General features: G+C 63.7%; 52 protein-coding genes (1 of these 52 cut by a window edge). 24 read left to right on the top strand and 28 right to left on the bottom strand.

The window, feature by feature from the left end; genetic code table 11:
- Positions 1–724, top strand: partial view of an ATP-binding response regulator gene (locus G410_RS0112905; protein ID WP_022674083.1) — the 3' portion only. 938 nt of this gene lie to the left of the window's left edge; the window shows 724 of its 1,662 coding nt (coding positions 939–1,662); the start codon falls outside the window, past its left edge; its stop codon occupies positions 722–724.
- Here the strand turns inward: G410_RS0112905 and G410_RS0112900 are convergent.
- Positions 718–2,145, bottom strand: a complete 1,428-nt coding sequence (locus G410_RS0112900) for a WecB/TagA/CpsF family glycosyltransferase (protein ID WP_022674082.1) — start codon at positions 2,143–2,145, stop codon at positions 718–720. The genes G410_RS0112905 and G410_RS0112900 overlap by 7 nt on opposite strands.
- 124 nt (positions 2,146–2,269) lie before the next feature.
- Here G410_RS0112900 and G410_RS16765 point away from each other — a divergent pair, with 124 nt between their 5' ends.
- The 4 genes from G410_RS16765 to G410_RS0112880 are packed head-to-tail and all read left to right on the top strand — an operon-like array spanning position 2,270 to position 6,538.
- Complete coding sequence (locus tag G410_RS16765; RefSeq protein WP_022674081.1) at positions 2,270–3,544, top strand: oligosaccharide flippase family protein; 1,275 nt, start codon at positions 2,270–2,272, stop codon at positions 3,542–3,544.
- A complete protein-coding gene (locus tag G410_RS0112890) occupies positions 3,544–4,473 on the top strand; it encodes a glycosyltransferase family 2 protein (protein ID WP_022674080.1) in 930 nt (309 codons plus the stop codon). The genes G410_RS16765 and G410_RS0112890 overlap by 1 nt, the downstream gene beginning before the upstream one ends.
- A gap of 38 nt (positions 4,474–4,511) precedes the next feature.
- The gene (locus G410_RS0112885; RefSeq protein ID WP_022674079.1) at positions 4,512–5,498 is read left to right on the top strand and encodes a glycosyltransferase family 2 protein; all 987 of its coding nucleotides are present in this window, start codon (positions 4,512–4,514) and stop codon (positions 5,496–5,498) included.
- Positions 5,495–6,538, top strand: a complete 1,044-nt coding sequence (locus G410_RS0112880) for a glycosyltransferase (RefSeq protein WP_022674078.1) — start codon at positions 5,495–5,497, stop codon at positions 6,536–6,538. Before G410_RS0112885 ends, G410_RS0112880 begins: the two co-directional genes overlap by 4 nt.
- Before the next feature lie 60 nt (positions 6,539–6,598).
- On the opposite strand, the gene G410_RS0112875 is transcribed toward G410_RS0112880, so the two are convergent.
- The 3 genes from G410_RS0112875 to G410_RS0112865 form a co-directional block, all read right to left on the bottom strand.
- Positions 6,599–7,870: a membrane protein gene (locus G410_RS0112875; RefSeq protein ID WP_022674077.1), complete on the bottom strand. Its 1,272-nt coding sequence runs from the start codon at positions 7,868–7,870 to the stop codon at positions 6,599–6,601.
- Complete coding sequence (locus tag G410_RS0112870) at positions 7,825–9,207, bottom strand: GumC family protein (RefSeq protein WP_245559366.1); 1,383 nt, start codon at positions 9,205–9,207, stop codon at positions 7,825–7,827. Before G410_RS0112870 ends, G410_RS0112875 begins: the two co-directional genes overlap by 46 nt.
- Positions 9,208–9,269: 62 nt before the next feature.
- Positions 9,270–10,424, bottom strand: coding sequence for a polysaccharide biosynthesis/export family protein (locus tag G410_RS0112865; protein WP_245559365.1), 1,155 nt, complete (start codon positions 10,422–10,424; stop codon positions 9,270–9,272).
- Positions 10,425–10,775: 351 nt separating this feature from the next.
- Between G410_RS0112865 and G410_RS0112860 the strand changes: the two genes are divergently transcribed.
- Entirely contained in the window at positions 10,776–11,309 is a 534-nt protein-coding gene (locus G410_RS0112860; RefSeq protein WP_022674074.1) for a heme NO-binding domain-containing protein, read from the top strand.
- A complete protein-coding gene (locus G410_RS0112855; RefSeq protein ID WP_022674073.1) occupies positions 11,309–12,724 on the top strand; it encodes a sigma-54-dependent transcriptional regulator in 1,416 nt (471 codons plus the stop codon). Before G410_RS0112860 ends, G410_RS0112855 begins: the two co-directional genes overlap by 1 nt.
- A 116-nt stretch (positions 12,725–12,840) precedes the next feature.
- Here G410_RS0112855 and G410_RS0112850 read toward each other — a convergent pair whose 3' ends face one another.
- The gene (locus G410_RS0112850; RefSeq protein WP_022674072.1) at positions 12,841–13,221 is read right to left on the bottom strand and encodes a winged helix-turn-helix transcriptional regulator; all 381 of its coding nucleotides are present in this window, start codon (positions 13,219–13,221) and stop codon (positions 12,841–12,843) included.
- A 102-nt stretch (positions 13,222–13,323) separates the two neighbouring features.
- Between G410_RS0112850 and G410_RS0112845 the strand changes: the two genes are divergently transcribed.
- The 3 genes from G410_RS0112845 (at position 13,324) to G410_RS0112835 (ending at position 16,278) form a co-directional block, all read left to right on the top strand.
- Positions 13,324–14,385, top strand: coding sequence for an SDR family oxidoreductase (locus tag G410_RS0112845; protein ID WP_022674071.1), 1,062 nt, complete (start codon positions 13,324–13,326; stop codon positions 14,383–14,385).
- 43 nt (positions 14,386–14,428) lie between these two features.
- Positions 14,429–15,316, top strand: a complete 888-nt coding sequence (locus G410_RS0112840) for an EthD domain-containing protein (RefSeq protein ID WP_022674070.1) — start codon at positions 14,429–14,431, stop codon at positions 15,314–15,316.
- Between the two features lie 314 nt (positions 15,317–15,630).
- On the top strand, positions 15,631–16,278 hold the full coding sequence (locus G410_RS0112835) for a glutathione S-transferase family protein (protein ID WP_022674069.1): 648 nt from the start codon (positions 15,631–15,633) through the stop codon (positions 16,276–16,278).
- Between the two features lie 50 nt (positions 16,279–16,328).
- Here the strand turns inward: G410_RS0112835 and G410_RS0112830 are convergent, their stop codons facing one another.
- The 6 genes from G410_RS0112830 to G410_RS0112805 form a co-directional block, all read right to left on the bottom strand.
- Complete coding sequence (locus G410_RS0112830; protein ID WP_022674068.1) at positions 16,329–18,485, bottom strand: TonB-dependent receptor; 2,157 nt, start codon at positions 18,483–18,485, stop codon at positions 16,329–16,331.
- A 90-nt stretch (positions 18,486–18,575) separates the two neighbouring features.
- Entirely contained in the window at positions 18,576–19,259 is a 684-nt protein-coding gene (locus tag G410_RS0112825) for a Fe2+-dependent dioxygenase (protein ID WP_022674067.1), read from the bottom strand.
- A 28-nt stretch (positions 19,260–19,287) separates the two neighbouring features.
- Positions 19,288–20,286: an FAD:protein FMN transferase gene (locus G410_RS16760; protein WP_022674066.1), complete on the bottom strand. Its 999-nt coding sequence runs from the start codon at positions 20,284–20,286 to the stop codon at positions 19,288–19,290.
- A complete protein-coding gene (locus G410_RS0112815) occupies positions 20,283–21,137 on the bottom strand; it encodes a DUF4198 domain-containing protein (RefSeq protein WP_022674065.1) in 855 nt (284 codons plus the stop codon). Before G410_RS0112815 ends, G410_RS16760 begins: the two co-directional genes overlap by 4 nt.
- A gap of 26 nt (positions 21,138–21,163) precedes the next feature.
- Positions 21,164–21,685: a DUF2271 domain-containing protein gene (locus tag G410_RS0112810; RefSeq protein WP_028971434.1), complete on the bottom strand. Its 522-nt coding sequence runs from the start codon at positions 21,683–21,685 to the stop codon at positions 21,164–21,166.
- A 17-nt stretch (positions 21,686–21,702) separates the two neighbouring features.
- Positions 21,703–22,254 (bottom strand): PepSY-associated TM helix domain-containing protein, encoded by a 552-nt coding sequence (locus G410_RS0112805; protein ID WP_051137290.1) that lies wholly within the window; start codon positions 22,252–22,254, stop codon positions 21,703–21,705.
- Between the two features lie 12 nt (positions 22,255–22,266).
- On the opposite strand from G410_RS0112805, the gene G410_RS18145 reads away from it, so the two are divergent.
- Positions 22,267–22,536 carry a hypothetical protein gene (locus G410_RS18145; protein ID WP_051137289.1) on the top strand — a complete coding sequence of 90 codons (270 nt, stop codon included), beginning with the start codon at positions 22,267–22,269 and terminating at the stop codon, positions 22,534–22,536.
- A gap of 11 nt (positions 22,537–22,547) precedes the next feature.
- Positions 22,548–23,882: an MFS transporter gene (locus G410_RS0112800; protein ID WP_022674062.1), complete on the top strand. Its 1,335-nt coding sequence runs from the start codon at positions 22,548–22,550 to the stop codon at positions 23,880–23,882.
- Positions 23,883–23,907: 25 nt separating this feature from the next.
- Here the strand turns inward: G410_RS0112800 and G410_RS0112795 are convergent, their stop codons facing one another.
- The 6 genes from G410_RS0112795 to G410_RS16745 form a co-directional block, all read right to left on the bottom strand.
- A complete protein-coding gene (locus G410_RS0112795; protein WP_342662470.1) occupies positions 23,908–24,108 on the bottom strand; it encodes a hypothetical protein in 201 nt (66 codons plus the stop codon).
- A 123-nt stretch (positions 24,109–24,231) separates the two neighbouring features.
- Complete coding sequence (locus G410_RS16755) at positions 24,232–25,515, bottom strand: HupE/UreJ family protein (protein WP_022674060.1); 1,284 nt, start codon at positions 25,513–25,515, stop codon at positions 24,232–24,234.
- Positions 25,508–26,905 carry a tetratricopeptide repeat protein gene (locus G410_RS18140; protein WP_022674059.1) on the bottom strand — a complete coding sequence of 466 codons (1,398 nt, stop codon included), beginning with the start codon at positions 26,903–26,905 and terminating at the stop codon, positions 25,508–25,510. The genes G410_RS16755 and G410_RS18140 overlap by 8 nt, the downstream gene beginning before the upstream one ends.
- 36 nt (positions 26,906–26,941) lie before the next feature.
- Complete coding sequence (locus tag G410_RS16750) at positions 26,942–27,715, bottom strand: hypothetical protein (protein WP_022674058.1); 774 nt, start codon at positions 27,713–27,715, stop codon at positions 26,942–26,944.
- Entirely contained in the window at positions 27,715–28,383 is a 669-nt protein-coding gene (locus G410_RS0112775) for a DUF4331 family protein (RefSeq protein WP_022674057.1), read from the bottom strand. The genes G410_RS16750 and G410_RS0112775 overlap by 1 nt, the downstream gene beginning before the upstream one ends.
- Positions 28,384–28,607: 224 nt before the next feature.
- Positions 28,608–29,321 carry a hypothetical protein gene (locus G410_RS16745; RefSeq protein WP_156851956.1) on the bottom strand — a complete coding sequence of 238 codons (714 nt, stop codon included), beginning with the start codon at positions 29,319–29,321 and terminating at the stop codon, positions 28,608–28,610.
- 140 nt (positions 29,322–29,461) lie between these two features.
- Between G410_RS16745 and acs the strand changes: the two genes are divergently transcribed.
- Positions 29,462–31,405 (top strand): acetate--CoA ligase, encoded by a 1,944-nt coding sequence (acs, locus tag G410_RS0112765; RefSeq protein WP_028971432.1) that lies wholly within the window; start codon positions 29,462–29,464, stop codon positions 31,403–31,405.
- Between the two features lie 73 nt (positions 31,406–31,478).
- Here the strand turns inward: acs and G410_RS16740 are convergent, their stop codons facing one another.
- Positions 31,479–32,216, bottom strand: a complete 738-nt coding sequence (locus G410_RS16740) for a Crp/Fnr family transcriptional regulator (RefSeq protein ID WP_022674054.1) — start codon at positions 32,214–32,216, stop codon at positions 31,479–31,481.
- Between the two features lie 270 nt (positions 32,217–32,486).
- Here G410_RS16740 and G410_RS0112755 point away from each other — a divergent pair, with 270 nt between their 5' ends.
- On the top strand, positions 32,487–34,223 hold the full coding sequence (locus G410_RS0112755) for a class I adenylate-forming enzyme family protein (protein ID WP_022674053.1): 1,737 nt from the start codon (positions 32,487–32,489) through the stop codon (positions 34,221–34,223).
- Positions 34,220–35,386: a DUF3089 domain-containing protein gene (locus G410_RS0112750; protein ID WP_022674052.1), complete on the top strand. Its 1,167-nt coding sequence runs from the start codon at positions 34,220–34,222 to the stop codon at positions 35,384–35,386. The genes G410_RS0112755 and G410_RS0112750 overlap by 4 nt, the downstream gene beginning before the upstream one ends.
- Here G410_RS0112750 and G410_RS0112745 read toward each other — a convergent pair.
- Positions 35,383–36,189, bottom strand: coding sequence for an SDR family NAD(P)-dependent oxidoreductase (locus G410_RS0112745; RefSeq protein WP_022674051.1), 807 nt, complete (start codon positions 36,187–36,189; stop codon positions 35,383–35,385). The two genes, G410_RS0112750 and G410_RS0112745, sit on opposite strands and share 4 nt — an antisense overlap.
- Positions 36,186–36,950, bottom strand: coding sequence for an SDR family NAD(P)-dependent oxidoreductase (locus tag G410_RS0112740; protein ID WP_022674050.1), 765 nt, complete (start codon positions 36,948–36,950; stop codon positions 36,186–36,188). The genes G410_RS0112745 and G410_RS0112740 overlap by 4 nt, the downstream gene beginning before the upstream one ends.
- A 149-nt stretch (positions 36,951–37,099) precedes the next feature.
- Between G410_RS0112740 and G410_RS0112735 the strand changes: the two genes are divergently transcribed.
- Positions 37,100–38,359, top strand: coding sequence for a TetR/AcrR family transcriptional regulator (locus tag G410_RS0112735; protein ID WP_022674049.1), 1,260 nt, complete (start codon positions 37,100–37,102; stop codon positions 38,357–38,359).
- A 9-nt stretch (positions 38,360–38,368) separates the two neighbouring features.
- Here G410_RS0112735 and G410_RS16735 read toward each other — a convergent pair whose 3' ends face one another.
- The 3 genes from G410_RS16735 to G410_RS0112720 all read right to left on the bottom strand — a co-directional run bounded on the left by G410_RS16735 (position 38,369) and on the right by G410_RS0112720 (position 42,158).
- Positions 38,369–39,655, bottom strand: a complete 1,287-nt coding sequence (locus G410_RS16735) for an MFS transporter (protein ID WP_033317628.1) — start codon at positions 39,653–39,655, stop codon at positions 38,369–38,371.
- Positions 39,656–39,708: 53 nt separating this feature from the next.
- A complete protein-coding gene (locus G410_RS0112725; RefSeq protein ID WP_022674047.1) occupies positions 39,709–40,788 on the bottom strand; it encodes an acyl-CoA dehydrogenase family protein in 1,080 nt (359 codons plus the stop codon).
- Positions 40,789–40,946: 158 nt separating this feature from the next.
- Positions 40,947–42,158, bottom strand: coding sequence for an acyl-CoA dehydrogenase family protein (locus G410_RS0112720; protein ID WP_028971428.1), 1,212 nt, complete (start codon positions 42,156–42,158; stop codon positions 40,947–40,949).
- A gap of 328 nt (positions 42,159–42,486) precedes the next feature.
- On the opposite strand from G410_RS0112720, the gene G410_RS0112715 reads away from it, so the two are divergent.
- A complete protein-coding gene (locus G410_RS0112715) occupies positions 42,487–42,735 on the top strand; it encodes a hypothetical protein (RefSeq protein ID WP_022674045.1) in 249 nt (82 codons plus the stop codon).
- 106 nt (positions 42,736–42,841) lie between these two features.
- On the opposite strand, the gene G410_RS0112710 is transcribed toward G410_RS0112715, so the two are convergent.
- Positions 42,842–43,744, bottom strand: coding sequence for an acyl-CoA thioesterase (locus tag G410_RS0112710; RefSeq protein ID WP_022674044.1), 903 nt, complete (start codon positions 43,742–43,744; stop codon positions 42,842–42,844).
- A gap of 168 nt (positions 43,745–43,912) precedes the next feature.
- Between G410_RS0112710 and G410_RS0112705 the strand changes: the two genes are divergently transcribed.
- Positions 43,913–44,482 (top strand): septal ring lytic transglycosylase RlpA family protein, encoded by a 570-nt coding sequence (locus tag G410_RS0112705; RefSeq protein WP_022674043.1) that lies wholly within the window; start codon positions 43,913–43,915, stop codon positions 44,480–44,482.
- A 24-nt stretch (positions 44,483–44,506) separates the two neighbouring features.
- Here G410_RS0112705 and G410_RS16730 read toward each other — a convergent pair whose 3' ends face one another.
- Complete coding sequence (locus G410_RS16730; RefSeq protein ID WP_051137298.1) at positions 44,507–46,228, bottom strand: SulP family inorganic anion transporter; 1,722 nt, start codon at positions 46,226–46,228, stop codon at positions 44,507–44,509.
- Between the two features lie 164 nt (positions 46,229–46,392).
- Positions 46,393–47,259, bottom strand: coding sequence for an S-methyl-5'-thioadenosine phosphorylase (locus G410_RS0112695; protein ID WP_022674041.1), 867 nt, complete (start codon positions 47,257–47,259; stop codon positions 46,393–46,395).
- A 211-nt stretch (positions 47,260–47,470) separates the two neighbouring features.
- Between G410_RS0112695 and G410_RS0112690 the strand changes: the two genes are divergently transcribed.
- Together G410_RS0112690 and G410_RS0112685 are read left to right on the top strand one after the other, a co-directional pair.
- On the top strand, positions 47,471–48,625 hold the full coding sequence (locus tag G410_RS0112690) for an acyl-CoA dehydrogenase family protein (protein WP_022674040.1): 1,155 nt from the start codon (positions 47,471–47,473) through the stop codon (positions 48,623–48,625).
- 124 nt (positions 48,626–48,749) lie between these two features.
- Positions 48,750–49,172, top strand: a complete 423-nt coding sequence (locus tag G410_RS0112685) for an acyl-CoA thioesterase (protein ID WP_022674039.1) — start codon at positions 48,750–48,752, stop codon at positions 49,170–49,172.
- 227 nt (positions 49,173–49,399) lie between these two features.
- Here G410_RS0112685 and G410_RS0112680 read toward each other — a convergent pair whose 3' ends face one another.
- Positions 49,400–50,182 (bottom strand): crotonase/enoyl-CoA hydratase family protein, encoded by a 783-nt coding sequence (locus G410_RS0112680; RefSeq protein ID WP_028971425.1) that lies wholly within the window; start codon positions 50,180–50,182, stop codon positions 49,400–49,402.
- Positions 50,183–50,294: 112 nt separating this feature from the next.
- Complete coding sequence (locus G410_RS0112675; RefSeq protein WP_022674038.1) at positions 50,295–51,503, bottom strand: LL-diaminopimelate aminotransferase; 1,209 nt, start codon at positions 51,501–51,503, stop codon at positions 50,295–50,297.
- A gap of 195 nt (positions 51,504–51,698) precedes the next feature.
- Here G410_RS0112675 and G410_RS0112670 point away from each other — a divergent pair, with 195 nt between their 5' ends.
- From G410_RS0112670 to murA, 4 genes are all read left to right on the top strand, one after another.
- The gene (locus G410_RS0112670; protein WP_051137297.1) at positions 51,699–53,438 is read left to right on the top strand and encodes a PHA/PHB synthase family protein; all 1,740 of its coding nucleotides are present in this window, start codon (positions 51,699–51,701) and stop codon (positions 53,436–53,438) included.
- A gap of 144 nt (positions 53,439–53,582) precedes the next feature.
- The gene (locus G410_RS17795; RefSeq protein ID WP_022674036.1) at positions 53,583–54,341 is read left to right on the top strand and encodes a phasin family protein; all 759 of its coding nucleotides are present in this window, start codon (positions 53,583–53,585) and stop codon (positions 54,339–54,341) included.
- A 245-nt stretch (positions 54,342–54,586) separates the two neighbouring features.
- The gene (gene clpS, locus G410_RS0112660; RefSeq protein WP_022674035.1) at positions 54,587–54,913 is read left to right on the top strand and encodes an ATP-dependent Clp protease adapter ClpS; all 327 of its coding nucleotides are present in this window, start codon (positions 54,587–54,589) and stop codon (positions 54,911–54,913) included.
- Between the two features lie 220 nt (positions 54,914–55,133).
- Complete coding sequence (murA, locus tag G410_RS0112655; RefSeq protein WP_022674034.1) at positions 55,134–56,417, top strand: UDP-N-acetylglucosamine 1-carboxyvinyltransferase; 1,284 nt, start codon at positions 55,134–55,136, stop codon at positions 56,415–56,417.
- Positions 56,418–56,683: the final 266 nt, after the last annotated feature.

Here is a 56,683-nt window from a genome sequence, read left to right as displayed (position 1 = left end):
GCTGTTGGCGGAGGACACCGAAAGCAATCGCTACGTCATCGAAGCCATGCTTGGCGGGATGGGATGCGATGTCACCAGCGTTGGCGATGGCGCCGAGGCGGTAGAGCGGGTGCGGCGGGAAGGGTTCGATCTGGTTCTGATGGATGTGATGATGCCGCTGATGACCGGCGAGGAAGCCACGCAGGCGATCCGCGCCTTGCCCGGCCCTGCGTCGCGCACGCCGATCGTCGGCATTACAGCGCACAGTTTGCAAGCCGAGCGCGAACGCCTGCTGTCTGCCGGCATGACCGCCTGCCTGGCCAAGCCGATCCGTCGGGACGCGCTGGAGACAGCGCTGCAGACCGCGCGGATCGTGGGACAGAATTATCAGGCCGTGCAGGCGCGTTTCGATCATGAACTGTTCCAGCGTGCCTTTCTGGATCTGCCGGCTGCCTATCGCGAGCGGATGCGCGATGCGGCCCGCAAGGATATCGGCCAATATTCCACCGCCGTACTGAAGGCGATCGAGGCGAAGGATGACGAACAGCTGTCGCGGGCCGCGCATACCCTGAAGGGCGTATCGCTGAATGTCGGCGCCGTCGGCATTGTCGAGGAGCTCACCCGGTTTCGTGAAGCCTATGGATCGCGCGGCGATCCATCGCCCGATCCCTTGCGCCAGGAGATCGCCGCCAGCCTGCTGGCCATCGACGATCTCTACAGGGCGCTGATCGAGGGCAATCAATAGGCGCCGCGCCCTCCGATCACGGCCGGGATGGTCTGCACCATCAGGCGCATGTCCATCAGGATATTGCGGCGGCGCAGATAGGCCCGGTCCATGATCGCCTGGCGGTGGAAAGGAATGTCCGCGCGGCCACTGACCTGCCAACTGCACGTAATCCCAGGCTTTCCGCCAAGCCGTTCCCACTGCGCATGGCGATAGGTGCCGACTTCGCTGGCCAGCGCGGGACGCGGGCCGACAATGGCCATGCTCCCGCCAAGCACGTTGAACAGCTGCGGCAGTTCGTCGATCGACAGGCGGCGGATGATGCGGCCCACGCGCGTGATGCGCGGATCCCGCCGCATCTTGAACGATGCCCCCTGCCTGTCCGATGCGGCAAGCAAGGCGGTTTTGCGCGCCTCGGCATCGGTGAACATCGAGCGGAATTTGACCATGCGGAAGGGTACGCCGTCCGCGCCGATGCGCGTCTGGAAGAAGAATATGGGGCCGCGGTCCTCGGTCCAGATGGCCAGTGCGGTCAGCAGCAGAAGTGGCAGCAGCACGATCAGGGCCAGCATGGCGACCGTGACATCGAGCGCGCGCTTCGTTGCATCATAGGCCCGGTCGTTCCAGCCGCGTATCTGGGCAGCCGCTGCAGCGGCGTGCAGCAAAAATGCAGCATTGCCGAGCAGATAACGCTGCGCCAGACGCCGCGGCTCCATGGCCAGACGCCACATCCATTCGCTTTTGCAGGCGCGCACCAGCTTGGGCGCGCGCGGGATGCGTCCGGAATAATAATCGAACAGGCCGCCGACGCCCAAGATCACCGGTACATCGATCCGGTGCCGGTTGCGTTCGATCCACTTTTCCTGAAGCGGCACACCGAAACCGACGAACAGGATGCCCGCCTGCGATGCGTTAATCATCGCAATGACGGCATCTTCGTCCGCCTGATCATAATAGCCATGCTGCGTTCCGCAGATCCGCAGCGCCTTGTGGCGGCTCTTCGCCCAGCCGGCGGCATCGGCGGCAACGCCCGGCGCGCCGCCCAGAAGGAACAGGCCCACGCCCTCGCAGGCCGCTTCTGCGCAGATTTCCGGATAGAGATCGGTGCCGTTGAGGTTATCCCCCAGCGCTCGCCCCGCCATCCGGGCGGCGATTTCCATGCCAACGCCGTCGGGCAGCAGCATGTCGCTATCCTTCAGCGCTTCGCGATAGGCGCGGTCGGCGCGGGCGGTATTGACGCAATGGGCATTGATGAAGTTGACCACCGTCTCCCGGCCACGGCGCGCCTTGGAGACGATGCGCCGTGCCATCTGGCCCCGCTGGGCTTTGACAAGCGGAAGGCCGAACAGCTGCGCGGTGGGGAGCTTGCTGTCCGGCGCAAAACGCAGGGCCAGCTCCTGTTCGGGAATGATCTGGAAGTCGGTTGAAGCAATCTGTTTCATGGGACGCGCTCCTTATGGTGCATTTTGCGCCATGGGCCAGGCTGGAAGAACCACGCAAAGCCGCCATTTTCCGGATTTGGCATAATAGTTGAAACACAGGCTTCGTCATCAACGAGGGCCTGTCATGTTCACCATCGCACATCGCATATCGCACATCACGGCCCGCTCGCCGGTCATGCGCGGCTTGCTTGCCTATGGCTCGGCCGAAGCCGTCAGCCGGGTCGTACGGCTGGCGAGCATTCTGATCGTTGCCCGCCGCATCTCGCCTGAAATGCTGGGCACCGCCGCTCTTGCGCTCAGTATTTTCGAGCTGGTGCGCGTTCTTGCCAATGTCGGCATCGGTCAGCGCATCATCGCCGCGCGGGACGATGAAGTGGAAGCACTCTGCAACAGCGCCCGGCAGCTGTTCTGGATCGTCTGCGTTGCCGTGGCCGCCATCCAGCTGGTGATCGCGGAAATCATGGCACGCCATTTCGGGCTGACCGAGGCGGCGATGATGCTGGCGGTGCTGTCGCTGGTTTATGTCATCATGCCACCGGGGCTGGTCTCGATCTTCCTGCTGATGCGCGAACAGCGCATGACGGCTGCAGCGCGCATCTCCGCAACGCAGACGATGCTGGACAATGCGCTGACCGTCGCGCTGGTCCTGCTGTGGCCGAGTGCATGGGCGATCATTCTGCCCAAATTGCTGACCGCGCCGCTGTGGACGCTAATGGCCCGCCATGCCTTCCCATGGAGCGGCGATCGTGCTGCCGGCTATGCACCGTACCGCGCGTTCGCCGGCTTCGGCCCTGCCATATTGGCATCCGAGATGTTCAGCGCAGCACGCATCCACGCCGACAAACTGATCATCGGTGCCCTGCTGGGGACCAACGCGCTGGGCCTGTACTATTTCGCCTTCAACGCCGGGCTCGGCATCACCCAGTCTTTCGTGGCTGCCTGCAACATCGTGATTTTCCCGCATCTCTGCAAAAGCAGCGGGGCGAACCGGGCCGAGGAATTTTGCAAGGCATTCTGGATCGGCTTGGCCTTCCTGGCCCCCGTCGTGGCGGCGCAGGTGCTGCTCGCCCCGCTCTATGTGCCGATCGTGTTCGGCGCGACGTGGGTATCGGCCACGCCCTATCTGGTCATGCTCTCGCTCGCTGCGCTGCCGCTGTACGCCGGTTCGCTGGTCGGGGCGCGCTACCGGGCCGAACAGCGCCCCTTCGCCGAAACGCGGATGATGGCGCTGGCGACAGCCGCAGCCCTGGGCGGTCTGGCCATCGGCGCGCAGATTGACCTCATCGCCGCATGCCTTGGGTTTGCCCTTGGCCTGGCCCTGACCCTGATCCCCTTTGCGGCGGCCCATCTGATCCCCCGCATCACCGTCCCGCACATCTTCCAGAAAGGAACCATCTGATGAACAAGCCGCATTTCACCGTGGTCATTCCGGCCTACAACGCCGCCAAAACCATTCGCAGCGCCATTTGCAGCGTGCTCAAGCAGAGCGATCAGGATTTCGATATCGTTGTGATCGACGATGGTTCGACCGACGACACCGTCTATGCCGCGCTGGAACTGGCTGAAACGGACGATCGCATTCGCGTTTCCAGCCAGAAGAACCAGGGCGTGTCGGCCGCCCGCAATCTGGGGGTGGCGCTGGCCCGTGGTCATCTGATCGCCTTTCTGGACGCCGATGACCGCTGGTCCGAAAACAAGCTGGCCGAACATCGCGCTTTGCATGATCGTGATCCTGCCGTCGAAGCCAGCTTTGGGCGCATCGCTTTCCGGCCAGATCAGGACGGCGCGATGGGCCATGCCAAAACCGTTTCGCAGGTTCCCGATGCCTATCTCGACATCCCGGATGCCGTGGTCGAGAACGCGGTTTGCACCTGCTCTAATCTGGTCGTCGAGCGCGATTCCTTCCTGGAGATCGGCGGATTCAGCCGTAGCATGCGCTATGCCGAGGATCAGGATTTCCTGGCGCGGTTCATCGGCGACGGACGCCTGGTCAAAGGCATTCAGGAAACCCTGGTGGATTATCGCATGAGTGCGGACGGCCTGTCCTGTGACTTCGATGCGATGCTGCAAAACTGGCGCGATCTGGCCGTTCGCTGGTCCCACAGGATCGATCTGGCCGGGGCCGAGGCGCTCTATTGTCGCTATCTCGCCCGCCGCGCGCTGCGCTCCGGTGCGCGGGCATCCGTCGCCCGCAGCTTCGTGAAGCGTGGGCTGGCGGCCCATTCACAGATTTTCCTCAGCGGTGGCCGCCGCAGCGCCCTGACCCTGGGCGGTGTTCTGGCCGCTCCGTTGATGCCTGCGAACATGCGCACCGCCCTGTTCGCCTGATCTCAAACTACTCCACCGAAATTCACAGGAGAATGAAAATGACCCGCCCGAAAATGTCCGTCATCATGCCAGTCTACAATGTCGAAGCCTATGTGGGCGAAGCCATCCGGTCGGTGCTGGACCAGACGCTGGACGCGTTGGAGCTGATTATCGTCGACGATGGCGGTACCGATGGCTCGATGGAGGTGGTGCGCCAGTTTGATGACCCGCGCATTCGCATTGTCAGCCAGGCCAATCGCGGCCTGGCTGGTGCGCGCAACAGCGGCATCGCCCACGCCCGCGCGCCGTTCATCGCGTTGCTCGATTCCGACGATCGCTGGCATCGTGACAAGCTGCTGCTGCATTATATCCATCTCATGGCCAACCCGGCAGTCGGCGTCAGCTATGCCGGTTCCCGCATGATCGACGAACATGGCGAACCACTAACGGTCGCGATGCGGCCGAAGCTTGGCCGGGTTGAGCCGAAGGACATTCTGTGCCGCAACCCGGTCGGCAATGGCAGCGCCGCGGTGCTGCGGCGCGCGGCGCTCGATCTGGCCGCCTTCCCGCATCCCGACGAGCCAGAACGCACCTGCTGGTTCGACGAGACTTTCCGCCAGTCGGAAGATATCGAAATGTGGATGCGGCTCGCCGCGGGCCATGATGTCGCTTTCGAAGGGATTGCCGGTCTGCTCACCGATTACCGCATTATCGGCGGCGCGCTGTCGGCCAATGTCGTGAAGCAATATCTCAGCTGGACCGCCATGATGCGCAAGGCCCGCGGTTTCGCGTCCGATCTGATCGAGCGTCATGGCGAAACGGCCCGGGCCTATCAGCTGCGCTATCTGGCCCGCCGCTCGGTCCAGCTCGGCAATCCGGAACTGGCGCGCAATTTGATGATGCGCGCCATGAAGGCGGCGCCGCGGCTGGTTTGGGAAGAGCCGCGCAAGAGCGTGACCACGGGCGGCGCGATCCTGGTTGCCAGCGCGCTGGGGCCGGAGCGTTTTCGCAAGATCATGCAACCCTATCTGAAAGCAGCAGCATGATCCGCACCATTCACCTTCTCGACGATTTCGCCATGGGCGGCGTCACCCGGGCGCTGACCATGTTCACCCAGCCCGCCATCGCGTCCATCGCCAGCGCGCAGATCATGCCCATGGGCCGCGATCCGCGCGATGCGGCACCGCTGCGTGCGGATGTCATCATCTGTCACGTCCCGCCATGCTGGAGCCGCCTGCCCTATCTGGCGATGCTCCGGCTGCACAATCCGAAGGCCCGCATGATCCATGTGGAGCATAGCTATACGAAGGCGTTCGAGGCGCATCGCGTATCCGCCCCCCGCCGCTTCCGCATGCTGCTGAAACTGGCGGCGCGCTGCTTCGATGAAATCGTGTGCGTGTCCAAGGCGCAGCGCAACTGGATGGTCGGCACTGTCGGTATTCCAGCTGCAAAGGTCCAGGTCATCTATCCGTGGAGCGGCCGCGATGAACTGATGGACATAGCGCCCGCCCGGCCGCGCAAGGACGCGCCGCTGCGCCTGCTCGCCTATGGCCGCTTTTCTCATGAGAAGAATTTCGCCAATCTGATCCATGCGATGGCAAAATTCAGCCCGGCGCGCGCGCAGCTGACCCTGTTTGGGCGTGGACCGGAACAGCCCGATCTTGCCGCCGCTGCCACGGGCCTGCCCCATGTCACGCTGCACGGCGCGACAGACGATCCGGGCGAATATCTGGCCCGGTGCGATGCGGTCATCGTGCCATCGCTCCATGAAGCGTTCGGGCTGGTCGCAACCGAGGCGCGCATGGCGGGCCGGGCCATTATCGTGGCCGATGTCGATGGTCTTCCGGAGCAGGCCGCCAAAGGCGGGATCGTGGCGCCCATGCACTCCGCGGACGATATAGCCGCGGCCATTGCCCGGGCGCTGCAAGCTCCGATCGCAAATATGGGGGCGCAGGCGCGGGACCATGTGCAGGAACAGCACCGCAGGATTCTCGATGGCTGGCGCGTGGTGTTGACCCGCAAGGCGCATGTGCGTTCGGCCATGCCCGCCATGACGGGCTATTTCAGCACGGACAGCATGGCATAGGACATCACGGTCCCGCCGGCCCCCAGCAGGCCGCCTTCCCATCGACCGGGAAGGCGGCCTTTATTCTTTGGCTGCGTCACCGCTTTGTGGAGCAGGCCCGACCAGGGCCTGGCCCATGACGATCAGGGCGGGCCAATATAGATAGGCCAGGATTTCCAGGTTCTCGCCAAAGGAATAGAGGATCATCACCAGCACCATGGCAAGGCCGGACCGTTGCAGCACGGAACGGCGCGCCGTCCAGAGCAGCTGACCGAAGCTGGCGAACAGCGGAATGCCAAGCGCCAACGCGCCGAGAAGCCCCTTCACGAACAAAAGCCCGTACCAGCTGTGATGGCTGCCGATCGGCATATATTCCACCAGATGCGGCCCGTTCTCGACCACGCCATGGCCGAACCAATAGGCCTCGCCCTCCCAGCGTTCGACGGCGATACGGCCCAGCGCGGCGCGCACCCGGCTGGAATCGGCGCGTGCGGAAGAAAAATCGTTCATCAATCCGTCGGCAAATCCCAGCAGCGACGGTCCGAACAGGCCGATCAGGACCAGCACCGGCGCCAGCAGCATCCAGATCCAGCCCCGGTCGATCCGGCCCACGCCCCAGACGAACGGCGCGATGACGAGCAGCGCCACCAGCGCCAGCCGGGATTGCGACAGGATGGCGATGACCAGACCCCCGGCCATTCCGATCGCGCGCCAGCCGAGATGTTTTTCACGGAACGCCAGCAGCACCTGGATGATGCCGATCATGCCGGCCGCAGGGGACCAGGGCGCGAAGAACTGCCAGCGGGCGGTGCCGACCCCCGGCTCGATGGTATAAAGGATTGTCGAGAAATATTCCGGCCCCGGCCCGCCGACCACCTTGAGCGGAGAAGTCCAGAGCGTCTCCGGCAGGCCGATGAACGGCGCGGCCAAAAAGATGGGCAGGATGAGCAGCGTCTGCAGGCCCAATTTGCAGATCGCGCGGGAGATGACCTCGCCGCGAATATTCAGCGCTGCCCCGGCCAGCGGAAACAGCGCGAGCAGCGCCCATCCCTTGGCCCAGCCGATCGAGCTTTTGATCGTAGCGCCGGTGCCCAGCGAAAAATTGCTGTGACCGGCCCACAGGATCAGCAGCAGCGCCGCCATGCCGCCGATCCACAGCCAGATGGCCACCGGCACGCGCCTGTTCGATCGTCCCAGATAATAGTCCCAGCACAGCATCGCCGCCAGCACCCAGCCGATCACCGGCCCGGCAATGTAAAGGCCGCCGATCAGCCACAGCGGCCATGTTGCGCCGATGGCGCGTGCAATCAGCTTTTCGGCAGGAGTTTGCGGATGATGGGTTGGCGAAGCCACAGAAGCAGAAATCCAATCAGGGTGAACAGGCTGGCCCCGACCGCTCCGGCGAGGGCGATCACCGGCTGGGGTGAGGACCGCGAGCGAGGGAGGGACGGCGCTTCGAGCGTCTGAACCAGCGGATAGGAAGCGAACGGATCCGATTTGTTGGTATCGAGCCGCGCCAGCGCGGAACTGAACACCGCCTCGGCCACGCGCAGATCGCGCACATGCTCGGCCAGCTCGGCCGCCTGCGTCACCTGCTTTTCGGAATTGGCCGATTGCCGGACGATCTGCCGGCGCAGTTCGGCCAGCGCAAGACCATTGCCGGCGCGGCTGGCATCACGCTCGGTCAGACTGGCGAACAGGCTTTCGCGGGTGTCCGATACCGCCATATCGGCCAGCATCAGGACGCCATTGCCACTCATGCCGGTCAATTGCCGTCCCCGGCTGGCGAGCGCCGCACGCAGATCGGCGCGCTCCACGCCCAGTTCCTCGATCACCGGATGGTTGGTGCCCAGCGTCGCGCCGCGCTCGGCAAAGTCGGCGGCTGTCCTGGCATAGCGGCCCAGCAGCTCGCGGAATGCGGGATCGGCCTTCAGCTGCATGGCCATGCGCGCCTGCGGCAAACTGATATCCAGCGTCGCTGCCAGCCGGCCCGCCGCGCCCTGGCTCTCTGCAAGGGCAACACGCCGGTCGCGCTCGCTCGCTTTCAGCTGGTCCAGGGCGGAGAGCCGGCCCGCAAACTGGTCGAGCGACACCAAACCCGTTTCCGCCTGAAAGTCGAGCAGCGCCTTTTGCGCCTCGTCCACCTTCTTTTCCAGTTCGGCGATGCGCGCGGCGTCCGCATTTTCGCGCTTGCTGGATTCGTCGTGTCGCAGATCGTTTAGCGAGGCGAGAAAGGCGTTCTGCAGGGCCGTCATGCGATCGCGCGCTTCGCGCGGTGTGGGCGCTGCTATGGTAACCTCGATCAGATTGGTCTGATCGATGAGTTTGACCGTCGGCGCCGGAAACGCGTCCTCCTCCATGCCCGTCCGCTTGGCGGCGCTGCGCAGCACCACGTCCGATGCGATCAACCGCTTGTAATTTTCCGTCGGTGAAAGCGTCGGGCTGGAAAAAGCCGAGGACGTGCTGCTCGATGCCTGGCCGATCGATTCCAAATTAAGCGACCCCCCCACGCCCGCGCCTGGCAGGATCAGGGTCATGCGGCTGTCATAGCGGTCCGGCGCGAATATCAGATAGGCGATGGTGATCGCCCAGATCGCGGCCAAAGGCAGCGCGAGCGCCATGATATAGCGGCGGTAGCGGCCAACCGACGGCAGCCCGTCCCGAATGAACAGCCAGACCCGGTCCAGCATGCGCCGCTCTTTCCCTTTCGCCAAGGGCGGCTCGAAGGCCATTACGGGCGGCTCGAAAGACATTATAGCGCACCGTCGAGCAGGATCGCCGGTGTGGCGGTGCTGACCGCTTCGGACACCATGCCGATCGCCTCGCGCAGATTGGTCCAGCGGCTGTCGTAGCAAGCGATCGCATCGCCCGGCATCAGGAACGGGTCGAGCGAATCGCGGTGCGCCTCCCGCACCAGCTTTTCGATATCGCGCTCGATGACGACGCTGCGGCCATTCAGCCGATTGCGCGAGATCAGCACGGCGCGCCGGTCCGACTGCATGTAGGAACCGCCCACGCAATTGGCGGCGACCAGCCCCTGCAACAAGCGCGTGCCATAGGGCAGCGAGGTCGTTTTTTCGCCGATCGCGGCACCGGCATTGTTGTTCGCGCTGCGCGTCAGATTGGACATATAGACGCGGATGCCGGGCGGCGTCAGCGCAGAGGGCCGGACCAGATCGGCATCGAAGCAGGAACGGCTGGGCACGATGACACGGTCGCCGGAGGCCAACGCAATGTCGCGGCTGGTCCAGCCATGGATGAAGCCCGACATGTCGAGCTGCGCGTACGCCCCGTCTCGCAGCAGATAGATCCGCTGAACGTCCGCATCGGGCCGCACGCCGCCGGCGGCGCGGATCGCGCCGGACACCGTCCGTGTCACATTGTCGTCGCCGCTCGCCTGGCCCTCTTTCAGGCCGATGCGGCTATCCGATGCTCTTTCCCCGGCCCGCACGGCGCCGGGATCGAAAACAGCGCCGGACACCGCCACGGAAACGCCGGACGCCTCGATCAGCGACACCGTGACGGCGTTGCGCAACGGCCGGGCCAGGCCAGCGGCGACCAGGCGTTGGCGCAGGATGGGGGCCAGCGTCTCCGGCGACAGCCCTTTGGCGCTTATGCGCCCGACACCGCGCAGCGCCAGGCTGCCATCGCTATCGAGCACATAGACGCCCGAGATGACATCATCGTCGCCCATCAGGGATATCTGCAAGCGATCGCCCGGCGCGAGCGGCGCGGTGCGGTCGATAAATTCGCCGGGGGAAGCCTGGCGATAATTGGCGAGTTCGCGCGGGACGGTCCAGTCGCAGGTCGGCGCACCACGCGCCGCCGGCGTCGCTGCAATCCAGTCGCCGCGCGGCTGCCCGCTCCCCTGCCAGGCCACCTGCCCCGGCGCATAGGCGGAAGCCATGTCATTGGCAGGCGCTGGCCCGGATACGCATCCTGCCGACAGCATAGATGCAGCGACGCATAGCAATATCGGACGACGCAAAGCGTATTTCATCTGGAACTCCCTCAACATACTCGGGAGGTGAACAACAAGGTTCGTGCCAAGTTAGTGCAGAGGCGTAAACACAAGCTTTACCGCCAAGGGCTACGTTCCGATTCGCAATTTGCATACTGACCTTTTGCAAACTGCGACAGATTTTCGCATCTTGGGACGAAGTTTTACGATATCCTTGCACCGCCCCGCCCTGATGAGTTCGGCACGAAAATTGCTGCACCTGTCCCGCATGCAGATCGAACGAAAAGGGCGACGACTATGAAAGGCATTATCTATGTGGAGCTGCTGGGGTTTCTCGATCAGGCGGGTGGACCGGCCTTCACGGAGAAAGTGCTCGCCGCGGCCGGCCTCGAAGGCGGGGGTGTCTTTTCCCGGATCGGGCAATATCCGTGGGAAGAAGCGGTCAAGATCGTGACGCAAGCCGCCACCATCACCGGGCAGGACGCCGATCTTCTGTGCGAGCAATTCGGCGCCTTTCTTTTCGAGCGCTTCACCGTTCTCTATCCAGGCATGATTTCCGCCTATGCCTCGGCCGACGGCCTGATGGCGCATATCGAGGACCATATTCATGAGGAGGTGCGCATTCTGTATCCCGATGCGGTGACCCCGAAGGTGGAATATCGTGCCGATGGGCAGGACGCTTTCGTGGTCGACTATAGTTCGCACCGCCCGTTCGCCCGCATTGCCTATGGGCTGATCAGCGGTGCGATGCGGCATTTTGGCGATGATCGCACGATCAGCTGGCTGTTCAGCGAACCGCGCGGCAACATCGCCCGGTTCCGGATTGCCTGATGCCTGAAGGACGCGTCCTCATCATCGAAGACAGCGCGTCGCTGGCGCTCGGCTATGCCGCGCAGCTGGAGGAGGTCGGCTACGAGGTCTCGGTGGCGGAAACGATCGCCGAAGCCGAACAGGCGCTGGCCGAAGGGACGTTCGACGTCGCATTGCTCGATCTGCAGTTGCCGGACGGCAACGGCCTGTCGCTGCTGGAGACGCCGCCGGACATGCGCGGAGCGACCACGTTCGTCGTCATCACCTCCGACGGATCGCTCACGCGTGCGATTTCCGCTATGCGGCTGGGTGCCTATGATTTTTTGGTAAAACCGGTTTCGGGCACACGCCTGCTGACCACGGTGCGCAATGCGCATGACCACAAGCCCGCACAGAACGCCGCCGAGCCTGAAAAGAAGGCTGCAAAGGCCGCCGGTTTTCACGGCTTTATCGGCCAGTCCCCGGTCATGCGAGACGTGTATCGCACGATCGAGAATGTCGCCGATTCCAAGGCGACCATCTTTATCACCGGCGAAAGCGGCACCGGCAAGGAAGTCACCGCAGAAGCGATCCATGCGGCGGGCCGGCGCCGCAGCAAGCCGTTCGTGGCGATCAATTGCGGGGCGATTCCGGAAAATCTGCTCGAAAGCGAGCTGTTTGGCCATGTCAAAGGCGCGTTTACCGGCGCCGTGGAGAACCGGATCGGCGCCGCCAAGGCCGCGGACGGCGGCACCTTGTTTCTGGATGAGATCTGCGAGATGGATCTCAAGCTGCAGGTGAAGCTGCTGCGTTTCCTGCAGACCGCGATGATCCAGCGCGTCGGTTCGCCCAAGGCCGAGCCGGTCGATGTGCGCATCGTTTGCGCCACCAACCGGGATCCGGCGCAGGAAGTGATGGCAGGGCGCTTTCGCGAGGATCTCTATTATCGTCTCAACGTCATCCCGATCAGCCTGCCGCCCCTGCGTGCGCGTGGCGGCGATGTTCGCCTGATTGCCGAAGAACTGGTGCGCAAGATCGGCCGCGAAGAAGGCCATGAAGCACTGCATCTGTCGCCCGAAAGCCTGACTTATGTCGCAGCGCATGACTGGCCGGGCAATGTGCGCGAATTGCAGAACGCGATCCGCCGCGCGATCGTGACCGGCTCCGGCGAGGCGGTTGAACTAAGCCAGGCGCCCACTCGCTTCCCCGCCGCGGCCATGCAGCCGCCCCACACCGCCGATGGCATGGCCGCCGCGCCGAACGGTCCGGACAGACTTGCGGCCCAGCCTGGGCCTTTGCCCATGCTCGATCTGGCAGGCATGACCATGGAAGACATTGAAAAACTGGCCATCGATCAGGCGATTGCGCGCCATGGCGGCAATGTCAGCAAGGCCGCCCGCGCGCTGGAGCTGAGCCCGTCGACCGTCTATCGCAAGCTGGAACGCTGGAGCAACTGAACGCTTGCGGCGCTATATTAGGTTGGCTCCCTGAAAGCCTTCACAACCTGGCGCAACAGCCGCCCGTCCGGCGTGCTGACAGCGAACCCGTATATGACCTGAGGCCTGTTGCGGGCCTAAGGCCGGCGCGCGGTGGGGCGGCTGCCGAGTGCATCCAGCGCATCGGCATTGTCGCGCGCCCAAGCGTACAGCATCTCGATCGGCTCGACGAGGCGCAGCCCCAGCGGCGTCAGACGATAGTCGACCGCAGGCGGAACGGCGCTTTGCACATGGCGGGTCACCAGCCCGCTATGCTCCATCTCCCGGAGCGTCTGCGTCAGCATTTTCTTCGAGATACCGGGCAGGCTGCGCTGCAGGACGCCGGGCCGCGCCGTACCGTCATGCAGGACATGGAGGCTATGGAGCACCATGCTGGTCCATTTGGTGGAAAACAGCGCCAGCACACGGCGCGGCGCGCAATCCTCCTGCCAGTCTTCCTCACGCGATCCCGGCTGCATAGATGGTTACCCTTTGGTGCCTACGTTCCCAATCGGTGCCGTCTAGAACCGCTGCGATCCCATGACTAGCTAAGAGTCGAACATATTCTGACGGAGACAATCATGAGCAAGTCGGTCCTGATCGCAGGCGCAAGCGGTATCAATGGCAGTGCGGCAGCAAGACTGCTGGTGGATGCGGGATGGACGGTCCACGGCCTGTCGCGCCACCCCACCGGACAGCAGGGCGTCTTGCCGGTGTCTGCCGATTTGCAGGATGCAGACGCCACCGCTGCGGCGCTTGCCGATATCCATCCGGACGCTGTGATCATCAGCACATGGGCGCGCCAGGATACGGAGGCGGAGAATATTCGCGTCAACGGCGCGATGGTGCGCAATCTGCTGAACGGCCTGCCCCGCCCCGATGGCCGCCGCCATGTGGCGCTGGTGACGGGCCTGAAACATTATCTCGGGCCGTTCGACGCCTATGGCAAAGGCACGCTGCCGCAGACGCCGTTCCGCGAGGAGCAAGGCCGGCTGGATGTGGAGAATTTCTATTATGCGCAGGAGGATGAACTGTTTTCCGCTGCCGAACGCGACGGGTTCAGCTGGAGCGTTCACCGCCCGCATACGGTGATCGGCAAGGCGGTCGGCAATGCCATGAACATGGGCACGACGCTGGCTGTGTATGCCACGATCTGCCGCGAAACGGGCCGGCCGTTCCTGTTTCCGGGCTCTGCCGTGCAATGGTCCGGCCTGACGGACATGACCGATGCGGGCCTGCTTGCACAGCATCTGCACTGGGCGATCGAAACCGAGGCGGCGCATGACGAGGATTTCAACGTGGTCAATGGCGACATCTTCCGCTGGCAGTGGATGTGGAGCCGCATCGCCGAGTGGTTCGGGATCGAGGCGGTGCCGTTCGACGGCACGGTGCGCCCGCTGGAACAGCAGATGGCCGGGGATGCGGACATCTGGCGCACCATCGCAGCGCGCGAGGGGCTGGCCGAGAGCGATCTCGGTCGGCTTGCTTCGCCTTGGCACAGCGACGCCGATCTCGGCCGCCCGATCGAGGTGGTGACCGACATGTCCAAGAGCCGCCGCCTCGGCTTCACCGGATATAAACCGACCGACGATGCGTTCTTCGAACTGTTCGCACAATTGCGGGCGGACCGTCTGATCCCCTGATCCCACGCCACCCTGACCCTCCGATCGAACCGGGATTTCTTCCATGCCGCCACTGCCCGATTTCTCCGTACGCGATGACCATATCCGTCATCTCACCTATACCCCGCTGACGCGCCGCAGCGGTGTGCCCCAGGACGCGTTCGATGCCTATTGGCGCGACGTGCATGGGCCGCTTTGCGCGCGCTTGCCGGGCCTGGGCTATTATGTGCAGCATCATTTCGACGCCGCGCGCGACGCCAATCTGTGGCCCCTGCCGGACGGTGTCGCGGCCATGGCGGTGGTGCTGGACGGGATGGTGGAAATCGGTTTTGCGAGCCGGGACGACCAGGAAATGTTCGGAAACGCCAGCCCGTTATTGTTCAAGGATGAGCGCAATTTCATCGGCCATGACGTTGCCTATGCGCTGCCGAACGGTTCACGCACGCTGGTGGACCGGGAGCGCGATGCCGTGCCGAACAGGCCCGCTTTGGGCCATCATCTGCATGTCCATTTCGGCGCGCGCAGCGATGGAATAGGCGATGCGGTAACGGCGCTGGCCGAAGCCTTGGCCGCTTCGGACGATATCGTCAAAGTGCGGCTGCACCTGCCTGAACGCTATGACAATGCCGATCCGCAGCCCGCCGCACCGGACGTCGACCACCAATTGTCGCCCGATCGGCAGCATGCTGCGCTGCTGGAGGTGGCCTGGCAGGACCGTTTGGCCGCCGAAACATTCCTTGCCAGCGATCGCTATGCGCAGCTTGCCGCAGATATTGCCCCGCACTGCGCCACCCTAGGCGCGTTTCGCGTGAAGGGCGTCTATACCTATATCCGCGATGCTGTTCTGACGACGGCGGGTTTGCGTGGCAGCAGGCCAGCCATGCTGATCGACGCGCTCGGCGCGTCCAACCAGACCGAGATGGACGCCGCGACCCTTTTTACGAACGACTGACGGCAGACGCCTGCCCGGCCGGGCGTCTCATTTTCCTGAGCCAGCGGACCGCCCTAATTGCGCCGGCGCAGGACAGCTTTCTTTGTTCATATGTCAGGCAAGTTATCCGCCACCAAGCCTATATATCGTCAAGTCGACGTCTCGCGTTTGCGATTAAAATTCACGTACTGCCATTATATACCCGCACGCGCATGCTCGGTCCTTCAAGGCTTTTTCTTGGAACGTGCCGGTTGTTCTTCACCAGCACGAAATAGGGCTGGCGCGGGACCCTTGCCGCTCCCCGCGCGTATGTCTGGCAGAAGGAGATTTATCCGATGCCCGATACCCAAGACACTCTCTACACCATGCCCGGAACCTGCTCGCTCGCGGCCAATATTGCGATTGCGTGGATCGATGCGCCTGTTGCCGTCGAGAACATGGCCTATGGCGATCACAAGAAAGACGCCTATCTGGCCATCAATCCAAAGGGCAAAGTGCCTGCCATCAAATTTGCCGATGGCGATGTGCTGACCGAGCTGTCCGCCATTCTGGCCTGGCTGGGCGCGACCCATGGCGGGGAAGGCTATGCGCGGGACAGCAAACTTGGCCGGCGCGAAGCCGAAGCCCTGTCGTTCATGACGACCGAAGTGCACGGCGCCTATGGTCCGCATTTCGCGGCGCAGAACTTCGCCAAGAGCGACAGCGCGCAGGACGAAGTGAAACAGGCGGCCTATGACAGATTGCGCGGCCATTATAAGCGGATGAACGACAAGCTCTCATCGGCGGACGGCGACTGGTATCTGGGCGAGAAGAGCTTTGCCGACGCCTTTCTTTATGTGCTGGTGCGCTGGCTCGACCAGACGCCGCTGACCCTGAGCGACTATCCTGCGCTCGCCGCGCACCGTGACCGCATGGAAGCGGATGCAGGCGTCAAGACCGCGCTGGGCCGGCAGGACATGCAGCCGATGGGCGCGGCCTCGTAATATTTCCGGGGCCGATGCGCGTCACCCGCGCACCGGCCCCGCGATAGCGATCAGTAGCGCATGTTCAGGGAGAGAATGGCCTGCCGCCCCTGGGCCGGCACGGCGAAATGCGGGTTACGCAGCTTGGTGACATAACGCTCGTCACCCACATTCTTCACATTCAGGCGCAGGCCGATATTGTCGGTGATGGCATAGGCCGCAAAAGCATCTACGCGCACATAGCCGTCTGCCGAGATCAGGTTGCCCGCATCGGCGAAACGTCCGGTCTGATGATAGACCCCGCCACCGAAGCTGAACTGATCGGTCACCACCACATCGGCGGTCAGCGACAAATTGCCGACCGGCGTATTGGGCAGGCGATTGCCCCGATCGGCACTATCATCGCGCAGTTCGCTATCCACATAGGTATAGCCGCCGAACAGCGAGACCGGTCCGGCGCGGCCGGTGACGCCTAGTTCGAAACCGCGGATGCGGGCGGATTCGATGATGTTGGTTACCTCGCCCACAATGTCGGTGTTGATGATATTGCCGCGATCAACTTGAAAGGCGGAGGCGGAAAGCTGCATGGCACCGCCAAATAAGTCGGCCTTGGCCCCTACCTCGAAATTCTCGGTTTCCTGCGGGGAATAAGTGTCATTGTTGATGGCAATGTTGCCCGATCCGGCGCCCACATCGGTGCCTGGAGGGTTTTTGGCGTTGGCGTAGGACGCATAGATACTCGCCCACGGCCTGGGCTTGAACACCGCGCCGGCCTGCCAGCTGATGAAATCGGTTTCGACTGTTCCGTTAAAAGGTACTCCGCGGCGCGAACCGGCCCCCTTGGCGCTATAATCGGTATAGCGGATTCCGCCGGTCACGATCAGTTCGGGGATGAGCGTGATCGAATCGAAAGCGTAGAAGCTGATATCTTCCGCCTCTGCCGTGGTGGGCGCGCCAGCCGGTGTGATCGCGCCGGTCCAGGGATCGCGCGGATTGGGATTCTGCAAGCTGGTGCAGTTGAAATTCGCGATCGCAGAGGCTGGACATGTGCGATCGCCCGTATCCACGCTGTAATTGAGATTATAGGTATCGGCCCAGCTATATTCCGCGCCGATCGACAGGCTGTGTTCGATCGATCCGGTGGCGAACTGACCGGAGATATTGCCCACGGCGGTCATCGATTCGGTGTTTGAATTGCGGCTCTTGGTGGCCCGCCACACCAGATCATTGGCGACATTGCCGGCGCTGTCATCCGGATTGGTGACGATGTAATTGCTGTCGGAGTCCGAATAGCGCAGCAGGGCCGAGGCGCTCCACCCATTGCCCATATTATGATCGACCTGGAAGGAGGTGGTGTCCACGCGGGTTTCCTGGAAATCCCGGTCCAGCAGACCATAGAAATTGTCGGGATCGACATCGGCGGGACGCCGCTCCCCGTTCGGCAATTGCCCGCGCGAGGTTAGGGGAATGCCGTAATCGGGCAGCTGATCGCCCTCGAAATGATAATGGGTCAGGCTGGCGACCGTGTCGGTGCCAACGCCATAGGCGATGGAGGGCGAAACGCCCCAGCGATCATCGAATACGGCGTCGCGGCCGGCGATTTCGGAATCATGGTACAGGGCAACCACGCGCACCGCCAGCTTGTCGCCGATCTGGCGATTGACGTCTGCGGTGACGCGATAGAGATCGGAGGTACCGAGCGTGGCCGTGGCCGAGGCAAAATTGCCTGCCCGCGCGGTCTTGCTGACAATGTTGATGCCGCCCGCCGCCGCGCCGCGGCCGCCCAGCGCACCGCTCGGCCCCTTGAAGACCTCGATCCGCTCTATGGCAAAGGTCTCGCGGGTCTGCGTGCCGACATCGCGTGCGCCATCGACGAAGATGTCGCTGGTGGCATCGACGCCGCGGATCAATGGGATATCCCCCGATGCGGTGCCGCCCTCGCCGGCGCCCAGCGTGATGCCGGGGACGGTGCGCAGCGCGTCTTCGAAGGAGAAAGAGGCGGTGCGCTCCAACGTTTCCTCGGTCACCACGTTGATGGTGCGCGGTGTATCGAGAATGGGCGCGGGCGCAGCGTTGATGGAGAGTGCATCCGGCCGCTCGCCCGCCACGATGATGGTCTGATCGGGATCAGCGGCGTCCTCTGCCAGCGCTGGCGCGCTGGCGACGAAACCCACGCAGCCCAATGCGAGAAATGGCGCGGTCATGCGAACGGATTTGGGTGAGGTCATGGCTCTTCGGCTCCCTGTTTTGTTGTTGGGCGCCCTATGAAAGTTGCGATGGCCTATGTCAATGCAAATGCAAACAGGTCGCAATAGCGATTAAGCATCGGCCCAGCGACGCAGCAGATTATGATAGAGATTGGTCAGTTCCAGGACGGGCTGATCGCTCGCTCCGCGCTCCTGCGTCAGGGTACGGACCGTCCGGTCCAACCGGTAAAGCTGTTCGCGCGCGCCCGCGTCGCGCACCATGCTCTGCAGCCAGAAGAAGCAGCCGACACGCTCCCCGCGCGTCACCGGCGTCACATGATGCAGGCTGGAGGCGGGATAGAGCACCATATCGCCCGCCGGCAGCTTCACCCGGTGCTCGCCGAACAGATCCTCCACCACCAGCTCGCCGCCGTCATAGCTGTCCGGGTCCGCAAGAAAGAGCGTGGCCGACAGATCGCTGCGAATCCGGAAATCGGTACCGTCCAGCCGCCGGATCGCGTTGTCGACATGCGCGCCGAACGCCTCGCCGCCGGCATAGCGATTGAACAGCGGGGGAAAGACCTTGAGCGGCAACGCCGCGGCGATGAATTCCGGCGTCTGGCCCAGCGCATCGAGCACCATGCGGCCCGCCTCCTGCTGTGCTGCGCTGCCCTGTTTGAGCTGGCGATTGCGCTTGGCATTGCGCGACTGGTGGCCCGATGTCTCATTGCCATCCACCCAATCGCCCTCGTCGATACGCGCGCGCAGGCCGCGCAGCTGCGCTTCGTCCAGCACCTTTTCGATCCGTACCATCATCGGCTTTCTCCTGTTCTTGCCACCATCGCTATGCGCGCCAACGCCGCCAGGCCGCACTTTCCAGCACCTGCGTGCCGGTGACCAGCCGCGCAGCCAGATTGTGGCGATCCGCAAAGGCCATCGCACGCGCTTCGCCCAGCACGATCAGCGCTGTCGCCAATGCATCGGCCTGCATGCAGCCGGGGTGCAGCACCGTGGCGCTCAACGCATCGCCAACCGGCGCGCCCGTGGCGGGATCGAGCGTGTGGGACCAGCTGTCCGTGCCCGCACTGCGCCGCCGGTGCCAATGGCCCGATGTGGCGACCGCCCATCCGGTCAGGCCGATCCGCGTCGCCATGGTGGCGCTGCCGTCGCCCTGCTCCAGATCCACCCACCAGGGCAGCCCGTCCGCCCGCAGGCCGATCCCCTTCAGCTCCCCCCCGATGTCGAGCAGCGCATGGCCAAGTCCGCAACGTTGAAGCGCCGCCATGGCCAGATCGACCGCAAAGCCCTTGGCGATGCCGGACAGATCGAGCCTGACACCGCCCGGCTGCACGATCCGGTCCGGCGCGCTGCCCGCCAGGCTGCGCCAGTCGGCGGGCGCGACCTTGCCGGTGGGCTTTGCGCCATCGAACTTGGCCGCGCCGAAGCCCCATGCCTGCGCGGCGGCGCCCAACGCCGGATGAAAGGCCCCGTCGCTCGCCTGTGATATCGCCATGGCGCAATCCAGCACCTGCCGGAACTGCGGGCCGATGCGATGTTCGCTGCCGGGCGCGCCGCTATTGAAGCGGCTTATCTGCGAATCTGCGCGCCACTGGCTCATCTGCGCGATAACCGTCTCGAACGCCTGTATAAGCGCCGCCTCTACCGCGTCGGTGGACAGCGCCGTGGGCACAAGCGCATCGAGCGACCAGCCGGTGCCCATCGTTTCCCCGGCCAGCCGCACCGGGCGGGTATCGGCATGGGGCGGCGGCGTATGATGCTGGCCGGGCGGCAGCAGCAGATCGATCTCGCCCTGCCCGCCGCCGCCCGGATGTTGCCCCGTCAAAGCGGCATGAATTCCAGAACGGCCGTGTAGGACATGCGTTTGGCAGGCGCTGCACCTTCGCTTGCCATCGCGCCATCCTCATCGGCCGCCGGGCCACCATCGCTGCTGGTCGAGGCTTCCAGATAATACATGCCTGGCTCTTCCACCTGCAGCGACACCATGCCCTGGGCATCGGTCGTCAACTTGCGGATACCCGGATCGTCGCGATAGCGCGTGCCGCCGGCCACGAATTCCAGTTCCAGCCCGGCCGCGGGTGCGCCATCGGCCAAGAACTGCATCCGTGCCGCTTCGCCGGTCACCAGATCGTTGGGATGGGTGACGGGGATCATTTCCAGGCCCTGACCGGTGGCCGCCAGCGCGGTATCATTGGGGGCCCCAAGCGTCACAAAGGTCTCCGTTCGGCCGGCCATTTCGCTCACGCGAACATTCGTGGCACCGGCAGGAATGCCGCTTTCCAGATCCGCGCGCTTGCCGCGCCAGCGATGGCGTTCGCCGTTCAGCTCATAGGAGCCCATCATGCCGCTGTTCACCAGCGCGATGCGATAGGTGCCCTGTTCCTTCAACGGCACATCGAACACGCTGCGATAGGCGCCGCTGCCGATGATATCCGGCGTCACCGCCTGCCCGTCCGGGCCGGTGACGGTCAGATCGTCCAGCCCCATGGCGCGATGTTCGAAGACGAACAGCGCATTGGAGGCGGCGGCATCGACCGACACGATCTCCGCCTCGCCCGCCAGAACGGTGGAGGAAGGCAGCAGCCAGCGGCGGTGCGCCTCGGCAGCGGTCGAGGGCATGAGGGCGGACAGGCCGATGGCGAGACCAGCGGCGAGCAAGGACGATTTGGCGAACATGCGGATATTCCTCTTGTACGAGTTGATCAGGGTTTGATGGTCAGGCGGACCGCGCCCAGTTCCTTGGTGCCGGCGGCGCTGCCGGACATGGCCGTGCGCGGCGGCCACTGAAACGGGATGCTGACCATTTCGCGCCCGCCCACTTCGCGCGCCGCCTCCACCCGCAAGGTGTAGGCCCCGGCGGTCAGGTTCGGCAGCGGACGCGTGCCTTCCTTGAATTGCATGGAATAGCGGCCCGGCGCCTGGGTCGGCCCGCTGATCCCATTGGCCGGCATGCTGGCGGCGCGGCCCGCACGCCGCCACCAGGTGCGCAGATCGGGCAGCCATTTGCGCCCGTCCTCGCCCTTGGCATCGGTCTGATACCAGGCATCCAGCGTGGCCACCGTCTTGCCCGCCTCATTCTCGATCCAGACGGCGACATAGGGCTTGTGATATTCGGCCACGCGCAGGCGCGGAATTTCCAGCTGCACCTGCATGTCACTCGCATAAACGGGCGTGGCAGCGGATGCGGCGGCCGCCGGTACGGCCATGAGAAGATGTTTACGCATGGGAGAAGGCCTTTCGGTCAATGCATCAGAAAAATGATGAGAAATAGCGGGATCAGCACGCCTGCGCCGACGATCGGCCAAGTCGATGGCCGCTTGCGCGCATGCAGCTGAAGCAGCAGAAAGCCGGTGACGCAGAAGATGATGCAGGCGCCGGCAAACAGATCGATGAACCAGGACCAGGCAGGCCCGGTGTCCCGCCCCTTGTGCAGATCGTTGAGATAGGCGATCGGACCGCGGCCGGTGTCTTCATAGAGCACCGCGCCGCTCGCCAGATCGACCGAGACCCAGCCATCGCCCCCGGCGCGCGGCAGCGCTATGTAGAGCTCGGCATCGTTCCATTCGGGCGTGCGTCCGGCAAGGCTGATATCCAGCTCCCCTTCCAGCCAGCGGCGCGGCGCGGGCGCAGGCAGGCCGCTTGGGGCCGCGCGCAAATCCGCCAGCAGCGGGGCCGGCATCGCCGCCTCGCGCGTCACCGTGACCGGTTCGGACTCGATCGCGCCGGCATGGTTCAGCGTAATGCCGGTGATGGCGAACAGGATCATCCCCACCATGCAGATGGCGCTGCTCATCCAGTGCCAAGTATGGAACTGGCGCGTCCAGAACGGCGACAGCCGTCTGCGGGGCCGGCGGCTTTTGCCAATAGCGCCTTGCTGCGTGTTCACGGGAAAAATGCCATCATCAAAAACTATCGGCCAGAAACAATCGGTGCGTCAGGTGCCGACTTTGCGAATGAAAGTCAATTGCTAGAGCGGCAAGCCGTGCGCGCGCTGGCGGCCCTCGGGCGGGTGCATGCGGCGCGCGCCGATCCGCTGCCGAACAAACTCCTTCCCCGTCGCCAGCCCGCCCGCTAAGACGGTGAGCGATGCAGGCTTCCTTTCATCTGCTGAACAAGCGTCGGTTCTTGCCCCTGTTCGCCACCCAGAGCCTCGGTGCGTTCAACGACAATCTGTACAAGACGGCGATGGTGCTGTTCGTCGTCTATGGCGTATTCAGCGATCCGGAGAGCGAGACGCTGTTCAGCGCCGTGGCCACCGGTGTGTTTGTGCTGCCCTTCTTCCTGTTTTCCGCCCTGTCCGGCCAGTTCGCCGATGCGCGTGACAAGGCCGGGCTCATCCGCATTATCAAGGCCTGCGAGATCGCGATCATGATCGCGGGCGGGCTGGGCCTGGTGCTGGCCTGGCTCGGTATCGCCGTGATGAGCGCCGCCATCCCGCTGCTCTTGCTCGCCCTGTTCGCGATGGGCGTGCATTCCACCTTTTTCGGGCCGATCAAATACGCCATCCTGCCCCAGCATCTGGCGCATGACGAAGTGCTTGGCGGCACCGGGCTGGTGGAAGCGGGCACCTATATCGCCATTCTGATCGGCACCATCGTGGCCGGCATCATTCCGGTAGAGGCCGCTGCGGGCGCGGTGATCGTGACGGCGCTGATCGGCTATGTCATCGGCCGGCAGGTGCCCCCCGCCCCGCCCGAACCCAGCGATATCGGCCGGATCGATTTCAATCTGTGGACCTCCTCACGCGATCTGGTGGCGCTGGTCCGCAAGACGCGCGCGGTGTGGCTGGCGGTGGTGGCGATCAGCTTCTTCTGGAGCATCGGCACGGTGCTGTTCATCCAGTTTCCGCCGCTGGTGAAGAATGTGCTGACGGGCGACAAGACCGTGGCCAGCCTGTTTCTGGCGATCTTTTCCATCGGCATCGCCATCGGCTCGGTCGCCATCAACCGGCTGCTGGAAGGCAAGGTCTCCGCGCGCTTCGCCCCCGCCTGTGTGCTGGCCATGGGCGGGTTCGTCCTGCTCTTCTATCTCGTCTGCCATGGCTGGGAGGTCAGCCAGACGGGGCGGCTTTACGATATTCCGGACTTTCTGGCGCATCCGGACAGCTGGGCCGTCGTGCTGACCCTGCTCGGCATTGCAACGGCGGGCGGCATGTTCGTCGTGCCGCTTTATGCCTTTTTGACGACCACCGTACCCAAGAGCGAAACGGCGCGGGCGGTGGCCGCCAACAATCTGGTCAACAGCGGCGCGATGGTGCTGGGATCGGTCGTGACATTCGCGCTTAGCGCCGCCGGCATTGCGATTACCGAGCAGTTGCTGCTGAGCGGGGTGATGTGCCTGGTCTCGGCCTGGCTCGCCCACCGGCTGCACTTGGCCAGCGCGGACATGGTGCTGCGCGATGCCGAGGGCCCCATGCTGTAGGCAGGCCGGGGGCCTGCCGCATCGCTCAGGCGATAAAGGTGTAAATTGCCGTGAAGAAGCCGGCGAAGCTGACCGCGAACAGATGCGTGTCTTCCTGTCGCCACCAGCCCTTGTCGGTGATCTCCGGCACTGGATCGGGCTTTGGCGTGGACAGGATATGCGGCTTCAATGTGCGGCGGAATGGGTGGCCGGCGCCTTCGGTGGTGAGGACTAATGCACGTTTCATCATGCGGTCTTAACGGTTTCTTAAGCATTTGATCCACCGGGGAAGATGCTTAACACCGCGCTGTCCGATAGCGGGACGTTTTGACGGCGGTTTATGGCCAGATGGGAGACCGCGCGGCGCGGCTTATGCAGCCGCCAGATGCCCATGGCGCCGGTCGGCCAGATAGACCGCCATCGCCGTAACGGTCAGCAGGATGATCAGCAGCAGGGCATGCTCAAGCAGCGCATCGATGGCCCCGGCAATGGGGTTGGGCACCGCAAAGATCCGCTCCACCATCCAGGCGATGGCCGCCATGGCCGCAAAACCGGCCCCGCCCAGGCGCAACCAGTCATAATGGCGCGTGCGGGCAAACAGCATCAGCGCCGGCAGGAAGGCCGCCACCACGGCCAGCTGGACGATCTCGATCCCGATATTGAAACCCAGAATGGCGATGACTTCCCGGCTCAGGCCCAGTCCCAGATCGCCGACCAGCGTGGCAAAGGCCAGCCCGTGCACCAGCCCGAACAGCGCGGCGATCAGCGGTTCCCGCCCCGGAAAGAGCGGTCGCCAGGCGTGGATGGCGGAAATGAGGATGGACAGCGCGATGGCGATCTCCACCGGTTGCGCGAGCAAATGGATGCCCAGCACCGGCGCGGCGATCAGCGTCAGGCTGTGGCCGATCGTGAAACTGGTGATGATCTTGGCCATGCCCCACAGCGCATCCCTTGGCGGCCTGGGCGCGCCCCAGCGGCGTCGCCCCGCCGCCAGCATCAGCGGCATCGGCAGGAACAGGGCCAGCAGGAACAGCAGATGGTCATGCCCCTCGGCAATATGTTCGCCGCCAAGCCAGACGGCGTTGCCGAAACCGGTGAGCGCGCTGGCTTTGCCGCGATCGACCGACAGGCGCGTGCGGCCGGCGCGCACCGCTCCGATAATCTCGCGGTCATCGCCGAACCGTCCATAGAGATCGCGTTTGGCGACAAACAGCGCGAAATGCGCCGGATCCCGATCCACCACCGCCGTCCAGTCGATCGTGAAGCGGCGCACGGGCGCGCCGGCCGGCGGCAGCAGCGTGGCGACGGCGTGCAGGTCCGGCGGGCCGGCAATCTGTGCGAACGCGACACTGTCATAGCGAACGGTCCAGGCGCGCCCGTCCGGGCTGCGCACGGAGACATGACGCGCCAGCCATTGTCTAGCCCTGTCATAATTGGCGCGGCTTGGTGCGATCGGCGCGCCACTGGCGGCGGCATAATCGCCCAGCGGAATGATGATGTCGGCGCGCGCTTCGGACGGGCCGATGTCGATCTGCACCTCGCTATTGGGGGTGCTGTGCGCATGCGCGGCCTGCGGGCCGATCACCACCGCCAGCACGCATGCCACGGCAAACAGCAGAAAGCCGATCAGGCCCGGTCCGCGCCGATCATCCATGGCCGAACCAGATATAGCTTTGGGCAGGGTCGAAGATTCTAGGATCGATGGCCAACGCCTTCTCGCGCGCCGCATCGCTGGCTTTGCCATCGCCAAGCAGCGCCTCCGCCTGCGCCAGCAGGGCCGCGGCGCGGGCGCTGACCCAGCCGGACCTTTCCGTCCGGCGCAGCAGATCGCGGGCCTTTTCCGCCTGCCCATTGGCGAGCTGCGCCGTCGCCAGCATGATGGCGGTCTGTCCATGCGGGCGGGCGGCATAATCCGCCTCGGCCAGACGCAAGGCCTTGCGCGCATCGCCGAGCGCCAGTTCATGCTCGATCGCATGGCCGCGCGCCGCGCTGGGCAGCATGGCCAGTCGCGCGTCCCAGATGGCTTGGGCGCGCACGGCCCAGACCCGGCTGTCGGCAATGCGGCCATTGGCGCGAAGCAGCGAGGCAAGCGCGTCCATCACCAGAGGATCGCCCGATTTTTCAGCAACCGCAGCATAGAGCGCGACCGCGTCGTCGATATCGCCGTTCAGGGCCAGCAGCTGCGCCCGATAGGCCTCGGCCAGCCACCAGCCGGAAAATACCGCGTTTGCCGCTGCAATATTCTTTTCCGCCATCGCCCAGTCACCGCTGGCATAACCGATGTCGGCAAGGCGAAGATAAAGGAATGCAGCGAGATAGGGGTTCGGCGTGCGCGCGGAGGCACCGGCCCGGCCGATCAGCTCTGCCGCCGCATCGAACTGCCCGCGTTTCAGCTCCAATGTGGAGAGGCGGGTAAGACTGTTCACGTCCTCCCCCATGCGGGCCGAGGCGCGGTAATAACGGCGCGCCGCATCATAGTCCCCGCGATACATGGCAATATCGCCGCGCATCCCCAGCCATTCGGCCCGTTCGGCTGCGGGCGGCTGCACCGCGAAACGATCCGCCATGTCGAGATAGCGCTTCGCATCGTCCAGTCGATGCACGGTCAGCGCATGCGCCGCCGCGCCGACAACCGGTCCGGCACCCTCCGGTGCATCCCGAAAAGCCTGCGCCAGCAGATCATCGACCGCCTTCAGGTCTTCATAGCTGCCCGTGATGGCCGCGCGCCTGGCCAGAGCCCCGGCATAGGATTCGCGCCGAAGCCACTGATCGGGTCCGCTTTCGAGCCGCCCCTCGGCGTTGCGCACATTCCGGTTCGCGCCGTCCAGTTCCGCTGCATAAGTGGCCGGTCCGACAAGGCGTGTGATGCCATTGCCTTCCATCCTGGGTGCCGGGTCCGGCCTGTCGCCACCCAGCAAAATAGTTGCGAGTGCCACCAGCCCTGCCGCCGCCAGGATCAGCAGCGCCAGTCGCCACAGCCTGGCCGTGGCCGAGCGATGCCCGCTGCCGGCAAGAGGAAATGGGCGCGCCGTGATATCGCTCACAGCGCGCCCTTCATGGTCGTCATCGTCGGCAGACGATCAGGAGACGGTCGAACAAGGTTTGAAACCACTGCTGATCAGATCGTCCCGCAAACCGGCGTGGATCTTGGTCAGCTCCGACGTCAACTCTCCGACGAACCGTCCCTGCGCATCGATGGCGGGATTGGCGTCGTTATAGGGCAGCTTCTGGTTCGTGCCGATCAGCGCGGTGGCCACCGCCGGCATGCCCATGCGGTCTACCCGGACATAGGAGGTTTCCGGCTGGCTGCGGAAGTTGAACCGCGTGCCGGTGGACAAGGCGCGAGGCGGGGTGCCCTGCGCAGCGCCGAGCCACGGATATCCGCCCGACATGGTCGTGCTGCCATTGGCATAGGCCACGTCATTGGCCGGCACATCGACCGGCACCTGCTGGAACGACAGCGCCGTCTGCTGCGCGCCGGAGGTAGTGGTCGCCGTCAGATCGAGCAGGATCACGGCCTCGGTCACATTCGCCACCGGATCGCTCACCAGACGTCCATTCGGGAAGCCGGCAGGCGCGCTGAAATCGAGCGTCAGCGTATCGGGCACCACCAGATTGGCCACCGTCACGCCGGGCGCCACTTCCTGTTGCAGGCAGCGCGACACATCGACCGTGCCGGTCATGCCGGTTGGCGTGGGCGTCGGTGTCGGCGCGGGAGCCGGCGGCGGAGCCGGGGTTGGTGCAGGCGCCGATGTCGGTGGCGGCGCGGCGCTGTTGTTGTCGTCGCAGGCGGTCAGGCTGACGGCCAGCGCCAATGGGGTGGCGAGCGCCAGAGCGCGTTTGGTCATGTTCATCAGAGCTGCCCTCCCAGACGCAGGGTTTCCGCCCAGACATCGACGGGCGAAGAGCCGTCGCCGATGCGGTCACGCGGAATTTCGATAATGATCGCGGTATCGTTCGCATTGGCGAAGAAATCGCGGTTGCTCATGATGCTGAGATTGCCGGTCTGCTTGGATTCGGTGAACCCCTGCAGATCGAAGAAGAAGGGATCGTCGAACAGGCCGGCGCGGAAGCGCACGCCGCTTTGCACATTGTCCTGCTCGACCGGGCCGACCAGGCCGCCATCGGGCGTGCCGGGAATGCCGGTGATCTGCAGGCCAAAGGCGTTGTTCTGGCTCACATCCTGGCCAAAACGAACGCGGATCGGAATGTTGGTTTCGGTCCGCGGGCTCTGGTTGGAAATGTTGATCTTGTAGAGCACGTCGCGATCATACACGCCGGCTGCGGTCGTCGGGTTGGGCCCGGCAAAGGTCAGGATCAGCACCAGCTTGTCTGCGGTGTGAAAGGCAAAGACATCGGCGATGTCCGCCGCCAGATCCGGGGTCGGATCGACAGAGCCGGTCCGTTGCGGCGGGTCCTTGTGGTCGGCAGCCGGAGCGAATTGCTCTGGCAGCATGATGGCGAGCGGAACCGCAAGCGCGGCTGCGCCCCCGGCTATCGCCAACTTGGCAAATCGGTTCATCTTTCATCCTCCTCTGACGGCAGCAACGCAGCCTTCATGCCGGCCACTACCCTGCAACCCTCTACGTCCAGACTGCGTGGAAGGATGCCGCAACGCAAAAATTTTAGGCAATAAATACCGTTACTTGCAAGAAATGTTCATTTGGCATCAATCTTTTTGGCGCGGTTTTGGCTGCCTCGCAGCGCACGGGCATTGCCCGGAAAGGCCAAGCGGTGGCCGCGCCGCTATTGCTTTGCGCAGAGGGCAAACCCCTGTGCGGAAAGATCATCCGCGAATGCATTGGTAAGCGCCTGCAGCTCGCTCTCGATATCGTCCACATAATCGCCATCTACATCGTCGCGCGGACCGGAATCATTATAGTCCGGCTTGCGTTCGAACGGCACGATGGCGGTGGAGATCAGCGGCATGCCCATCCGGTCCACCCGGTCATACTGATCGTCATCCTCGTCCACAAAGTCGAAATTGGTGCCACCACTGGACGCGCGGGGGGGATTGCCCTGCGCCGGCGCGAGATAGGGGAAGCCTGCCGGGAAGGCGACATCGTTCGCCGCCGGGTTGAGCGGCACATTCGCAAAGCGCCGCGCACCCTCCTTGCCCAGATCGAGGAAGATGTAGGCGAGCATGATATCGCCCACCTGATCGGCCGGTTTGCGCCCATTGGGGAAGCCTGCCGTGCGGGAAAAGTCGAGCGTCAGCGTGTCCGGGAAGATCGCCTGCCCGACGGTCAGGCCACCGGCGGTCAGGTCGCTCGCCGGAATACGCTGGGTGAGGCAATTGCGCACCGTGTAGCTGACGCCCGAGGGCGCGGGCGGTGGCGGCGGCACCGGAATATTGCTGAAATCCTCTTCGGTATCGACCGAATCATTGCCACTGCCACATGCCGGCAGTGCAAAAATCATGGAAAGCGCCGCAACGGCAGCAAGGGGGCGAACGGTCACGTGGTTCATCCTTGGAGGAAAGGCCTGGAGCTTTGCATGCTAGCAGAGGAACCGACCGCTATGGTAGCCGTAAAGCAGCCGGGCGCTAACGCTGGCGCAAATGCCATGATGCACATGGCACGACATGGGAGATGGGCAAGATGGCGGATGGCAAGCAGGAAGAGGCGCTGGTCGCACGGCCCGGTACCGGGCGGACGCACTGCGATGCGGCTGGCTATGACCGGCTCTATGCGCAGTCGCTGGACGATCCCGAAACCTTCTGGCGTGAACAGGCGCAGCGCGTGGACTGGATCGCCGAGCCGACCAAAACAGGCAATTGGAGCTTCGATCCCGTCGATATCCAATGGTATGAGGATGGCCGGCTCAACCTGTGCTACAATTGCGTCGATCGCCATGTCGAGGCGGGCAAGGGCGATGTCTCCGCGCTCATCTGGGAAGCGGACGAGCCCGGCGTCACCAGAACGCTGAGCTATGCCGAGCTGCACGTGGCGGTGCAGCGCTTCGCCAATGTGCTGAAATCCATGGGCGTGACGCGCGGCGACCGGGTGACGCTCTACATGCCGATGATCCTGGAAGGCGCCATCGCCATGCTCGCCTGCGCCCGTATCGGTGCGGTGCATTCGGTGGTCTTCGGTGGCTTTTCTCCCGAAGCGCTGGCCGGGCGGATCGAGGATTGCGACAGCCGTTTCCTCATCACCGCCGACGCCGGGGTGCGCGCGGGCAACACCATCCCGCTGAAAGCCAATGCCGACGAAGCGCTGGAGAAGCTGGATTTTGCCGTCAAGACGCTGGTGATCCGCCATCGCGGCGAAGACGTGGCCATGAAAGACGGCCGCGACATCTGGTATGACGAGGCGGCGCAGACGGTAGAGGCCGACTGTCCGTGCGCGGAAATGGGCGCGGAGGACCCGCTGTTCATTCTCTATACTTCCGGCTCCACCGGCAAGCCCAAGGGCGTGCTGCATACGACCGGCGGCTATGCCGTGTGGACCGCCACCACCTTTCACTATGTGTTCGATTACCAGCCGGGCGACATCTACTGGTGTACCGCAGACATCGGCTGGGTCACCGGCCACAGCTATATCGTCTATGGTCCGCTGCAAAATGGCGCGACCAGCCTGATGTTCGAGGGCGTGCCCAACCATCCCGACGTCAGCCGGTTGTGGGACATGGTCGAGCGGCATAAGGTCAATATTTTCTACACCGCCCCAACCGCCATCCGCGCGCTGATGCGCGAAGGCGATGCGCCTGTGCGCAAGCATGACCTGTCCTCGCTGAAACGGCTCGGCACGGTGGGCGAGCCGATCAACCCGGAAGCCTGGCGCTGGTATCATCAGCAGGTCGGCGGCGGCGCGGCGCCGATCGTCGATACCTGGTGGCAGACCGAGACCGGCGGCATCATGATCACCACCCTGCCCGGCGCCCATGACATGAAGCCGGGCAGCGCGGGCAAACCCTTTTTCGGCATCGCGCCGCAATTGCTGGATGCCGATGGCCAGATCCTCGATGGTCCGGCCGAAGGCAATCTGGCCATCGCCCGCAGCTGGCCGGGCCAGATGCGCAGCATCTACGGCGATCATGAGCGGTTCGCGCAGACCTATTTCAGCACCTATAAAGGCAAATATTTTACCGGTGACGGCTGCCGCCGCGATACCCATGGCTATTACACCATCACGGGCCGGGTGGACGATGTCATCAACGTTTCCGGCCATCGCATGGGCACCGCCGAAGTCGAAAGCGCGCTGGTGCTGCATCCCAAGGTCGCCGAGGCTGCCGTGGTCGGCTATCCGCATGATCTCAAGGGGCAGGGCATCTATTGCTATGTCACACTCAACAGCGGCGTGGAGGCATCGGACGATCTGGAAACCGAGCTGAAAAACCATGTCCGCAGCGAGATCGGCCCCATCGCCACGCCGGACCATCTGCACTTCACGCCCGCTTTGCCCAAGACGCGCAGCGGCAAGATCATGCGCCGCATCCTGCGCAAGATCGCCGAGAATGATTATGGCGCGCTGGGCGACACCTCGACGCTGGCCGATCCGGACGTGGTCGAGGGATTGATCGACGGCCGCAAGAACCGCTGAGGCTGAGACTGGGTTTGGGGCTAGGCTGGGCTGGGCAGCGACCACGCCGTGATGGTCCCCGCCCGGCGCAGGCTCAGTTTTGGGCGGGCGGAAACCAGCCGAGATCGATATTCTGTCGGCGGCTGCGGAACTGCGCAATCCTGCGCAGCGCCGGTTCGTCGAGCAGCTCCAGCTCCCGCCGATGGCGGCGGATCAGGCCTTCGCTGGACATTTCCTTGAGCAGCCGATTGACGTGAATAGCGGTCAGACCGACGGCATCGGCCAGATCATTCTGGGTCAGCGGCACATGAAGCTTGGTCGATTCCGGACCGGTGAGGACGCGCAGCCGCTCGGCGATCGCCAGAAACAGATGGGCCAGCCGGGCCTTGCCATCGGTGCGCCCCATCGCGCGTAGCCGATCGTTCAGATCGATCACCTCCAGCATGCCCAGCGAATAGAACAGCGTGCTCAGGCGCGGGTGACGCGCAAACAGCTCCCCCAGGCGGGCGCGCGGGAACATGCAAAGCTGCGCCTCGTCCACGGCCCGCACCGTGGTGGTGGCATGATCATAGGCAATACTGGCGGTGCCGATCAGCTCGCCGGAGAAATAGAACCGCAAAATCTGTCGCTCGCCGCCTTCCAGAAGGGTTTCGGACATCAGCCAACCATCCTGCACGATACAGATATAGTCGGCCTTGTGCCCCTCTTCCCAAAGCTTCTGGCCGGGGGCGAAGGTAACCGGTTCGCGCTCCAGTTCGGCGATATCGGCAATTTCGGACGCGGTCAGATCGATATGCTGCAACAGGCGTTTGACAAAACAACTATCGACCATCGACTGCTGATACCCCCCAAGACTTTCATGATGTTTATTGTTGCATCGCATGCATTGCACGTGCCGCTATGCCCTGTTTCTAGCGCAGCGGTGGCAATAGGCAAGAAACTCAAGTTAATTTAAATGTGCAGGCCGGTCGCGGGGCCGGGCGGGACAGGCCGCAAGCGGTGCGGCGCACGCCAGCAATTCCTGCATGGGGTATGTCCAAACTTGTCCAACAGCCGGGAAGCGTCTAGCCCTTGTCCTGTACCAAGAATGGAACGGACCGCTATGACGAATGCACAATCGTACGCTGCCTGGCCGGCCGCCTCGCTCGCCGATATCGAAGCCCAGCTATGTGCGCCGGGCGCGCGGTTTGAAATGGTGCAGCAGTCGGTCGCCGGGCAGCCGGTCCGCACATGGAAAAACGTGCCGCCCACATTGGCGGCTTTGGCCCAACTGGCCCGCACCCATGGCGATACGCCGTTCGCCATCCTGGAACAGGAGCGGGTGAGCTATGCCGATTTTCACCGCGCCACCGCCGCGCTGGCCCGGCATTTTCTGTCGCTCGGCATCGGCAAGGGGGATCGGATTGGCCTCGCCATGCGCAACCTGCCCGAATGGCCGGTGGCCTTTTTTGCCGCCGCGTCGATCGGTGCCATCGTGGTGCCGCTCAATGCCTGGTGGACGGGGCAGGAACTGGAATATGGCCTGGCGGATGCGGGCGCGCGCATCCTGCTGTGCGATGCCGAACGGCATGCGCGGCTGACCGATCATTATGCCGCACTGCCCGATCTGGAGACGGTGCTGGTGACGCGCGCCGATGGCGATCTGACCGGCTCTGCCCGCGCGCTCGAAAGCGTGATCGGAACCACCGCCGATTACGGCGCGCTGCCGGACGACGATCTTCCGGCGAGCGCGCTTGCCCCTGACGATCCGGCGACGATCTTCTACACCAGCGGCACCACCGGCCAGCCCAAGGGCGCGCTGGGCACGCACCGCAACATCTGCACCAATATCTTTTCCAGCGCCTATGCCGCCGCGCGCTCGTTCCTGCGCCGGGGTGAGATGCCGCCGGATCCGCCGCCACGCGCCGTCGGCCTGCTGGTGATTCCGCTGTTCCACGTCACCGCCTGCTCGGCCACGATGACCGGCGCGATGGCCAGCGGTGCAACCTTGATCTTCATGCATAAATGGGACGCCGAGGAGGCGTTCGGCATCATCGAACGCGAGGGCGTGACGCAGGCGGGCGGCGTGCCGACCATCGCCTGGCAGCTGATCGAGCATCCTGCGCGCGCGCAATATGATCTGAGCACGCTGCGGACCGTCAGCTATGGCGGAGCCCCCTCCGCGCCCGATCTGGTGCGCAAGATCCGTGACGTGCTGGGCGCGCTGCCCGGCAATGGCTGGGGCATGACGGAGACGATGGCGACCGTCACCAGCCACAGCGCGGAAGATTATCTGAACCGCCCGGACAGTTGCGGACCGCCGGTGCCGGTGTCCGATCTGAAGATCATGAGTGAAGACGGCCGCCACGAAAAACCGGTCGGCCAGGTCGGCGAGCTGTGGGCACGCGGCCCGCAGATCGTGCTGGGTTACTGGAACAAGCCGGCGGCAACGGCGGAGACCTTCGTCGATGGCTGGGTCCGCACCGGCGATCTGGCACGGATCGACGAGGAAGGCTTCTGCTTCATCGTCGACCGGGCCAAGGACATCGTCATCCGCGGCGGCGAGAATATCTACAGCACCGAGGTGGAGAATATCCTCTACGATCACCCCGCCGTGACCGATGCCGCCGTCATCGCGCTGCCGCACCGCACGCTGGGCGAGGAACCGGGCGCGGTCGTGCACCTGGCGCCCGGCCACAGCGCGACGGAGCTGGAACTGCAGGACTGGGTGCGTACGTCCCTGGCCGCGTTCAAGGTGCCGGTACGGATCGCCTTTTCCGAAGACACCCTGCCACGCAACGCCAATGGCAAGATCCTGAAGGGTGATCTGAAGCATTTTTTCGAGGAGATACCGGCATGAGCCTGACCGCCATCGCATGGGCCATCGCGCTGCAATCGGCCGCGCCCGCCGAAGCGGCACCGCCGCCCGCGAACGACTATACATTGGAACAGAACTGGCTCTGCCGGCCCGGTCGCCGCGATGCCTGCACCATAGCGCGCAACGCTGCCTCGGTCGCCGCCGACGGCACGGTGGGCGATGTTCCCTATGCCGATGCCGATGCTCCCGCCGCCGACTGTTTCTATGTCTACCCCACCGTCTCGCTCGATGCGCCCGACAATAGCGATATGGTGGCCAATGAGGAGGAACGCTCGGTCGTCGCTGCACAGTTTGCGCGCTTCGGCAGCGTGTGCCGCCAGTTCGGCCCCATCTATCGGCAGATCACGCTCACCGCGCTGCGCAATGCCATGGTCAGCGGCACCATGCGCGCGGGCGATTTCGATCTGATCTACAGCGATGTCCGCGATGCCTTTCGCGACTATATGGCGCGCGACAATGGCGGGCGGCCTTTCGTCCTTTTTGGCCACAGCCAGGGCGCGGGCATCCTGAAGGATCTCGTGGCGCGTGAAATCGACGGCCAGCCGGTCCAGCGGCAGATGCTGTCCGCCATGCTGATCGGCACCAATGTCGCCGTGCCCGCCGGCGCGGACATCGGCGGTGATTTCAAGAGCGTGCCGCTGTGCCGCACGGACATCCAGACCGGCTGCGTGATCAGCTATATGAGCTTTCGTGCCGATGCGCCGCCGCCCGAAGGCGCCCGCTTCGGCCGTGTCGAGGGCGATGGCCTGCGCGCCGCCTGCACCAATCCGGCGGACCTGTCCGGCAAAGGCGGCGCGGTGATCGCCGATGCCACCTTGCTCAATCGCGGTTCGATCGTCTCCAGCGCCGATCCCGCGCCGCCATGGACCGACGCCGATCCCACGATCGCAGCGGGCTATGTCAAGGTGCCGGGCCTCATCTCCACCCAGTGCGTGCGCACGGACGGTTTCGACTATCTGGCGGTGACCGTGAACGCCGATCCTGCCGATCCGCGCAGCGACAGCATCAATGGCGATGTGATGGTGGGGAAACGCGTGCTGGCCGACTGGGGCCTGCATCTGATCGACGTGAACATCGCCGAGGGCGATCTGACCGGCCTCGTCGCCAGCCAGACCGCCGCATGGGAGGCGGCCAACGCCTCCTAGATGCCGCGATTGCCGCGCGGCGCGATCGGATGGCTGGCCGAAAGGCCGCCATCCACCGGCAGCGCCTGGCCGTTGACATAGCTGGCCTGATCGCTGGCGAGGAACAACGCCGCCTTGGCGATCTCCTCCGGCTCGCCGCCGCGTTTCATCGGGTTGAGCTGGCCGATCTTGTCCAGCTTTCCGGCATCGCGGGCATAATCATAGACCGGCTTGGTCATGCCGGTCTCGATCAGTCCGGGGCAGATGCAGTTCACGCGCACATTGGTGCCGTCCAGATGATAGGCGGCGGTCTTGACCAGATTGATTACGCCCGCCTTGCTCGCCGAATAGCTGGCCGGCCCCGCGCCGGATCGCAGCCCCGCGACCGATGCCGTGCAGACGATCGATCCGCCGCCCCGCGCCTTGATCTTGGGCGCGCCATATTTGATCGCCAGATAGGGGCCGATCAGGTTGATACGCAGCACCTCGGCCCATTCACTTGCATCGCTATCGAACAGCCCGCCGGGCTTGCCCCCGGTGATCCCGGCATTGGCGTAGATGATGTCGATCCCGCCAAAGCGGCTGCACGTATCCTCGATCAGCGCCGCGACCGCCGCCTCGTCGCCTGCGTCCATTTGCGTGGCGAAACCCTTGCCACCCGCCGCCTCGATCATCTCCAGCGTCTCGTGCACCGCGTCCGCACGATCCGCGATCATCACCGTCGCCCCCGCCTCTGCAAACAGGCGCGCCGATGCCCGCCCGATGCCGGACGCCGCGCCGGTGACGATGGCCACCTTTCCGCTCAAATCTATCGAAATGCTCATATCACCGATCCTCCGTCGACCACGATGGTCTGTCCATTTACATAGGCCCCGGCCCGCGAGCCGAGGAACACCGCTGCACCGGCAATATCTTCGGGCAGGCCCATGCGGCGCATGGGATGCTGCGTGTTGAAGCGTTTTTCCGCCTCCTCATTCTGCCACAGCGCCTTGGCGAAATCGGTGCGGATCAGGCCGGGCGCGATGCAGTTGGTGCGGATATTGTGCTGGCCATATTCCACCGCATAATTGCGCGCGAGCTGGAAGTCCGCCGCCTTGGAGATGTTGTAGACGCCGATACTGTCCGATCCTTTCAGCCCGCCGATGGAACTGATGATCACGATGGCGCCGTCCTTGCGTTCGATCATGCCCGGCAATACCAGCTGCGACAGCCAGTGGTTGGAAATGATGTTGTTGGACAGGATCTTTTCGAACTGCTCGTCGCTGATCCCTTCCATCGGGCCGTAATAGGGGTTGGACGCCGCGTTGCAGACCAGAATGTCCACCGGCCCCAGCTGCGCCTCGGTCTGGCGTACCAGTTCTTCCAAAGCGGCCTTGTCCGATATGCTGGCGGCCACCGCGATCGCGGTGCCTTCGCCATGCTTCTCGTTGATCTCGGCCGCCACGGCATCGCAGGCATCCTGCTTGCGGCTGGAAATCACGACCTTGGCACCCTGCATCGCCATCGCCCCGGCGATAGCCTTGCCGATGCCGCGCGAACTGCCCGTAATCAGGGCAATCTTCCCGGTAAGATCAAACAGCGACATATACTCTCCTTCAGACCCGATCATGGTGGCGCAGCGCCGCAGCCGTCGGCCGCGCCGCCACGCGGCCCGGCCCCGGCCATGGTCCCTTTTTTGATGACCGCGCCCGCCCCCTTTGCTAGCCCAAGGGCTTAGGGGAGTATACCGCCCAAATGAAAAACAAGAACGAGGCCATCATGGCCAGTGACCAGAGCGACCGGACAGACCGGTTCGAGGCGAAACGCGAACTGATCATTTCAGCCGCCGCGGAGTTGATCAACGAACGCGGCGTGAAAGGCATGACCTTCGTCGATGTCGGCCGCATGGTCGATCTCAATACGACCAGCATCGCCTATTATTTCAAGCGCAAGGAGAAGCTGGCGGAGGCCGCCTTCCACCGCACGCTGGCGCGGATCGAGCGGGAGGTGGACGAGGCCGCCGCCAAGGACAGCCCGCGTGCCCGCATTGCCCATTATCTCGAACTCACCTTCGATCGCATCGCGCAGCAGCGCGCCGGCACCTATCCGCCGGAAGCGGCCCTGTCCGACATCCGGGCCATGCCGGACGACACGCGCGAGCGATTGCTGGGCGAATTTGTCGGCATGTTTCGCAAGGCGCGCGGCTTCTTCGGCAGCAGCGATGATCCGGTGGGCCATGCGGACCTGACGGCGCGCACGCATATCTTTCTGGAATTCACCTATTGGCTCCCGGTGTTGCTGAGCGATTATTCGCGCACCGATTTCGTGCGGGTGCGGGAACGCTGCTTCCAGCTGATCGAGCAGGGCATCGCCGCGCCCGGCCATGACGTGTCGCCGATGGACCTGCCGCAACCTGCCGAAGCCGAAGGCGAAGGCCAGGAACGCGGCCTCAGCGATTTTCTGGAAGCGGCGACCCGGCTGATCAACGAGCGCGGCTATCGCGGAGCCTCGGTGGAACGCATCGCCAGCCAGCTGAATGTCACCAAGGGCAGCTTCTATCACCATCTGGAGGCGAAGGACGATCTGGTGATGAAATGCTTTGCCGCCAGCTATGATCGCGTGTCCGCCGCGCAGCGGGTGGCGCTGGCCGAGGATGGCAGCTTTCTCGATCGCATCGCGGGCACCGCAGGCAGCCTGGTGCATGCCCAGTTCGAGGGCGAGCGTCCGCTGCTGCGCACCACGGCGATGGGCGTGCTGCCGCCGCGCATGCAGCAGATGGTGCTGGAACGGTCCGACTGGATGGCCCGGCGCTTTGCCGGCATGATGATCGACGGCATCGCCGAAGGATCGGTCCGCCCGATCGATCCGCTGGTGGCAAGCCAGCTGGCCATGGTCATGCTCAACGCGGCCTGGGATCTGAAGAACTGGGCGGGCCGCCGCGATCTGGACCTGGCCACGCGGCTCTACACCGCGCCGCTGCTCCACGGTTTTTTCCAGCCGCCCGCCAAAGGCTGACCGCCGGGGTCAGGGCCGCCGCGTTCCGATGGGGGCGTTTGCGATCCGGTGGCGCGGTTCGGTCACGCGCAGCCAGAAGGCCAATGCAGCGGCCACCAGCAAGGCCGCCGTGCCGCCCAACAGCGCGACATAGCCCGCCACATGCACCACCACCCCCGCCAGCAGCGGGCCGAGTGTGGCGATAAACCCCTCCACCGTGGTCGATAGCGCCAGCCGCATCGGCATGTCCTCGCGATTGCCCAGTTCCAGCACCATCGTCTGCGCGCTCATCAGATAGCCGGAATTGGCCGCGCCCAGGCCGATAAAGGCGATCACGATCAGCGGCTCGGTGTCGGCGAATAGCAACAGGACGATTGCGGCAATCCAGCACAGGATCGACAGCAGAAAGGTCAGCCGATAGCCGAAGCGGTCGCCCAGCTGCCCCCAGAGAATGTTCGAAGCCGTGTCCGCGCCCAGAAAGGCCAGGCTGAGCACGCCGATGGTGGCGCCATCCAGGGCCATCACCCGCGCGGCATAGAGGATGCAGAACGGCGCGGAGACGCGGCCCGTAACCGCCAGCGCCTGACCGATCAGAAACCAGCGATAATTGCGCTCCGCCAGCAGCGCAGGCAATTCGGTCAGCCGCTCGCGCACCGGCATGCGCAGCCGCACCGACGGCGCTTCCGGCTCCTTCATGCCCACCTTCAGGACGATGAGGCCGAGCGACGTGAGGACAAAGGCCAGCAGAAAGGTGGTGGCATAGCCATTGCCCAGCACCTTCTCGTCGATCAGCCAATGCCCCGCCGTGTAGCTGAGCCCCGCCGCGATCGCGCCGCCCGCCAGATTGCGCATGCCCTGCAGCCGCCCGCGCCGGTCGAGCGGGATCACCTTGGCGATGATCATCTGGAACGCCACGCGCTGCAGCCCCTGAAACAGGCCGAGCAGCAGGAACAGCAGCATCGTCGCGACCAGCAGCGGCGTGCCGGACAATAGCCAGCCTGCCAACGCCAGACCCAGCACCTGCACGCGCATCAGCGTGCCGATCCGCAGCGAGACGGCCAGGATATGGCGGCGATGTTCCAGCTGCGATGCGCCCAAAATCGGCACCGCGAACCCGCCCAGCATCAACAGCGTCTGGCCAAGCCCGACGAACAGCGCCGATCCGGTCATCAGCTGGATATAGGCGGGAATGAAAGTGGGCGCGTAGATCAGGCGAAAGCCCGTCAGCCCCAGCATGCCGTGGATGAAATTGGCGGTAAAATTGCGCTTGAGATTGCGCTCGACCTCGGCGTCGAACGCCGCCTCCCGCGCGGCCATATCCTGCGCCCCCGCAGAACCATGCTCTGCAGGGGCGCTATGGGATGGCTGTGTCAATAATCGTTGAGCCGCGCAAAACGCTCGCGGTGGAAGGCGCTGGAGCCCCAGAGCTGTTCGAGCGTGCGCGCGCGCTTGAGATAGAATCCGATATCATATTCGTCGGTCATGCCGATGCCGCCGTGCAGCTGCACCGCTTCCTTGCTCATATGATGGATCGCATCATTGGCCACCGCCTTGGCCTGGCTGGCGGCCATCGCGATATCGCCGCGCTTGTCGTCGAGCGCGGTCAGGCCGTTCTCCACTGCAGAACGCATCAGCTCGATCTCGCCGAACAGATCGGCCATGCGGTGCTGCAATGCCTGAAAGCTGGACAGCACCTGATTGAACTGCACGCGCTGTTTCAGATAAGCGAGCGTCACGTCGAACGCCTGGCTCGCCATGCCCAGCATTTCCGCCGCCGCGCCGATGCGCGCCCGGTCCAGAATCTGGTCTAGCAGATCGTCGCCGCCGCCTTCGAGTTTCTGCGCCGCTGCGCCGTCGAACGTCACTTCGGCCCAGCCGCGCTGATCGACCATTGAACGATCGGACCGGCTGACGCCGCCATCGGCGCCATCGACCAGATAGACGCCGTCCGCCGCCGAAACGATGAACAGCCCCGCGCTCATGCCTTCGGGCACAAAGGTCTTGGTGCCGCTCAGCTTGCCGCCGGACACGCTGACCTCGGTCTTCGCCGGATTGTGGCGCGGCCCTTCATCGACCGCGAGCGTGCCCACGATCTCGCCGCTGGCGATCTTGGGCAGCCAGTGGCTCTTCTGATCGTCGGATCCGCCGAGGATCAGTGCGCTGGCCGCGCCGAGGGCGGAGGCGAGCAGCGGGCTGGCCGTCAGGCTGCGCCCGGTTTCTTCGAGCACCAGGCCAAGGCTCATATAGCCGAAGTCCGATCCGCCCTGCTCTTCGGGAATGATCACGCCGGCCCAGCCCATCTCGGCCATCTGGGCGTAGACCGCCGGCTCATAGCCTGCGTCCAGCTTTTCATCGCGCACCTTACGGAACGCGCCGACGGGATTTTCCTTCTTGGTCCATTCGCGCGCCATATCGCGCAGCATGGTCTGTTCTTCGCTGAGTATTGCCATTGTCGTCCTCGTCCAGATCCTGCGTTCTTCACGTCACCCCGGCAAAGGCCGGGGTCTCGGACGGCGTCAGATCGGTGCGATCATGAGCCATCGGTCCAATGGAGATTCCGGCGTTCGCCGGAATGACGATCTGTCCTGCTGTTGTCTTGCGCCTGTGCTTATTGGTGGTCCAGCATCCCGAGGATGCGCTTGGAAATGATGTTGTTCTGCACTTCGGTCGAGCCGCCATAAATGGTGGTCGCCTTGCCGAACAGCCAGGTGCGGGTGGAGCGCAGCTCCTCATCGCTGAAGCCCTCGCCTTCCCAGCCGAGGCCCTTCATGCCCATGATCTCGATCATCAGCTCGGCACGCTGCTGGCCCAGCTTGGTGCCGACCTTCTTCAGAATGGAGCTGACTTCGGATACGCCGCCGGTGGTCTTGGCCTCCGCCTGCACGCGCATCGCGGTGCCCAGAAAACTGCGCCACTGCATCTCGAAATCGCTGATCTTGGTGCGCAGTTCGCCATCGTCCAGCTCGCCATTGTCGTTCACGCCGACATAGGTCTTGGCCATGGCGTGCAGCGGCATGCTGGGCATGCGGATGGCGCTGCCGCCGCCGGACAGATTGGTCCGCTCATGCTGCAGCAGGCGCTTGCCGATGGTCCAACCCTGCCCTTCCTTGCCGACCAGATTTTCCTTGGGCACCTTCACATTGGTGAAAAAGGTTTCGCAGAACGGGCTCATGCCGCTGATCATGCGGATCGGCTTCACGTCCACGCCCTCGGCGTCCATGTCGATCAGCATGAAGGAAATGCCCTCATGCTTGTGGCTCTTGTCGGTGCGCACCAGCGCGAAGCATTTGTCCGCCCACTGGCCGCCGCTGGTCCAGGTCTTCTGCCCGTTGACCACATAATGATCGCCCTTGTCCTCGCCAAAGGTCTGGATATTGGCCAGATCGGAGCCGGCATTGGGTTCGCTATAGCCCTGGCACCAGCGGATTTCGCCGCGCGTGATCGGCGGGATATGCTCTTTCTTCTGCGCTTCGCTGCCATATTCCAGCAGCGTGGGGCCGAACATCATCACGCCCATGCCGCCGATGGGATTATAGGCCTGCGCCCGGCTCATTTCCTGATTGAGGATCTTGGCCTGCTCCCGGCTGAGCCCGCCGCCGCCATATTCCTTGGGCCAGGTGGGCGTGCCCCAGCCCTTTGCGCCCACCGCCTCACGCCAGGCCTTTTCATCGGCGCTCTCATCGGTCGGCCCTTCGACCGAGGACAGGCTGTTGTCATTGCCTTTCAGCGAGGCGGGGAAATTCGCCTCCAGCCACTGGCGCACCTCGGCGCGGAAAGTGTCGCTATCGGATTGGGCGGTATCTGCGGGCGCACTGGCCATCATCATCTCCTGGGAGTTTTTCGTGGACTCGGTATGCCCGAAAAACCACCAAGATGAAAGCCGCGATTGCGGTGCGATGCCGCGCCATATCGCCCGGACCGGGCGGCTCGTCGGGCATGCTCTTCCGCCAACCGCGCCTAAACCCGCCCCTCTTGTTCGGAGTCGGAGGTGGTTCGAGGCTGATGGCTGTCGGGCTGCGACTAATGCCGCGGTGCGTGGCTGCAAAAGCACGGATCATGCCAAAAACTGCCGGGCAATTAGCGACCTCGTTGTAGACCTGAGCCAATCCGTGTCTTCTAGTCGCCTGTTCTTCAACTGATTGGCACGTATGAACGCTATCTATGATTGGGTTTTTCAGCTGTGGCCTGACGCACTGGTCTTTACAATTGCCAGGTGGCACATGGGTGTTGGCGGCCTGATACTCTTGTTTTCGGCATTTTTAGAAACTCTTGAAATCAGGTCGGCGAAAAACGTTTCTTCGAAGAGAATGGCTATTTTGTTATTCGTTGTGTTTGCGCTCGTCGGTGCCATCGCAGTGGTAAACGGATATCTGATTTATCGGTGGAAAATGGGATAGCGACTGGCAGCTTCCCACCCCATCTCGGTCATTAGCGCCATTACAATCCGCCCCCGAAAGCGGACATGCTCGGCACATTGGGGGAAGTGCTAAGCGCAGCCCCGGCCTATTCGCGCAGGCGCATCATGCCTTCCTGCGCGCAGCTGGCGACCAGCCGCCCGTCCTGCGTGAAGATGCTGCCGCGATTCATGCCGCGCGCATGGCCGGTCCATGGGCTGTCGGCGGCGAACAGCAGCCATTCGTCCATCTGGAACGGCTCGTGAAACCATAGCGCATGATCGATGCTGGTCATCGCCAGCTTGTGGGTGGACCAGTGCACACCATGGGTATGCGCAGAGGTGCCCAGCAGCAGCATGTCGCTGGCAAAAGCCAGCATCAGGCGGTGGAGCGATTCCGGCCCTTCGATGGGCGCGACGGCCCGCATCCAGGCATGTTGAAAGGGCGGCTGCCTTTCCCCAGGCGCCGCCAGATGCGGCTCCACCATGCGGAACTCGATCGGCTGGGGCCGGGCGCGCATATGCGCCAGATATTCGGCGGACACCCCCGGCTGCGCTTCCAGCTGCTCGGTCTGATTGGGCAGCCCGTCCGGCCCCGGCACGTCCGGCATCGGCATCTGATGATGCAGCCCGCCCGTGACGCGCTGGAAGCTGGCCGAGAAGTTGAAGATGGGCCGGCCATGCTGGATGGCGATGACGCGGCGGTTGGAAAAGCTGCGCCCATCGAAATCCCGCTCGACCCGGTAGATGATCGGCGCCTTCTGATCGCCGCCGCGCAAGAAATAGGCGTGGAGCGAATGGACGATCCGGTCCTCTTCTACCGAATGCGAAGCAGCGGCCAGCGCCTGCGCAATAACCTGCCCGCCAAACACGCGGTCGCGCTCTTCGGAACTGTTGCTGCCACGGTATAGATCGGTATCGAGTCGTTCCACCGTCAGCAATTTGCGCAGGCCACCGACCAGTCTTTCGGGCGGATATTGGTTAATGCGGGGCGAAGACTCGTCGCGATCCATGAACGGTTCCTTGTTTATCGTCGTCTGGCCTCATCAACGGCACCATTGGTCGCGTCAAGCGAGACAGCCCGCGAAACGGGGCCTAGCCGGATCATCACCGCTGGAGGGCGGCCTGGGGTTGGTTGAGAAAACGCAAGTTTTCTGCTATAAATCAAAGGCATGATAAAAATGCATCTGGCGAAAACATTGATCCGCGCACGATTTCGCAGTGCGCCCGCTTCCAAAAAAGCGACCAAGTTCATCGGCTACGGCATGGCCGCACTGGTGCCCGCCATGGGCCTGATCGGCGCCGCGCGCGCCGATGCACCGGCCCCTGCCGCCGGCTTCGCGCCGATCGAGGTGAGCGCTGATATCGATGCCGAGCTGACCAGCCCGGTCGCCGCAGCGGTGGACACACATATCGATCTGGATACCGACGATCTGCTGGACGATGCGCAGGACGTGCTGGAAGATCTCGGCAATGGCGGCGCCAGCTATTATGGCCCCAATCTGGCGGGCAACCGCACCGCGAGCGGCGAGCGCTTCGACCCGACCCAGCTGACCGCCGCGCATCGCACGCTGCCCATGGGCAGCAAGGTGAAGGTGACGCATAATGGCAAATCCGTCATCGTGCGCATCAACGATCGCGGCCCCTTTCACGGCAACCGCGTGATCGATCTTTCCACCGCCGCCGCCAAAAAGATCGGCCTGTTCCGCGCCGGCACCGGCACCGTGGGTCTGCAACTGGTCAACGGCTGATCAGGGCCGATCCGGCCGGCAGCTTTACCCTGCAGACATCTTGCGGTTATTGGCCGCTTCCTTGTCTTCCTCGATATCGTGCATCGCCAGTTCTACCGAGGTAAAGCTGCGGCACTGCCGTGGCCGGTCGCTCTGGCGCAGGACATCGGCAATCGGCGCATGCATGGCAGCCAGTGCCACGCGCACATGTTTGGCCGCCAGATTGTCGAGCAACCGCTCCAGCATGGCCACGCCGCTGGCATCCACGCTGTTGACCGAGCGCATGTCCAGCACCAGCCATTTTACATTGTCATAAGCCGACACGAAGTTGAGGATCTTGTCCTCGCAATAGGCCGCGTTGGCGAAATAGATCGACCGGTCGATCCGCACGATCAGCACCGGCAGCGTCTGCACGCCGCCATCCTTGCGATCGACCGAGCGATAGACGTTGATATCGTCCAGCTTGTCCACGCGGGTGACGCGCGGCAGGCTGCTGAACCACAGGAAGGTGGCGATGCCCATCAGCGTGCCCGCCATCAGCCCCCATTGCACCCCCAGCAGCAGCGTCAGCGCCAGCGTGGCAAACAGCACCGCCGCCTCCATCTTGCTGAAGCGCATCACGGCCCTGATCTCACGCACCTTCATCAGACCGAACACCGCGCTGATGACCAGCGCGGCCAGCGCGGTTTCCGGCAGATAGGACAGCGCGCCCGTCAGGAATAGCAGCACGCACAGCGTCACCAGCGCCGCCACGACCGAGCTGATCGGCGATCGGCTGCCGCTGTCCGCCGTCAGCGCGGACCGGCTCAGGCTGACGCCCACCGCATAGCCGCCGGTCAGCCCCGCCACGATATTGGCCGCGCCCAGCGCCAGCGCCTCGCGGTCGCTGCGCACCTTGCGCCGGTTCTTGCCCGCCAGCGATTTGGCCACCGCGCTGCCGATCACGAAAATGATCAGCGCCGCAATCATGCTGGACGGCAGCAGCGCCAGCCACGGATCCAGCCCGCCGGGCGGCATGCGCAGCACCGGCAGACCGCCCGCCACGCCGCCCACCTTGGGCACCGGCCAGTTGCCCATGCTCACCACCAGCGCCGCGCCGACCAGCACCAGAAGCGGGATCGCCTTTACGATCAGTCCGCGCCAGGGTGGGCGCAGGCCCAGCTTCCACAGGGCGGCGGCTGCGTAGCGATCGCCCGCCAGCAGCAGCAACAGCGCGCCCACGCCGATCAGCACCGTATCGCCATGAATGCCGGGCAGCGCGCCCATCAGCCCGCGTATGGTGCCGATCAGATTGCCGCTGCGCGCAATATCCAGCCCCAGCAAGGTCGGCAGCTGGCTGGCGGCGATCAGCACGGCAGCGGCGGCGGTAAAGCCCAGCAGCACCGGCTCGCTGACGAAATTGACCAGCCGCCCGAGCCGGAACAGGCCGAGCAGCGCCAGCACCACGCCCGCTTCCAGCGCGATGACCATCGCCGCCTGCATCTGTGGCTGTCCGCTCTGGGTGATCGCATCGCCCACGATCAGCGAGACCAGCGCAATCGGGCCGACCGAGACATAGGGGCTGGTGCCGAACAGCAGATAGAGCACCGGCGGCATCAGCGCGGCATAGAGCCCGGTCTGCGGCGGCAAGCCGGCCAGCAGCGCATAGGCCATCGCCTGCGGGATCAGCAGGACCGAAAGGACAAGGCCGGCAATGGCATCGTCCAGCAGGAAGGCCGACTTATATTCGCTGAGCCAGGCGGGCTTGTCGGGGATGAAACCGGACATGTTCATCATTCTCTCCCCAGACGCGTAAGACGGGAGAGCCTAAACCGCCCGTCCGCAGGAATGCAACGGCACTTAGGTTATGCCCCCATGGGTCAGGGGTTTATGCCCCAAGGGTCGGGGGTCATGCCCACCGGGGTCGGGCCGAAGGGCAGGCCCCACAGCGTTCAGCCCAGCACCCGCCCGGCCACCGCGTCCAGTTTCGCCAGCAGCGCCGGATCGCGGTGCGCGTCACTGGTAATCAGCGCATGATCCAGCACCGTATCGAGCGGGCTGGCCGCGCGCGTTGCCGGCAGCGCGTACACCAAGGCTTCCACCGCCTTGCGGGCAATCGTGCCGTTCGCGCCCATCTGGGCGATCACCTCGCTCACCTCCACAAAGGCCGCATCCTCGCGCCAGCAATCATAATCGGTCACCATGCCGATCAGCGCGTAAGGCAGCTCCGCCTCCCGCGCGAGCTTGGCCTCCGGCATCGCGGTCATGCCGATCACATCCGCGCCCCATTGCCGGTAGAGGTGGCTTTCCGCGCGGGTGGAAAATTGCGGGCCTTCCATCGCCAGATAGGTGCCGCCCTTGGCCACCGCGCCGCCCGCTTCGGCCACCGCTTCCGCGGCGAAGGCGCTCATCCGCTCGCACACCGGCTCGGCCATCGAGACATGGGCCACCATGCCGCTGCCGAAGAAGCTGCTCGGACGGCCCTTGGTGCGATCGATGAATTGATCGACCACCACGAAATGGCCGGGCGGCAACTCCTCGCGCAAGCTACCGACCGAGCTGATCGACAGGATATCGGTGCAACCGCTGCGCTTCAGCGCATCCACATTGGCGCGGGCATTAAGGTCCGACGGGGCGATCCGGTGCCCCCGGCCATGGCGCGGCAGAAACCGCAGCTGCACATCGCCGATGCGCCCGAACAGAATCTGGTCGGACGGCTGACCCCAGGGCGATTCGACCGTGCGCCACGCCTGATCCTGCAATCCGTCGATGGCGTATAGCCCCGATCCGCCGATAATGCCGATGGTCCAGTTGCTCACTGCGTATCACCCCTATCCCGTTCGCACCCGCGAAGACGGGCGCTCAATCGCGACGATCGATAGCGCGCATGGATGGGGCAGGATAGACCCCTGCCCTTGCATGAATGCCCGTGCAGGGACGACCCGTTTGGGTTCGCTTTAGAAACTGACACACTTGACGTTTGCGTAAACTCCCTGTCCAATCCGGCAAAACATATCAGGAGAGTCCATCATGCCGATCGATAGTTTCGCCCGCACCGCCTATGACGAGGATATGGAGGCGTTCCGCGACACCGTGCGCGCCTTCATGCGCGACAAGGTGGCACCGAACAGCGACGCATGGGACGAGGCCAAGATCGTGCCCAAATCGATCTGGAAGGAAGCGGGCGATCTGGGCATGCTGTGCCCCACCGTGCCGGAGGAATATGGCGGCCTGGGCCTGGATTTCCGCTACAACGCGATCGTCGATGAGGAAGCCGCTTACGGCGCGGGCACCACGCTCGGCTTCTCGCTCCAGTCCGATATCGTGGCCGATTACATCATCAATTACGGCTCCGAGGAGCAGAAGACCGAATGGCTGCCCAAGATGGTCTCGGGCGAAGTGGTCACCGCCATCGCGATGACCGAGCCGGGCGTGGGATCGGACCTGCAATCGATCCAGACCAGCGCGAAGAAGGATGGCAATCATTATGTCATCAACGGGTCCAAGACCTATATCACCAACGGCCAGAATGCCGATCTGGTGCTGGTCTGCGCGGTCACCAATCCGGACGCGGAAAAGAAGTGGCAGGGCGTGTCGATCATCCTGGTCGAGGCGGAGCGCGAGGGCTTTGCCCGTGGGCGCAATCTGGACAAGATCGGGCAGGATTCGGCCGATACGTCGGAACTGTTCTTCAACGATGTGCGCGTGCCGATCACCAATTGCCTGGGCGAAGAGGGCAAGGGCTTCATCTATCTGATGAGCCAGCTGGGGCAGGAGCGCCTGTCCATCGCCGTCAGCGCGCAGGCGAGCGCGCAGAAGGCGTTCGACGATACGGTGGCGTTCGTGAAGGAGCGCAAGGCGTTCGGCAAGCCGGTGTTCGATTTCCAGAACACCCGCTTCGTGCTGGCCGACCTTAAGGCCAAGCTGCAGGTCGGCTGGGCGCATCTGGACCATTGCCTGACGCTGCACGCCAAGCGCACGCTGACGCCCGAAGAAGGCGCGGCGGCCAAGCTGTGGCACACCGAATTCCAGTGGGAAATGATGGACAAATGCCTGCAGCTGCACGGCGGCGCGGGCTATATGAACGAATATCCCATCGCCCGCATGTGGCGCGGCGCCCGCGTGACGCGCATCTTCGGCGGCACGACCGAGATCATGAAGGAACTGATCGGGCGGAGCCTTTAAACCGGTACGTCATTGCGAGAAGCCGAAGGCGACGCGGCAATCCAGGGCAAATGCAGCGCTGCAACGGCTCTGGATTGCGTCGTCGCCCCGCTCCTCGCAATGACCGCTTTTTGTTAGGACCATCATGACCACCAAACCGCCCCGCGACATCGCGGCCTATCCCTTCCGCACGCATACCGAAACGCGCTTTCAGGACCTCGATCCGCTCGGCCATCTCAACAATGTCGCCATCGCCGCGCTGTTCGAGAACGGGCGGGTACGGTTCAACCAGTCGCTGCCGCTGACCCATGCGCCAGGCACCCGCTGGCTGATCGCACGGGTCGAGATCGATTATGTGGCCGAGGGATTCTTTCCCGAAGCGGTGGAGATCGCCAGCGGCATCGGGCGTGTCGGCAATTCAAGCTGGCAGATCGTCAGCGCCGCCTTCCAGGCCAAGGGCTGCGTGGCAACGAGCGTGACGACATTGGTGCTGACCGACAAGAACGGTTCGCGCCCGATGGACGATGCCATGCGCGCCGTGCTGGAAGCGCAGCTGATCAACGGCTGATCCCAGCCCCCGGATCAGGCTGCGGACGACAATAGCGGCGCGGTGTCCACAGCGCGCCGTCTCCTGTCATGCAGGCCTTGCCATGTAGGAATAGATTTGCGTCAAAGAGCGCCCGATCCGCTCTTTCTCAGCTTCGAATCCAACCTGCCGATGTAGGAAATATTCGAACCCGGTTTTGAAACCGCCACGTGCTCACTTTGTCAACTTTGCGCAACTTTCCAAGGCGCTCAGTCCTCGAACGTGGCGGACCGCTTTTCCATCTGGCTGCGCACCGCCTCGATCTGGTTGGGCCGGCGGATGACGCGCAGTTGCGCATCGCTCTCGGCCTGCAGCACGTCCGCTTCATCCATGTCGATCGTGGCGTTGAACAGGCCCTTGGCCTCGCGCATCGCTTCGGGATTGCGATCGGCGATGATGGCGGCGATCTCCATCGCGCGGGCCAGCGGCGCGTCCTGCACCTCGGTGGCAAAGCCCCATTCCACCGCCTCGCGCCCGTTGAATTCGGCATGGGTGTAGGTCAGGCGGCGCAGCACGTCCTCGCGCACATTGCGGCGCCACAGCGCATAGCCGCCCATATCCGGCACCAGACCCCACTTCATCTCCATGATGGAGAGCCGCGTCTCGGGCGAGATGATGCGCATGTCCGCCCCGCTGGCGATCTGCAGCCCGCCGCCGAAGCAGATGCCGTGCACCGCGGCGATCACCGGCATCGGCAGCTCGCGCCACACCATCGCCACCTTCTGCACGATGTTGGATGTGCCATGGGTGCGCCCGCGAATCTCCATGCCCGATCCGCCGCTGGCCATACTGGCCATGTCCAGGCCCGCACAGAAGGCGCGCCCTTCGCCGGACAGCACCACTGCGCGCACGCCCTTCTCATCCATCAAACGCTCGCCAGCGGCCACGATGCCTTCGAACATCGCGCCGTGCAGCGCATTCATCTTGTCCGGCCGGTTCAGCCGGACATCGGCGACATGATTCTCGATGGTGATGCTGACGCGGTCGTTCATGGGCTATCCTCTCTCTGGTCGTCCGTCCGGCGCAGGCCGGAATCTCGATAAGCGCCGCGCCATCCGCTATCCCGCTCTTTGCCGGGGTGACGGACGGGGCTGGCGGCGCGGCCTACTCCTTCTGCCCGCCCGGCACGTTGACGCCATTGGCAGACAAGAACTTCTTCACCCCGCGTGCGGCCTGCCGGATGCGCTGCTCATTCTCCACCAGCGCAAGGCGGACAAAGCCCTCCCCTTCGGAGCCAAAGCCAGCGCCGGGAGCCACCGCCACCTTGGCCTCGCTCAACAGGCGCTTGGCGAACTCGACCGAACCGAGATGCGCCAGCGCAGGCGGGATCGGCGCCCAGGCGAACATGGACGCTTCCGGCGAGGGCACGTCCCAACCGGCCCGCCCGAAGCTTTCCACCATCACGTCGCGGCGCGCCTTGTACAGCGCCCGGTTCTCGGCCACGACATCCTGCGGGCCGTTGAGGGCGGCGACGGCAGCGGCCTGAATCGGCGTGAAGGCGCCATAGTCCAGATAGCTTTTCACCCGTGCCAGCGCGTCGATCAGCGTGCGGTTGCCCACGGCAAAGCCCATCCGCCAACCGGCCATGGAATAGGTTTTGGACATGCTGGTAAACTCGATCGCCACATCCTTGCCGCCCGGCACCTGCAGGATGGACGGCGTCGGCTCCTCACCGAAATAGATCTCGGCATAGGCAAGGTCCGAAATGACCCACAGCTTATGCTCCTTCGCAAAGGCCACCACCTCCCGGTAGAAAGCCAGATCGGCGACATAGGCGGTGGGGTTGGACGGATAACCGATCACCAGCACCGATGGCTTGGGGACCGAATAGACCATGGCATATTCGAGCCGCTTGAAGAAATCCGGCCCCGGCGCGGCGGGGATGGAGCGGATCGCCGCACCGGTGATGATGAAGCCGAAGGTGTGGATCGGATAGCTGGGATTGGGCGCCAGCACGACATCGCCGGGCGCGGTAATCGCCTGCGCCAGATTGGCCAGCCCCTCCTTGGAACCGAGCGTGACCACCACCTCGGTATCGGGATCGAGATCGACGCCGAATCGGCGCTGATAATAGCCGGCCTGGGCCTTGCGCAGGCCCTTGATACCCTTGGAGGCGCTATAGCCATGGGCGCCGGGATCTCGCGCGACCTCGCACAGTTTCTCGATGATATGCGGGGCGGGCGCGCCATCGGGATTGCCCATGCCCAGATCGATGATGTCCTCACCCTCCGCCCGGGCGCGCGCCTTCATCGCGTTCACTTCGGCGAAGACATAGGGCGGGAGCCGGCGGATGCGATAGAAATCGTCGTTCATGATAGGATGTGCCTTATCGGGCGGAACCGCGCGCGTCATGCACTACTTGATGTTATGAGGGTTCGAGACCCGCAAATAGCGGCGCAACAGGAGAGGCACATCATGGCGAACAAGGGCAAGAACGAGGGCACGCATCCAACGCTGGAACAGGCCGGCACCGATCTGGCGCAGGGCACGCAGAACCTGCTTGAACAGATGCAGCAATGGGGTTTCGTATCGCTGCGCGCCCAGCAGCTTCTGGCCGAATTCGCCGCTGAACAGATCGCCGACGGATCGCTGGCAGAGCGATCGGAAAGCATGATGCGCCGCTGGATGGACGGTGCCGACGCGCCCGCCAAATACCGCATCAACACGATCGATCCGATGCAGGCCATGCGCCAACAGGCGGACATGATGGCATCCAGCTTCGATTATTGGGGCAAGCTGATGACCGCCGGTTTCGACGGCTGGACGCAGCCCGCCGAGACGCAGGACAAACGCTTCCGGCACGAAGGCTGGGAAAATCACCCCGTCTTTGCCGCGATTGCGCAGGCCTATCATTTCACGGCCGAGCGCATGCTGGCCTGGGCCGACGATATCGATGGGCTGGACGCGGACGCAAAGTCCAAGCTGCGGTTCAACCTGTCCAACGCCCTCGATGCGGTATCGCCGACCAATTTCGCGCTGACCAATCCGCAGGTTCTGGAACGCGCCTATGAGACGCGCGGAGAAAGCCTGCTGAAGGGGCTGGAACACATGCTGAAAGATCTGCGCAAGGGGCAGCTTACGCATACGGACCCGGATGCGTTCGAGCTGGGCGTGAATATCGCGACGACGCCCGGCAAGGTCGTGAAGGAAACGCCGCTCTATCAGTTGATCCAGTATACGCCGAGCACGAAAAAGGTGCTGAAAACGCCGTTGATCGTCTTCCCCCCATGGATCAACCGCTTCTACATCCTCGACCTCAACGAAAAGAAGAGCTTCGTCAAATGGGCGGTGGATCAGGGGATCACCTTGTTCATGGTAAGCTGGAAATCGGCCGATGCCTCCATGGCCGATGTGGTGTGGGACGATTACGTCGCCGCGCAGATCGACGCGATCGACAGCGTGCGCGATGCGCTGGATGTCGAAAATGTCCACACCATCGGCTATTGTGTTGCCGGCACCACACTGGCCGCCACGCTGGCATTGCTGGCCGAGCGCGGCGAGGCCGACAAGGTTGCCTCCGCCACGTTCTTCACCGCTCAGGTCGATTTCGAAGAAGCCGGCGACCTGCTGCTGTTTACCGGCGACGAGCATATGGAATTGGTCGAGCAGCTCAGCGAACCGGGCTATCTGGACGGACGCTATATGGCCGCCACGTTCAACATGCTGCGCGGGCGCGACCTTATCTGGAACTATGTCGTCACCAATTATCTGCTGGGGGAGGACTATCCGGCGTTCGATCTGCTTCACTGGAACGGCGACACCACCAATCTGCCGCGCAAATGGCACCGGCAATATCTGAATGATCTGTACCGCGAGAACAAGCTGGCCAAGCCTGGTGCCATTCAGATCGACGGCACCCCGATCGACCTTAGCAAGATCAAGACGCCAGCCTATATACAGGCGGGCAAGGAAGATCATATCGCACCGCTATCCAGCGTCTGGAAACTGACCGAGCACCTTTCTGGCGATATCCGGTTCGTTCTGGCTGGATCGGGCCATATTGCCGGAGTCGTCAATCACCCCTCGGCCGAAAAATATCAATATTGGACCAATGAGGCGGATGTCGACAGCCTGGAGGCCTTCATCGAGGGCGCATCCGAGACCAAGGGCAGCTGGTGGCCGGACTGGATGGAATGGCTGCGCAGCCACAATGGCGAGGAAGTGGAGCCGAAGGGCGCGCGCAAGCCAGGCGGCGGCAAATTGAAAGCGCTGGAGGCTGCGCCAGGAAGTTACGTCAAACAGCGGTAACGCAACTGCAGCATAATATGATCGTTTTTGCGCCGAAACGACCGGTGGAAGCGCCAATTGGCTTTTGTGCAGTGCACAATAATGGGTTGACGATGGGGTGCCGATCCACTATGTTGCATAGCAGCAAAGAAGGAATGATCGACGATGACTGCTCGCAAGACAGCCACGAAATCAAAGCGCCCGGCCAGCGCCAGGACGCAACGTACATCGGCAAAGCGGTCGTCCGCCAAAGCCGCTGCCAGCCCAAAGGCCGAAGCCACGGAAGAGGCGCCCAAGCCTGCTTCTGCAAAGGTTGAACCGCCAAAGGCTGAACCCAAACCGGCTCCCGCCCCCGCAGCGGCGCCGGCACCTGAACCTGCCGCGGACGCGAAAACGCCCGAGGCAGAAACCCAAAAATCCGCTCCCAAGCCAGTTGCGCAGACAGCAGCCAAAGAGAGCGAGAAAATCAAACAAGGAATGAAGACTATGGCTAACACCACCGAAAAGATGACCGACCAGACCAGCAAGATGGTTGGCGACATGTCCGAGCGCGCCAAGGCCGCCACGCAGAAGACCAGCCAGATGATGACGCAGGCTGGCGAAATGAGCCGCGGTAACGTGGAAGCGTTCGTCGAAGCCGGCAAGATCGGTGCCGAGGGCTTTCAGGACATGAGCCGCGACAACATGGAATTCGCCAAGAAGAATTTTGAAGACGCTTCGGGTGCGATGAAGGACTTCACCTCGGTGAAATCCCCGACCGAGCTGTTCCAGCTGCAGGGTGAATTTGCCCGCAAGAACTTCGACGTGATGGTGGAGCAGGCGTCCAAGAACACAGAAAAGATGGTCAAGCTTTTTGGCGACATGTTCCAGCCGATCAGCAACCGCATGGCCGAAGCCAGCGATAAGATGAAGATCGACGCCTGAAGCCAACGCGCTTCGGACTAAACCGATAATGAGGCCGCTCCCGGTAAAGGGGGCGGCCTTTTTCATGCGCGTTGCCAATTGGCCTATCCGCCAAATCGTTCAGATGCCCAGATTGAGGCGTGGCAGTGGCCGCGCTTTATCCGATCTTTGAACAGCCGGGGCTTGCCCCGCCGCCCCAGCATGCCATATTTCAATCTGTCATGACTCAGCCAATTACGAACCCGTCTCGCCCCCTCCCGCCGCATATGGCGAAAGACGATGAGCAGGATCCCGATGGTCCCTCGGTCGGCATTGCCACGCGCACCCGGCCCAAGACCAAGCAGCCGAGCCAATATAAGGTGCTCATGCTGAATGACGATTACACGCCGATGGAATTTGTGGTTCATTGCCTGAAGCGCTTCTTCACCATGGATACGGACGATGCGACGCGCGTGATGCTGCATGTTCATCAGCGCGGAGTCGGCGTCTGCGGCATTTTCAGCTATGAAGTGGCCGAAACCAAGGTGAACCAGGTGATGGATTTTGCCCGGCAGAACCAGCACCCGCTGCAATGTACGCTGGAAAAGGCGTAAGGCGACGGCCTTCGTCGCCGTGAGCGTTGTCCGCAGGCTAATCCTGTCAGGACGGTAGCTTAGAAACGACCAAGCGGTGGTGTGTCGCGAAGCATTCCATGTGAAGACATGCCGATTGCGGATCTTGTCCGGGATGGCACCGCGATCGTCGCCAGCGTCAGCGTAAAAACTTAGCAATGGCCCGCCTTGCCTCCCGCCGCGCAATCGCTACACCATGGCTATGGATAGAATTATCATTCGTGGCGGCAACCGCCTGTCAGGCCGTATTCCCATCTCCGGTGCCAAGAATAGTGCGCTGACGCTGATCCCCTGCGCGCTGTTGACGGACGAACCGCTGACGCTGCGCAATCTGCCGCGTCTGGCCGATATCGACAGTTTTCAGCATCTGATGAACCAATTCGGCGTCTCGACGGCCATCGCCGGGTCTCGCCCGGAAGATTTCGGGCGGGTCATGACTCTGCAGGCAACGCGGATTACGTCGACCGTTGCACCTTATGATATCGTGCGCAAAATGCGGGCCTCGATCCTGGTGCTGGGCCCATTGCTGGCGCGCGCCGGCGAAGCCACCGTATCGCTTCCGGGTGGCTGCGCCATCGGCAACCGGCCGATCGATCTGCATCTGAAGGTGCTGGAAGCCATGGGCGCGGACATTGAGATTGCGGCCGGCTATGTCCGTGCCAGTGCGCCCGATGGTGGGCTGCCTGGCGGCACATACAGCTTCCCCGTCGTGTCCGTGGGGGCGACGGAAAATGCCCTGATGGCGGCCAGTCTGGCGCAGGGCACCACGATCCTGCGCAACGCTGCGCGCGAGCCCGAGATCATCGATCTGTGCAATCTGCTTGTGGAGATGGGCGCCGATATCGAGGGTATCGGCACATCCGACATCACCATTCACGGCGTGCCCCGTCTGCACGGCGCGACCTATGAGGTGATGCCGGATCGCATCGAGGCAGGGAGCTATGCCTGCGCTGCAGCCATCACCGGCGGCGATGTCGACCTGGTTGGTGCCCGCGCGAACGAAATGGACGCCACCTTGGAAGCGCTCATCGAAATGGGTCTGCATGTCGAGCCCTATAAAAAGGGCGTGAAAGTGGCCGCCAATGCGCCGCTGAAGGCGGTTCGTCTCAACACGGCGCCCTATCCCGGCCTTGCCACCGATATGCAGGCGCAGCTGATGGCGCTGCTATGCAAGGCAGACGGTAATAGCGTGCTGACCGAAACGATTTTCGAGAACCGTTATATGCACGTGCCAGAGCTTAACCGCATGGGCGCGCATATCGATGTCGACGGACATACGGCGGTGGTGCGCGGCGTGGACCGGCTTACCGGTGCGCCCGTCATGGCCACCGACCTGCGGGCGTCCATGAGCCTGGTTATTGCCGGGCTGGCAGCCGAGGGGCAGACCGAGCTCAACCGCATCTATCATCTCGACCGGGGCTATGAACGGCTCGAGGAAAAACTGCAGGCTGTGGGCGCCGATATCGAACGCGTCGGCGGCGACTGATCGCTTGCCGGCGCGGTACCCGCCGCGCCAGTTCTATTGCAACGCACAACGCATTCGGCCCTAACCGGCCGGCCGGTGACGGCTGTAGTCGGCAGACAAGCCTGCTGAACCACAGACCGACCACCGCCGCTCATATTTCCGCAGAATTGCGGAACAATGACGCCTGTCTCCCGTTTCTTCATCATTGGCTATTTATCGAAAAAAGCGATTGGCGCGTTCGATAAAAACGAGTTGGTAAATTTATCGGCGCACGCCATATAGTGCAC

The sequence above is a fragment of the Novosphingopyxis baekryungensis DSM 16222 genome (genome assembly GCF_000420305.1).
Taxonomy (GTDB): domain Bacteria; phylum Pseudomonadota; class Alphaproteobacteria; order Sphingomonadales; family Sphingomonadaceae; genus Novosphingopyxis; species Novosphingopyxis baekryungensis.
This window is presented reverse-complemented; position numbering and strand designations above follow the sequence as displayed.

What these genes read in the sequence shown, in the direction of transcription:
- G410_RS0112900 (WP_022674082.1), bottom strand. Translation starts at nt 2,145, where the DNA reads ATGAAACAGATTGCTTCAACCGACTTCCAGATCATTCCCGAACAGGAG.
- G410_RS16765 (WP_022674081.1), top strand. Translation starts at nt 2,270, where the DNA reads ATGTTCACCATCGCACATCGCATATCGCACATCACGGCCCGCTCGCCG.
- G410_RS0112890 (WP_022674080.1), top strand. Translation starts at nt 3,544, where the DNA reads ATGAACAAGCCGCATTTCACCGTGGTCATTCCGGCCTACAACGCCGCC.
- G410_RS0112885 (WP_022674079.1), top strand. Translation starts at nt 4,512, where the DNA reads ATGACCCGCCCGAAAATGTCCGTCATCATGCCAGTCTACAATGTCGAA.
- G410_RS0112880 (WP_022674078.1), top strand. Translation starts at nt 5,495, where the DNA reads ATGATCCGCACCATTCACCTTCTCGACGATTTCGCCATGGGCGGCGTC.
- G410_RS0112870 (WP_245559366.1), bottom strand. Translation starts at nt 9,207, where the DNA reads ATGCTGGACCGGGTCTGGCTGTTCATTCGGGACGGGCTGCCGTCGGTT.
- G410_RS0112865 (WP_245559365.1), bottom strand. Translation starts at nt 10,424, where the DNA reads ATGGCTTCCGCCTATGCGCCGGGGCAGGTGGCCTGGCAGGGGAGCGGG.
- G410_RS0112860 (WP_022674074.1), top strand. Translation starts at nt 10,776, where the DNA reads ATGAAAGGCATTATCTATGTGGAGCTGCTGGGGTTTCTCGATCAGGCG.
- G410_RS0112855 (WP_022674073.1), top strand. Translation starts at nt 11,309, where the DNA reads ATGCCTGAAGGACGCGTCCTCATCATCGAAGACAGCGCGTCGCTGGCG.
- G410_RS0112850 (WP_022674072.1), bottom strand. Translation starts at nt 13,221, where the DNA reads ATGCAGCCGGGATCGCGTGAGGAAGACTGGCAGGAGGATTGCGCGCCG.
- G410_RS0112845 (WP_022674071.1), top strand. Translation starts at nt 13,324, where the DNA reads ATGAGCAAGTCGGTCCTGATCGCAGGCGCAAGCGGTATCAATGGCAGT.
- G410_RS0112840 (WP_022674070.1), top strand. Translation starts at nt 14,429, where the DNA reads ATGCCGCCACTGCCCGATTTCTCCGTACGCGATGACCATATCCGTCAT.
- G410_RS0112835 (WP_022674069.1), top strand. Translation starts at nt 15,631, where the DNA reads ATGCCCGATACCCAAGACACTCTCTACACCATGCCCGGAACCTGCTCG.
- G410_RS0112830 (WP_022674068.1), bottom strand. Translation starts at nt 18,485, where the DNA reads ATGACCTCACCCAAATCCGTTCGCATGACCGCGCCATTTCTCGCATTG.
- G410_RS0112825 (WP_022674067.1), bottom strand. Translation starts at nt 19,259, where the DNA reads ATGATGGTACGGATCGAAAAGGTGCTGGACGAAGCGCAGCTGCGCGGC.
- G410_RS0112815 (WP_022674065.1), bottom strand. Translation starts at nt 21,137, where the DNA reads ATGTTCGCCAAATCGTCCTTGCTCGCCGCTGGTCTCGCCATCGGCCTG.
- G410_RS0112810 (WP_028971434.1), bottom strand. Translation starts at nt 21,685, where the DNA reads ATGCGTAAACATCTTCTCATGGCCGTACCGGCGGCCGCCGCATCCGCT.
- G410_RS0112805 (WP_051137290.1), bottom strand. Translation starts at nt 22,254, where the DNA reads ATGAGCAGCGCCATCTGCATGGTGGGGATGATCCTGTTCGCCATCACC.
- G410_RS18145 (WP_051137289.1), top strand. Translation starts at nt 22,267, where the DNA reads ATGGAACTGGCGCGTCCAGAACGGCGACAGCCGTCTGCGGGGCCGGCG.
- G410_RS0112800 (WP_022674062.1), top strand. Translation starts at nt 22,548, where the DNA reads ATGCAGGCTTCCTTTCATCTGCTGAACAAGCGTCGGTTCTTGCCCCTG.
- G410_RS0112795 (WP_342662470.1), bottom strand. Translation starts at nt 24,108, where the DNA reads ATGAAACGTGCATTAGTCCTCACCACCGAAGGCGCCGGCCACCCATTC.
- G410_RS16755 (WP_022674060.1), bottom strand. Translation starts at nt 25,515, where the DNA reads ATGGATGATCGGCGCGGACCGGGCCTGATCGGCTTTCTGCTGTTTGCC.
- G410_RS16750 (WP_022674058.1), bottom strand. Translation starts at nt 27,715, where the DNA reads ATGAACATGACCAAACGCGCTCTGGCGCTCGCCACCCCATTGGCGCTG.
- G410_RS0112775 (WP_022674057.1), bottom strand. Translation starts at nt 28,383, where the DNA reads ATGAACCGATTTGCCAAGTTGGCGATAGCCGGGGGCGCAGCCGCGCTT.
- acs (WP_028971432.1), top strand. Translation starts at nt 29,462, where the DNA reads ATGGCGGATGGCAAGCAGGAAGAGGCGCTGGTCGCACGGCCCGGTACC.
- G410_RS16740 (WP_022674054.1), bottom strand. Translation starts at nt 32,216, where the DNA reads ATGGTCGATAGTTGTTTTGTCAAACGCCTGTTGCAGCATATCGATCTG.
- G410_RS0112755 (WP_022674053.1), top strand. Translation starts at nt 32,487, where the DNA reads ATGACGAATGCACAATCGTACGCTGCCTGGCCGGCCGCCTCGCTCGCC.
- G410_RS0112750 (WP_022674052.1), top strand. Translation starts at nt 34,220, where the DNA reads ATGAGCCTGACCGCCATCGCATGGGCCATCGCGCTGCAATCGGCCGCG.
- G410_RS0112745 (WP_022674051.1), bottom strand. Translation starts at nt 36,189, where the DNA reads ATGAGCATTTCGATAGATTTGAGCGGAAAGGTGGCCATCGTCACCGGC.
- G410_RS0112740 (WP_022674050.1), bottom strand. Translation starts at nt 36,950, where the DNA reads ATGTCGCTGTTTGATCTTACCGGGAAGATTGCCCTGATTACGGGCAGT.
- G410_RS0112735 (WP_022674049.1), top strand. Translation starts at nt 37,100, where the DNA reads ATGAAAAACAAGAACGAGGCCATCATGGCCAGTGACCAGAGCGACCGG.
- G410_RS16735 (WP_033317628.1), bottom strand. Translation starts at nt 39,655, where the DNA reads ATGGCCGCGCGGGAGGCGGCGTTCGACGCCGAGGTCGAGCGCAATCTC.
- G410_RS0112725 (WP_022674047.1), bottom strand. Translation starts at nt 40,788, where the DNA reads ATGGCAATACTCAGCGAAGAACAGACCATGCTGCGCGATATGGCGCGC.
- G410_RS0112720 (WP_028971428.1), bottom strand. Translation starts at nt 42,158, where the DNA reads ATGGCCAGTGCGCCCGCAGATACCGCCCAATCCGATAGCGACACTTTC.
- G410_RS0112715 (WP_022674045.1), top strand. Translation starts at nt 42,487, where the DNA reads ATGAACGCTATCTATGATTGGGTTTTTCAGCTGTGGCCTGACGCACTG.
- G410_RS0112710 (WP_022674044.1), bottom strand. Translation starts at nt 43,744, where the DNA reads ATGGATCGCGACGAGTCTTCGCCCCGCATTAACCAATATCCGCCCGAA.
- G410_RS0112705 (WP_022674043.1), top strand. Translation starts at nt 43,913, where the DNA reads ATGCATCTGGCGAAAACATTGATCCGCGCACGATTTCGCAGTGCGCCC.
- G410_RS16730 (WP_051137298.1), bottom strand. Translation starts at nt 46,228, where the DNA reads ATGTCCGGTTTCATCCCCGACAAGCCCGCCTGGCTCAGCGAATATAAG.
- G410_RS0112690 (WP_022674040.1), top strand. Translation starts at nt 47,471, where the DNA reads ATGCCGATCGATAGTTTCGCCCGCACCGCCTATGACGAGGATATGGAG.
- G410_RS0112685 (WP_022674039.1), top strand. Translation starts at nt 48,750, where the DNA reads ATGACCACCAAACCGCCCCGCGACATCGCGGCCTATCCCTTCCGCACG.
- G410_RS0112680 (WP_028971425.1), bottom strand. Translation starts at nt 50,182, where the DNA reads ATGAACGACCGCGTCAGCATCACCATCGAGAATCATGTCGCCGATGTC.
- G410_RS0112675 (WP_022674038.1), bottom strand. Translation starts at nt 51,503, where the DNA reads ATGAACGACGATTTCTATCGCATCCGCCGGCTCCCGCCCTATGTCTTC.
- G410_RS0112670 (WP_051137297.1), top strand. Translation starts at nt 51,699, where the DNA reads ATGCAGCAATGGGGTTTCGTATCGCTGCGCGCCCAGCAGCTTCTGGCC.
- G410_RS17795 (WP_022674036.1), top strand. Translation starts at nt 53,583, where the DNA reads ATGACTGCTCGCAAGACAGCCACGAAATCAAAGCGCCCGGCCAGCGCC.
- clpS (WP_022674035.1), top strand. Translation starts at nt 54,587, where the DNA reads ATGGCGAAAGACGATGAGCAGGATCCCGATGGTCCCTCGGTCGGCATT.
- murA (WP_022674034.1), top strand. Translation starts at nt 55,134, where the DNA reads ATGGATAGAATTATCATTCGTGGCGGCAACCGCCTGTCAGGCCGTATT.